The organism is Streptomyces lothianensis (assembly GCF_047779955.1).
Classification (GTDB): Bacteria; Actinomycetota; Actinomycetes; order Streptomycetales; family Streptomycetaceae; genus Streptomyces.
Window position 1 is genome coordinate 1 of record NZ_JBLMKT010000039.1, and the last position, 48,264, is coordinate 48,264.

The following is a 48,264-nucleotide window of genomic DNA, read 5'->3' on the forward strand; positions in this document are numbered from 1 at the left end:
GGACCCGGACGACTCATACCCAACTAACGACGAATCTCCGACTCAGGTCACTAGTCCTCGGTCCCTTCCGGCAGGGAACCCTTCGCCGGGCGGGCGCCCGCCACCGGTCCGCGGACGCGTGCGCGCTGTTCGCGGGCCGCCTGTTCGGGGTGGCGGGCCTTCCAGTACGGGTTGTCGTGCGGCAAGGTCGCGCTGACGCGGCCGTACATGCCGAAGAACATCAGCATCACGCCGACCACGAAGCTGAACAGCACGTTCTGGATCTCGAACGCGAGGAAGTTGAAGTCCGTTTCGAGGAGGGCCATGTTGACGAACCCGCTGAGGATGAAGGCGATGCCGAGCACCATGTTGAGCGTCGAGGCGAAGTTGCCGCCGATCACCATGCCGACGAAGAGCAGCAGTCCGACGCAGATGGACAGCACGCTCAGCGCGCCGTTCGTGTTGAGGCCGAGCACCTCGTCGCCGCCGGTGTCGAAGAATCCGATCTTGTCGATGAGGCCGAGGATGCCGAAGGCGAGCAGCACCAGACCGGTCAGGCCGGCCCCGATCCGATAGACCTTGCTGAGCTTGTGGTCGACGGGCAGGTGCTCGTCGAGGCTGATGCGTCGCCGGGATCCCGGATGAAGTACGTGCGTGGCCATGTCCGCCTCCTGTGGTCGCGGAGGCCGTGCGGGCGTACGCGCGGGAGCGCGTACGTACTTCCAGGATCCGCTCCTACCGCGGCCATGTCACCTGGTGCGCGAGATGCTGCGTCCCTGCGCAGGTCAGGAGGTGGTTCCGAGCGCAGGAGGGGAGATCAGTGCGCCCCGGCCCCCCGCTCCTCACGGATCTGCGCGACGACCCGGGCGACCGTCGCCCGAACCCCCTCCGTTTCCGTCAGGAACAGCCAGTAGTCGGGGTGCCGCCCCTCCAGGCCCGCGATCGCCCGGTCGAGCCGGGCCACGCAGTCGTCCAGGGGCCGGGCGTGCCGGGGTTCGGCCGTGTTCCGCCCAGCCATGGCAAGGCGCTGGGCGTCCCGGATCGCGAACCGGGTCCGCTGGATCTCCTGCTCGGGGTCCTTCGAAACCTCATTGAGCCTGGTCAGACGGTCACCGGCCGCCGAAACCGCCTCATCGGTCGCATTCAGCAGCGCACGCACCGTGCCCAGCAGCGCCGTCGCGTCAGGCCAGCGCTGCTCGTCGCGCGCCTTGCGGGCATCGGCCAGCTTCGTCTCGGCCTGCTGTACGTTCTCGGCGGCCTGCGCGGGCACCGGCTGGAGGTCCTGCCAGCAGTTCGCGGTGAAACGCCGCCGCAGCTCACTGAGCACCGGTTCGACCTGCGTCGTCCGCGTGGTCAGGGCCTGGGCCCGGGTGCGCAGACTCACCAGACGGCGGTCGATCTCGGCCGCCTTCTCCGGCAGCCGCTCCGCCTCGGCCCGTACCGCCTCGCCGTCCCGCGCGACCCGCTCGGCGCGGTGCAGCGTCTCGGCCACGCCATGGTGTCCTGCGCCCTGGTTCAGCTTGGTCAGCTCGGGCCCGAGCACCGCGAGCCGCGCCGCCAGATCGTCCGCCTTGAGGCCGGAGGCCCGTACGGCATCCAGGGCGGTGCTCGCGGCGAGCAGGGTCTGCCGGGCCCGTTCGACGGCGGGCGCGAGCCGGGCGAGCTGGGTCTCCGCTTTGTCGAGCAACGGGCCGAGGCCCTGGGCGAAACGGTCGAGGTCCTGCTTGGCCCGGGTCAGCTCGTTTCTGGCCTGGGTCAGCTGGTCACGGGCGCGGGCCGCCGTGGCGGCCTCCAGGTCGTCGCGGTCGAGGTCATGCGCGTCGACAGCCTGGATATAACGGTGGCTGACCTCGTCGATCCGCCGGCCGAGCGCCGCGAACTCGTCGACGGCGCGGCGGGCGGCGGGCGATCCGTCGACCGCGGTGATCGTCTCTATCGAGATCCGCAGATCGCGCTGGGCCGTGTCGAGCTCGTAGAACGCGGCGGCCGCCCCGTCCTTGGCGGCCTGCGCATCGGCACGCTGGCTCTCGCCGCGCCCGCCGAACCACCGGCGCGTACCGCCCCCGGCGAACGCCGCGGGCAGCACCGCGGCGAGCAGCGGCAACGGCAGCAGTACGAGTGTGAGCGCATCGCGACAGGCACCCGTCGACCCACGGCGACGTGCAACTTGCGTGTACCGCCGCGATGGTGTCGCCGTCACATCCCACTCCCGTGCGCTCATCCGCCTGCCTGGGTGGCCATTCTCCCACCCCTTGGGGACGAACACACGGGTCGTTTGGTTCGCCCTTACGCCCACCGGTACGGGTTTGCGGGGCACCACCCCCGGCAAGGTAGGCTGTCGATCGCTTCGGGCGCGTAGCTCAGGGGTAGAGCGTCGCCCTTACAAGGCGAATGTCGGCGGTTCGAAACCGTCCGCGCCCACCAGCACAAAGACCCCTCGCCGATCATGGCGGGGGGTCTTTGACATCCAGATCTGACATCAACGCTCGCGGTCACTCCCGAGCCGGACGCCGCTTGAGCAGGCGATCCGTGTGGCTGACTGCCTCGCGCTGGGTGTCCTGTACGACGTGCGTGTAGACGTTCATGGTCACTGCGATCTGGCTGTGCCCAAGGATCTCCATCACGCCCCGAGGCGCCACCCCGGCCGCGGTGAGCAGGGTCGCGCAGCCGTGCCGGGCGTCGTGCAGCCGGATCACGCGGAGTCCGGCGTCCTTGGCGACGCGGGTGAAGGAGCGGTAGACGTTCCGCGGCTCGATCGGCCGACCGGTACGGGTCGTGAGCGTCTCGTCCAAGGACCAAGGTTGGTCGGGCATGATGTGGGTTCCTTCCGGTTGTTGAGATCGGGCAGGGGCCGGGCGCCGGGGCGGGCGAGACTTGGCGGTTGAGACCGCCCCGGGGCCGGTCAGCATCGCTTCGTATCCGAGGCCAGGAGCGAGCGCAGGACGATCGCGCACACGGCGATGGACACGCCGGTGACCGCGACGGCGAGCAGCATGGAGACCAGGACGGCGCCGATCACCAGTGCGCCGACCGTTCCGGCCGCGGCGAGAGCGATCAGGGTGCCGGGGCTCATCCCGAGGCGGTCCGGAGCGGTCGCCGGGGCAGCGTACGGGTGGTGGCAGGCGCACGGCGCAGGGGCCGGTGCGTGGTGGACTGTCGGGGTCTGTCCGAGAGTGGTGATGACCGGGATGATCTCGCCGGTCGGGGTTGGGTTGACGGGGCACGTGGGGCTTGAACATGAGCTGGACTCCTTCCAGTTGGTCAGGGGTTGGTGATCTCGCCGCCGGTTTCGGTGCCGGTGTCGATCGCGGGGGCGAGGAAGCTGTCGGCGAGGAGGAAGCCGCCGATCAGGAGGGCGATCACGAGCCAGAGCGGCGGGCGGACGAGCTTGACGCCGATGACTGCGATGCAGGTGATGAAGAACCAGAACGGGACGTCCATGACGGGGCCTCTCCTTTGAGATCAGATGGGTCAGCGGACGCGGCAGCGGTGGCCTTCGGCGGCGACGTTCGCGGCGGCGACGGTGGTGTACTCGCCGGACCAGCCGCAGCGCTCAGCGCCGCAGGCGGCGATGTAGGTCATGTGGCCGTCGCGGTCCTGGCCGGTGCCGATGGTGATCGGGCCGACCTGGCGCAGTTTGCGGAAGATGAAGTGCAGGGGCATAGCGGTGATCTCCTTCGGCATCAGGTGAGTTGGGCCGCGATGGCGGTGGCCATCGGGGCGGGGACACCGAGTTGGATACGCAGGGTGTCGGGGTCGATCGGGGTGCCGGTGCGGGCGCGGTGCGCGTCGGCGACCTTGCGGGCGTGCTCGACCAGCGCGGGCGGAACGTTCACCGCGGGCGCAGCCGGAGGGAGTTCCGGTGCCCGCTCGGGAACGTCGACCGCGGTCTGAGAAGGCATGGCAACGGGCTCAGCGGGGGTGGTGGATTCGGCCGGCACGGCGGTCTCCCGCTCGGGCTCGGGGTCGGTGCCGTGGGCGAGGAGGGTGCCGCCGAGGAAGGCGAGCGCGGGCCATCCAGCGACCAGGAACCGCAGCCAGGCCGGGGCGTGTTCGAGGTCGAGGAAGCCGGCGGTGGCGACGTTCGCACCGAGCGACGCGAACAGCGCGATCAGGAACCAGCACCACGCCAGGCGCGGGGTCCGTCCCTGCCGGAGACGGCGCCAGGCGGCGACGAGCAGCAGGTCGACGGAGACCGGGCAGGCCCAGGCTTTCCAGCCGTGCTGTCCGGCCGCTTCGGCGATGTCGTGTAGGTGCGTGAAGGACAAGGCCCCGGCGATCACGGCCTGAATCAGTAGGGCGTCGAAGCGAAGCGGCCATGATCACTCGCCCCAAAGCAGCTCCAGCCCAAAGTCGCTCCACCGACCTCCGGGTATTGTGGCCCACCTGGACAACTGGGGGCATCGTGGGTTGGAGTCCATACATCTACAAGTTCGTCGGCGGTGGCGAATCCCCCGTCCCGCTGGATCTGCGGCTAGTGCGGGCCGTATTGGAACCACAAGATGTCGGGGACCCTGAGCTGACAGTATGCGAGGACGGGAGCCTCCAGTTTTGGATCAGGGCTTCGGATGGCAGCGAAGCCGAGATGTTCGTCGACGAGCTGGGCATCTCAGTACATCGCCCCCACGCTGGCGGAGTGTGGTCAATCGTCGCGGAATTGGTCTCACGGCTCGGCGCGATTGTCATCGACCCGAGCCGAGTGGGGGTCGTATGTCGCAGAGAGGAGTACGCGGGCCTGCCACCGTCGATGCAAGGTGATGCGGTCATCGTCGAGATGACGGGCGAAGCCCTGGCGGAGGCTCTCGTCGGACCGCAGAACTCCTGACGAGTCGTGCCAGACCCATGCCAGGTCGGGCGGGGAGCCACGGGGAACACGGGGAAGCCGACCGAGGCACAAAGTGATCGTTCGGGCGCTCCATCGCAGGTCAGAAGCCAAATCGGCCCTAGGTCCACTGAACTTCCCAAGCTGATGGTTCGGTTCGGCCTTGTTCCAGGCGCTCAAGCCGTGGACTGCACGCCGCATAAGATCCCCGCATGGACGGCCCCTTGTCTGACGCCGAGTTCGCCCAGCTCCTAGGTCTGCTGCGACGGTACTGCGCGCACGACCTGGATCAGTGGGAGGCCTGGCGAACAGCCACGCCGTACGGGGAGGCCCACATCACGATCAGCAATGGGACGCTGCCAGAGGCAGAGCGCCGCCTCTTCCACGACATCGACCTTGCATTCCGGAGGCTTACGTGGCGGCCGGAGGAGGATCAGGACTCATCCCGTCCTGACACCGACGGCGGCGGATGTCGGTGAGCAACCATGGTCGACAGGGGCGCGGTGACGGTACAGACCCCCAGCCGCACCAGCCCCGGACCCTGTGAGCGATCGAGCTCCTAAAGCGAGTGTCACAGATCATGCGCGAGGCCCCTGAGGTGCTCCGGTCACTCGGAGGACAATGGCGGCATGACGTTGACGATCTGGGTCGATGACTGGAGCCATCGTCAAGACCTGTGGATCACCGATCAGAACCAGTTGATCGTGTCCTTCAGGAAGCGGGCGAACTTCGCGGGGATTGTCGCGTTCGCTCGCCAGGTCTTCTCGGTCTGAACGCTGGTAGTTGTCACTCCGGCCTGCCCGGTCGGGTTCTCCGCCGGTGCCAGGTGGCCGTTGGCGATCAGCATTCCGACGCGGATCAGCGCGATCCCCAGGTGGCGGGCGGCTTCTGGCTGGGACATCAAGGCATCGTCCTCGACACGCTCTGCCTTCAGCGGGAAGTAGCCGCGCTCGCTTCTCCGCCTCGACCGCTCCTGTCGGCGTTCTTGGTCCGTCATGCGGCCGTCGCCGTCGGCCGCCCGGCCAGCAAGCCGCGTTCGAAACGGGCACCGGCGCGGACAAGGGCGACGAGGGGGGGGCGCGTTCACAGCCCGCCATCGCTGTTGGGCGGACTCGACGAGCTTGAACACCATGGCCAGGGCGGCGGTGCGGGAGCCAGCGCCCCGGGTGACCCGGGTGCGCAGACGGACGGTGGCGAACGTGGCTCTTTTGTACTTCTTGCCGCTCTTTACTTGGATTGCGAGCCAGTATCCGGTTCTTTTCCCGTGGTGCGTGAAGTTTACGATCATGTCTTCGCCGTGATCGCTCCCACCGTCAATTTCTTGGACGATGTGGTTGTGGTCTTCAAGGAGCGTTCGAAGGGCATTGACGCCTGCCCGTTCGATGCGACGGCTGGATCGCACTTTTGACAAGGTTCCCCCTCAACTGATCAGCGAACGTCACGATACTGATCGCCACTGACAGGCAGCTAGGGTGCCGCTTCATGCCCGGGACGGGCCCTTGCTGTGCTGCATGGCCGATATGGCCCCCTTGCCTGGGTCTTGTGCACATGGCACACAAGAGATGCGCGGGGTGGCTGGGGGAGGGGAACTCTGCATGTCTGTGCTGGGTGACAACCATGCTGGACCGTCGAACTGGGCCGTGAAGCGGTTTGGGCGGCATGCCGGCAGGCTCGTCGAGGCGATACCGCAGCAGCTGGCCAGGGCTCATGCTCGGGCTCATGCCGTGCACCTCACGGCAGGGCTGAAGAAGCGGAGCCCGTATGGGTTCACCCTGGCTGAGGCCGTGCGTGAGAACTTGGCCGACCTCGCCCGGGAGTTGGGCGAAGCCGTGCGGGATGTGCGCGGGTACGAATACGCAGTCATCGAGGACCACGCGCTCTTCCCCTTCAAGTACGCCAACCGTCCGACGCCGCTCGAGCGCGCCCGGCTGGCTGCTGATGCCTCACCGACGCGTCGTCGGATGCTCCTGAGTCACGGGCCGGAGCCGCAGGAGGGCTTGTTCGACCTTGAGGGGGAGTTCACGAGCGACGAGTACGAGGAACTGCATGAGACCTTCGAGGCGTTGGGGGCGGCCACGAAGCTCGTGTGCTTGTTCTTCACAGCGGACGCCGAGTCCGGGATTCATGCCATCCACTGGGGGCAAGCTCGCCTCGAACCTGACCGCACGTTCGCCTGGCTCCACAGCGAACAGCTGCCATTGGCCGCGCCTCAGATTGAGTAAGCGATCAGCGACTCGCGGCCCTTCGGTCAATCGCGTCCAGGATCAACCCCCACGGAGGCGGTCGGTCCGCGGGTTCTTCGCGCGGCTCGTGGAGAGGCCGGACGTCCGGCCCGTAGTCCAGTTCCACGTCCCCCTTGCGCAGAGCCTCGATGTGCCCATCCCATGCCGGGTGGCGGGCGTGGGCCGCATTGATCCGCGGAAACACGATCACGGGCACGCCGAGGGTACCGACAGCCTCGCTGACCTGAGTCAAGGCCTGGTTGTCCGCGATGCCGAGCGCCAGCTTCGCGACGTAGTTGGCGCTCGCCGGGGCGACGGCCCAGCAGTCGGATCGCGGGTGCGGGCGCGGCTCTGTCGGGAGGCGCGGGGTGTCTCGTACGGACAGGCCGGTCAGCCGCTCCAAGCGGTCGATCTCGTCGCCCTCGCGCAGCCAACGAGCGGCCGTCGGCGTGAGCGTCACGGCGACCTGCCAGCCGCGCGCCATCGCGGGCTCGACGAGCTTCGTGCGCAGGTCCTGCACGCCATCCGTGGCCGTTCCGACGACCCCGAGTACACCGCGGTGCGTCACCACTCCACCCCCGATTGGAAAAGGTCCTGACATCCACAGCTGACACCAACGGCAGGGGACAGTACCAACGTTCGGCGGCCACCGCGGAAGCGCGTACCGCGAGCGCAGACGGCACCCGCGCCACCTCGGGCGAACTTACAAGGCGAATGTCGGCGGTTCGAAACCGTCCGTGCCCACCGATGCGAGCAGGCGAGAGCCCCGGACACCGCAGGTCATGCGGGGGCCGGGGCTCTTTTCGCGGCCGGTTCCCGCCACTGCGGCGGCTCTTGCCATCCGGTTCTTGCCATCCGGTTCGGATGAGGGTCGATGCCGCTGCTGTCAGGTCGCGTCCGAGCCTGGTCGGCCGGAAGGGCGCCACGGCGGAGGCCACGGCAGTTCGTGTCGCATCGGCCCCTCGACGCCGAGGTCGCGCCTGGCCGCCAGCAGAAACTTCTTGTGGGCCTCCCGGAACTCGAGGAAGGCCTCATCCCACGTGGTCGTGCCGGTCGTCGGGATGCCGCGGGCCAGGTACTCGAGGTGCCACAGTGCATGGCTCAGCCTGACCGCGGCAGTATTCGCCTCGACGTCACCCAGGAGCCAGAGGGACTGTGCGAGCGCGGAACGACGGCTTTCCGCACGTGACACTTCCTCCAGAACAGCTTCCGTCGGGGTGAGTGGCCGCGAACCTGTGGCGATGCCACGGCCGATGGCCAACTGAAGGTACTGATTGCTGAGTTCCTTGACCGCGTGGGCATATTCCGCGTAGGCGCCGAGCCGCCGTTCATCCCACCGGACCGACTGCTGGCGCCTCCAGCGGCTGCGCTCGGTCAGCGCCGAAACGGCCACGGACACTCCTGCGCCCACCGCCACGCCGACAAGCGGAAGTATCTGACCCGTGATGCTCATCGAAGCCCCCTTCGGAGTGCACATCCGCTCGGGCGATCAGGCCGAGCGTTCGTCCCACTCCCGGGCCGGGTGGGGGATCAGGGTCGGGTTGACGCGGTTGAGGACCGTTTCGCCGGTGATGAGGACGCGGGCGACGTCGTCGCGGCTCGGGACCTCGTACATGACGTTGAGGAGGACCTCCTCGAGGATGCTGCGGGCTGCCCGTGCGCCCGTGCGGCGCAGCAGTGACTGGTCGGCGATCGCGGCGATCGCCTCGTCGGTGAACTCCAGCTCCACGCCGTCGAGTTGGAAGAGTTTCTGGTACTGCCTGATCAGCGCGTTGCGCGGTTCGGTGAGGATGCGGATCAGGGCCGTGCGGTCCAGGGCGTGCACTGTCGTCGTTAGCGGCAGCCGCCCCACGAACTCGGGGATCAGGCCGTATTCGCGCAGATCCGCCGCCGTCACCTCGGTCAGCGGCTCCGGTGTGTGCAGCGGGGTGGGGCCGAAGCCGATGCCGCGGCGGGCCGAGCGGCGTTCGACGATCTCCTCCAGGCCGGCGAAGGCGCCGCCGACGATGAACAGGACCTGGGTGGTGTCGAGCGGGATGAACTCCTGGCCCGGATGCTTGCGCCCGCCCTGCGGCGGGATGGAGGCCACCGTGCCTTCGAGGATCTTCAGGAGCGCCTGCTGGACGCCCTCGCCGCTGACGTCACGCGTCAGCGAAGGGCCCTCGCTCTTGCGCGCGACCTTGTCGATCTCGTCGATGTAGATGATGCCGCGCTGCGCCCGCTCGACGTCGTAGTCGGCCGCCTGCACCAGCTTGAGCAGGATGTTCTCCACGTCCTCGCCGACATAGCCGGCCTCGGTCAGCGCGGTGGCGTCGGCGATTGCGAACGGTACGTCGAGGATCCGGGCCAGTGTCTGTACGAGGTACGTCTTGCCGCAGCCGGTGGGGCCGACGAGCAGTACGTTGGACTTGCCGAGCTCGATGTCGGAGTCGTCCGAGGCGCCGTTGCGCAGCCGCTTGTAGTGGTTGTGGACTGCGACCGCGAGGGTGCGCTTGGCCTTGTCCTGGCCGATGACGTACCGCGCCAGGTGCTCGAAGATCTCGCGTGGGGTGGGGAGTTCGGCGGGCGCTTGAGCTGCGGCCTCCTCCGTCTCCTCGGCGATGAGTTCGTTGCACAGCCCCACGCACTCGTCGCAGATACAGATTCCGCCCGGGCCTGCGATCAGCCTGCGGACCGACTTCTGGCTCTTCCCGCAGAACGTGCAGGTCAGCAGGGAGCCGCTGTCATCGGCGCGTGCCACTCGGATTCGTCTCCCTCGGCCTACGGACGCGGATGCATCGATATCGATTGTGACGTGGCGGCATCATCTGGATTCGTCCCGTCAGGACCGTAACTTGCCCCGGGCGCCGACGGCAACGCGCCTGGGGGCACGGCCCATGGCCCTCCTCGCGGATGTGACACACCCCCCACGGTTCCTCCCTGGCCCTTTGTGCAACCAGTTGCATAATGAGAACGCAGCCGTCCTGTCGTGACCGAGGAGAGCCCCGGATGAGTGCCTACCCCCACCTCATGACCCCCCTTGACCTGGGATGCGTCACCCTTCCCAACCGGGTCGTGATGGGTTCGATGCACGTCGGCCTCGAGGAGGCCGAGCGGGGCTTCGAGCGCATGGCGGCGTTCTACGCCGAGCGCGCCCGCGGCGGCGCGGGGCTGATCGTCACCGGTGGTATCGCCCCCAACGACGCGGGACGCCCGTACGAGGGCGGAGCGAAGCTCACCACGGAAGAGGAGGCCGAGCAGCACCGCGTCGTCACCGAGGCGGTGCACCGCGAGGGTGGCCGGATCGCGCTGCAGATCCTGCACTTCGGCCGGTACGCGTACCACAAGGACCTCGTCGCGCCGAGCGCGCTGCAGGCACCCATCTCGCCGTTCGTGCCGCACGAGCTGACCGAGGACGAGATCGAGCGGACCATCGAGGACTTCGTGCGCACGGCCGTGCTCGCGAAGAAGGCCGGGTACGACGGCGTCGAGATCATGGGCTCCGAGGGCTACCTCATCAACGAGTTCATCGCCGCGCCGACCAATCAGCGCACCGACCGCTGGGGCGGCTCGTACGAGAACCGGATGCGGCTGCCCGTCGAGATCGTGCGCCGCACCCGCGCCCGCCTCGGCAAGGACTTCCTGATCGTCTACCGGCTCTCCATGCTGGACCTGGTGCCCGGCGGCTCCTCGCTCGACGAGGTCATCGCGCTGGCCCGGCAGATCGAGGCGGCCGGTGCCAACGTCCTCAACACCGGGATCGGCTGGCACGAGGCGCGCATCCCGACGATCGCCACGTCCGTGCCGCGCGGGGCCTTCGCCTGGGTGACGAAGAAGGTGATGGGCGCGGTCGAGATCCCGCTCGTCACCAGCAACCGCATCAACACCCCCGAGGTCGCCGAGCAGTTGCTCGCCGACGGGCACGCCGACCTGGTGTCCCTGGCCCGACCCTTCCTCGCCGACCCCGAGTTCGTGGCGAAGGCCGCGGAGGGCCGCGCCGAGACCATCAACACCTGCATCGGCTGCAACCAGGCCTGCCTCGACCACACCTTCAGCGGCAAGATCACCTCCTGCCTGGTCAACCCGCGCGCCTGCCACGAGACCGAGCTGGTCCTCGGCCCGGTCCGCAAGGCCAAGCACATCGCCGTCGTCGGCGCCGGTCCGGCCGGTCTCGCCTGCGCGGTCTCCGCCGCCGAACGCGGCCACCAGGTCACCCTGTTCGACGCGGCCGAGGAGATCGGCGGGCAGCTGAACATCGCCCGCAAGGTCCCCGGCAAGCAGGAGTTCGACGAGACGATCCGCTACTTCCGCGTCCAGCTGGAGGAGCGCGGCGTGGACGTCAAGCTGGGTGTACGGGTGGAGGCCGGCGACCTCGCCGACGGGCCGTACGACGAGATCGTGATCGCCACCGGTGTCGAGCCGCGCACGCCCGCCATCGAGGGCGTCGACCACCCGCGCGTCCTCAGCTACCTCGACGTCCTTGCCGGTGGCGCCGAGGTGGGGGAGAAGGTGGCGATCGTCGGGGCCGGCGGGATCGGCTTCGATGTCGCGGAGTTCCTCACCGACGACGGCGAGGGCGCGAGCGAGGACGCGGCCGTCTACTTCCGCCAGTGGGGCGTCGACACGGACTACCGCGGCCGCGGCGGTCTCGACGAGCCGCGCCGCCCGCGGCCCCCGCGCCAGGTGCACCTGCTGCAGCGCAAGGCCAGCAAGGTCGGCGCAGGGCTCGGCAAGACCACCGGCTGGATCCACCGCACCGAGCTCAGGCACCGCGGTGTGCAGATGCTCGCGGGCGTCACGTACGACCGTATCGACGACGCCGGGCTGCACATCACCGTCGACGGGGAGAGCTCGGTGCTCGACGTGGACACCGTGGTGCTGTGTGCCGGGCAGGAGCCGCGCCGCGCGCTGTACGACCAGCTGCTCGCGGCCGGTGCGCACGTGCACGTCATCGGCGGCGCCGACGTGGCTGCCGAACTCGACGCCAAGCGGGCCGTCAAGCAGGGCACCGAGCTCGCCGCCGCGCTGTGACCGGCCGCCGTGCCGTGACCACCGGAACAGGCCCCCGCTGATGTCCCTGCCGCACGCGATCCTCACCGCGCTCCTGGAGAAGCCGTCCTCGGGCCTGGAGCTGACCCGCCGTTTCGACAGGTCGATCGGCTACTTCTGGTCGGCCACGCACCAGCAGATCTACCGGGAGCTGGGCCGTCTGGAGAAGTCCGGGCTGATCAGGGCACTGCCCGCGCAGGGGCCTTCGCGCGGCTCGAAGAAGGAGTACGAAGTCCTCGCGGCGGGGCGCGAGGAGCTCACCGCCTGGGTGGCGCGCCCCGAGGACCCGCGGCCCATGCGGGACCCGCTGATGCTGCGGGTGCGGGCCGCGGGTGTGGTGGGGCGCGCGGGCCTGATCGGGGAGCTGCGGCGCCATCTGGAGCTGCACCGGCGCCAGCTCGCGGAGTACGAGGCGATCGAGGCGCGGGACTTCCCCGCGGTATCGGGGGCATCGGTGGACTCGGCGGCATCGGTGGACTCGGCGGCACCGGCGGACTCGCCATCACCGGCGGGCTCGGCGGGCGATCCGCTGCAGCATCTGGTGCTGCGGGGCGGGATCGACCTGGAGACGTTCTGGGTGGCGTGGCTGGAGCGGGCGCTGGGGGAGTTGGATCCGGGGGACGGCACGGAGTGAGAGCCACCAGGCTCTGAGCGCGGGCCGGGCGCCGCGCCTCGCGCACGGCCCCCGGCCACCCACTCACCCCCCGGCCACCCACTCACCCTCCGGCCGCCTCCTCATGCACGTGCTTGAGCAGCATCCGCGCGTCGACCACATCCGGTGCGGCCACTTCCTTCCAGTACCGGTGGCCGCTGACGAACACCGCCAGCTCGCGCTCCCGCTCGCGCAGCTTCTCCACCTCGGCCTGTTCGTCCTCGGTCCAGCCGGGTGAGGCGGGGCGCTCCACCTTGCGCCAGCCGCCGGTGTCGCTGAAGCCGTCCAGCGGCACGACGGACCAGGGGAGCCGCTTCAGGAGCGCCAGCAGCTCCGCCCTGACCTGATGCAGCTCCTCCTGACCTTGCAGTAGGTCACTCGGGAACTCGTGTGTCACAGCCACGCCATAATGCTACGGCTGTTCGATTTTCGAAGGCGAGTAAATAGGGGGAGTTCATCTGTTCGAGTGGTCACGGCCCCAGGACGTTCCGTACCGTACGGGCGACGGAGGGAAGTGATCACCATGACCCGGCTGCGCCTGGGCCCGCTGCTGCGCTACGTCGACGGGACGGCGGCCACGCTTTGGGTGGAGACCGACCGCCCCTGCACGGCCGAGGTGCGCTGCGCCGACGGCACCACCGGCCGCGAGCCCACCTTCCAGGTGGCCGGGCACCACTACGCGCTGGTCCCGGTCGGCGGTCTGACACCCGGCACCGACACCGCGTACGAGGTCTTCCTGGACGGCCGGCAGGTATGGCCGCTGCCCGACTCGCCGTTCCCGCCGTCCACGATCCGCACGCCCTCGGGCGCCGAGGACGAGGAGCTGCGCCTTTCCTTCGGCTCCTGCCGCTGGGCCGCGCCCCCCTCGGGAGAGCACGACCCGGTGGGTCCCGACGCGCTCGACATCCTCGCCGCGGAGCTCGCCGACCGCCCGGACGGTGTGCGCCCGGACGGCGTGCACCCGGACAGCGTGCGCCCGGACGACGTACGCCCCGACGTCCTCGTGCTCCTCGGCGACCAGGTGTACGCGGACATGACGTCCAAGGCCACCAAGAGCTGGCTCGCGGCCCGGCGCGATCTGCGGGAACCGCCGGGCGCGCAGGTCGCGGACTACGAGGAGTACACCCACCTCTATTACGAGTCCTGGCTCGACCCGGAGGTGCGCTGGCTCCTGTCGACCGTGCCCAGCTGCATGATCTTCGACGACCACGACGTGATCGACGACTGGAACACCAGCGCGTCCTGGCTGGCCGAGATGCGGGCCACGCCCTGGTGGAACGAGCGGATCCTCAGCGGCCTGATGTCGTACTGGGTCTACCAGCACCTCGGCAACCTCACCCCCTCCCAGCTCGCGGCCGACAAGCTGTACGCGCAGGTGCGCGCCACGCCCGACGGCACCGACGCCCTGCGCACCTTCGCCGCCGAGGCCGACCGGGACCCGGCGCGGACCCGCTGGAGCTACCGGCGCGACTTCGGCCGCGTACGGCTGCTCATGGTCGACACACGTGCGGCGCGGGTCCTGGAGGAGTCCGAGCGGGAGATGCTGGACGCCGAGGAGGCGGCCTGGCTGCGCGAACAGGCCCTGTGCGAGCCGGAGTCGAGCGATCATCTCCTCATCGGCACTTCGCTGCCCTGGCTGCTGCCGCATCTGATCCACGAGGCCGAGGGCTGGAACGCGGCGCTCGCGCGCGGCGAACGCGGCCCGCGCTGGGCCCGGATCGCGGAGGATCTGCGGCGGCGCAGCGATCTGGAGCACTGGGCGGCGTTCCCGCGCTCTTTCGAGGCGCTCACCGAGCTGATCGCCGAGGCGGGCACGGGCCCGGACGCGCCCGCCACCGTCTGCGTGCTCTCCGGCGACGTCCACCACGCGTACGCGGCCGAACCCAGCTGGCCCGCCGACCGGCGCACCCCGGACGCCCGCATCCTCCAGCTCACCTGCTCGCCGGTGCACAACCGCATCCACCGCTCGGTGAAGTGGGGCTTCCGCTTCGGCTGGAGCAAGGCGGGCCGCGCGCTCGGGCGGCGCTTCGCCCGGCACGGGCGGCTCGGCGGGAGGACGCTCGAATGGCGCCGGACGGGCGGGCCCTGGTTCGGCAACCAGCTGATGACGCTGAGCCTGCGCGGCCGTTCCTCCCGGCTCCGGCTCGACCAGGCGCGGCGCGTACGGGGCGGGGGAGCGCGGCTGGAGACGGTGGAGGACAGGCGGCTCACGTCGTGAGAGCTGATTCCGGCCAGAGCTCGAATGGTGACCTAATGTTGAACTTGCAAGCACATTAAGGGCTGCCTAATCTTGGGGCTCCCCCACGGCCCGGTCCGCACCCGGACCGGATTAAGGAGCCCTGCCATGACTGGACGTCTCGACAGCGCCCAGCCCTACGCCATAGGCCTGTTCCGTATCGTCGTCGGACTGCTCTACGCCTGCCACGGCGCATCGTCCCTCTTCGGTGTGCTCGGCGGCTCGGCGGGCGGCGGCCCGGAGGCCGGTGCCTGGCCGTTCTGGTATGCGGCCGTCATCGAGGTCGTCTGCGGCGGCCTCGTCCTCATCGGCCTGGCCACGCGCCCCGCCGCGCTGATCGCCTCGGGCGCGATGGCCTACGCGTACTTCAAGGTCCACCAGCCCGAGGGCCTCTGGCCGCTGGAGAACGGCGGCGAGTCCGCCGCCCTGTTCTGCTGGGCCTTCCTGCTGCTCGTCTTCACCGGCTCCGGCGCCCTCGGCCTCGACCGCCTCCTCTCGCGCGGCACCCGTGCGCAGTCCGCCGAAGCCGCGCAGTCCGCCGAGGACGGGCAGTCCGCCGAGGACGGGCAGGAGCCGGTCAAGTCTGCGGAAGCGATCCGAACGGCACGCTGAAACAGGCCAACCGCTCGCCCGCACCGCCCTGTTCGCGGTGCAGGACCACCGAAGCGGCCGCGCCCCGGCGGAAGTTCCAGCCGTGGTGTGCGGCCGCTTCGCCGTTCCCGGAGGCGTCGGCGGTGAAGTCGAGCCAGACCTCGTTGTCCGGGTTCACGTATTCCGGGTCCTTCGAGGGCTGCACCGGGTCGACCCGGTGCTGGTAGTGCCCGCCCGCATCCGCAGGGTCCGCGCCGCACGGCTTGCGGTGCACATGTGCGCCGTAACCGTGGCCCGGCTCGAGGCCCTGCACCTTCAGGACGATCCGGGTGCCGTGCGGACTCGTGCGCTGACGCACCTCGATCCGGGAGGCGGCGGGCACCAGCTCCTGGTCGTACGTCAGGGCCGCCGACGGGATCAGCGCTCCGGGCGGCGCGAACCTGGCCGCCGTACGCATCCGGTAGAAGTCCCCCGAGTCCCCCCTGCCTCCGCTGCTCGTCCAGACTGCTTCACTCCCGCCGCCGCCCGACGCGCCGTTGCCGCCCGACGCGCCGTTGCCGCCCATCGTGCCGATGCCCGCCGCACCGCCACCGCCGCCCGTCCCGCTCGCGAGCAACACGGCCGTCAGGCCCGCCACCGCCGCCATCCCTGCCACCATCGCCGGCTCTCCCTCGTCTCGTCGTCTGGACGTCTGGTCGTCGCCTCCGCTTCCTCCGTTCGTACGGGACCGGGGCGCCGCCCGCCGCATCCGGCGCGGCAGGCGGGTGAACGGGGGTGACCGGGCGCCGCACCCCCGTGGATGTTCCGGGAGCCGCCGTGCGTACGCTGTATGGCTGTTGAGCTGTCTCCTGTCCGGACTCTGCGGACGGACACCTCAGCGGCGCCCGAGCGGCGCGGTACTGCCGACCGGGAGGGGGACTCGTGCTGGACAGTGTGGGGGCCCTGACCGGCAGTTCCTGGATCTACGCGATCGTGGCGCTGTCGATCCTCTTCGACGTCTTCCTGCCCGTGCTGCCCAGCGGCTTCCTGGTGATCACCGCGGCCACCGCGGCCGCCGCGGGAACGGGTGTCGCGGCCGGTTCCGCGACCCGTGTCGTCGGTGACGTCCCCGACCTGCTGCTGCTCACCCTGTGCGCGGCGACCGCCTCGGTGCTCGGCGATCTCGCGGCCTACCGGCTCGCCTGGCGCGGCGGGCCGCGCCTGGACCGTGCCCTGGCCCGCTCGCGCCGCCTCGCCACCGCGCAGGAACGTCTCGGCGCCGCGCTCGCACGGGGCGGCGGAGCCCTGGTGATCCTCGCGCGCTTCGCCCCCGCCGGACGGTCCGTGGTGTCCTTCGGCGCGGGCGCGGCACACCGGCGGGTCCGCGAGTTCCTGCCGTGGTCGGCGCTCGCGGGCATCGCATGGGCCACGTACAGCGTCGGCCTGGGCTACTTCGGCGGTCAGCTCCTGGGCGCCAACTGGATCGCCACTGCGGTCTCGGTCGCGGCGCTGTTCGCGGCCGGGGCGGGCGCGGCGTACTGGATGCGACGCCCGGCCCCGGTGGCGGACCCGGCGGGCTGAAGGGGCGCACGGGCTGAACGGGCTGAAGGGGCGCACGGGCTGAACGAGCTGAATGGGCGCACGGGCGGTGCGAGCCCGGCTCCGTGGGCGCGGCGGCCCCGTGTGGCGGCTTCGTCAGCCTGCGATTGCTTTCTGTCCGCGGAAGGGGCTGTCAGCCCGCGAAGCGCAGCTCCATCGAGCCGTCCGCCGCCGCCGTGACCTTCAGCCCGTCGAGATCCATGACGTGCACGGTCGGCTCGTAGCGCGCGGCCCGCGGCCCGATGCCGACCACCCGCATCCCGGCCGCCTTGCCCGCGGCGATCCCCGCCTCCGAGTCCTCGAAGACGATGCAGTCGGCCGGGTCGACGCCGAGCAGCCCGGCTCCCTTGAGGAAGCCCTCGGGGTCCGGCTTGCTGGCCGCGACCGACTCGGCGGTGACGCGGTGGCCGGGCATCGGCAGCCCGGCCGCGTTCATACGGGCGGTGGCGAGGGCCGTGTCGGCCGAGGTGACCAGCGCGTGCGGCAGGTCCGCGAGCGCGGCCAGGAACGCCGGCGCGCCGCCGATCGCCACCACACCCTCGACATCGGCGGTCTCGGCGGCGAGCATCTCGCGGTTCTCCGCGTAGTTCTCCTCCATGGGCCGCTCCGGCAGCAGCACCGCCATCGAGGCGTAGCCCTGGCGGCCGTGCACGACGGTCATGACCTCGTCGAAGTCGAGCCGGTGCTTCTCGGCGAACCGCCGCCAGCAGCGCTCCACCACCGCATCGGAGTTGACGAGCGTGCCGTCCATGTCGAGGAGCAGGGCGCGGGCGGTCAGCACGGTGGGGGCCTCGGTGGCCGTCATCGGCGCTCTCCAGAGCTCGGGACGCGGCCGGATCCGGGCCGCGGGAAACGGTGGCCGGTGCGGCCACCGAAGAAACAGAGCGGCCCCGCCCGCCGGTCGGGGTGCGGGCGGAGGCCACTTTGTTCCTACAGCATACAAACAGCGGGAACGACTCCGCGAACCGGCTGCCGGCCAGGGCCTCAGGCCACGGCCTCGTAGAAACTGAAGCCCGCCAGAGCCAGCATCGCCACCGCCGCGATCTTGGTGATCAGCGCCAGCGGGACCCGCTTGAGCAGCGCCTTCCCGCCGATGATGCCGATCGCCGCGACCGACCAGAGCGCGAGCACCGCGCCGAGGCCGACGGAGAGCGGGTCGTCGTACTTGGCGGCGAGGTTGGCCGTCATGATCTGGGTCAGATCGCCGAACTCGGCGACCAGGATGAGCATGAAACCCGCCCCGGAGACCTTCCAGAACGACTGGTCCTCGGGCTTGCGGATCTCCTCCTCGTCCTCGGACCTCTTCATCAGCAGCATCACGGCGCCCGCGAGGAAGAGGACACCGGTGACGGCCTGGACGAGGCGGTCCGGGAGCAGGGTCAGTACCGAACCGGCCGCGATGGCGAGCGTGACATGCACCGCGAAGGCCGCGGCGACACCGGCGAAGACATACGAGGCGCGGTAACGGGTGCCGAGGACCAGGCCGGCGAGGGCGGTCTTGTCGGGCAGTTCGGCAAGGAAGACGACGCCGAAGACGAGCGCCGTCACGGTCAGGCTGATCAAAATTCCTCAATCGGTCGGGCTGCCCCACCGAGAGCTGCTGCGGACACCTCGGCGCGGCAGCGCTCGGAGGTGTGCCGGGGCACACGGGTGCACTGCTGAGCCGAAGGTCTCGCTGGCGGACCCGGTGCCACGTGAGGCACTCGCAGATCCGCTCCGGGCGCCGGCCCAGCCCGTCACGAGTGACGGCCGGGCAGTATGTCGACGGTCCGGCGAAGAGCTACTCCCCTTCTGCGTCCCCCATCGTACGCGACCCTCGTCCGCACCCGACAGGGACCGAAGTCCCGAGGAGACCCCCACACCCCGCCCCTTCGCGCGACACTGGGGTCATGTGCCGCAGCATCAAGACCCTCCGCCCGCCGGTCCTCGAACACGACGCCACCGAGGACGACATCCGCGCCGCCGCCCTCCAGTACGTACGCAAGGTCTCCGGCTTCCGCGCCCCCGCCGCCCACAACGCCGAGGTCTTCGACCGCGCGGTCGACGCGGTCGCCGATGCCACCCGGGAACTGCTCGACGATCTGGTCGTACGCGGATCGCCGGGCGCGAAGGACAAGGACGCCGCCTGATCCCCGGCCGGGTCCGCACCTACCCGAGACACGAGCAGGGGGCTCCCCGGTCCCACTCCGGGCGGCTGCGCGAAGATGGACCGCATGAGCATCGTGAAGATCAACGCCCTGACCGTGCCGGCCGAGCAGCGCGAGACCCTGGAGAAGCGGTTCGCCGCGCGGGCCGGGGCCGTGGAGAGCTCCGACGGGTTCGAGTGGTTCGAGCTGCTGAAGCCGCTCGAAGGCACCGACCAGTACCTGGTGTACACGCGCTGGCGCAGTGAGGCCGACTTCCAGGCCTGGATGGAGGGGCCGATGAAGGCGGCGCACCAGGGCGGCGGGGGAGGTTCCGAGGGCGGCGAGCGCCCGAAGCCGGCGGCGAGCGGCTCGCAGGTGTGGACCTTCGAGGTCGTGCAGCAGGCCGGCCCGAAGTCCGCCTGAGCCATGCGCGAACCCGACGTCACCGTGGACAGCGTGGATACCGAGGTCACCATCGCCCCGGAGCCGCTCGGCTCCGAGGCGGAGCGGCTGCTCTGGCGCGCGTACTACACCGAGGTCAGCGACCGCTGGTACGTGAAGGAGACGGGGCAGCCGACCCCGCCGGACGAACTGGAGCGGGGGATCGCCGAGGAGGACGGCGAGGGGCTGCGGCCGCCGGACGGCGTGCTGCTCGTGGCCCGGTCCGGGGGCGAGCCCCTGGGCATGGCCGGTGTGCGGCGGCTCGACGCGGAGACCTGCGAGCTGACGCGGGTCTTCCTGCTGCCCGCCGCCCGCGGCAAGGGTGTGGCGGCGGCCCTGATGGGCGCAGTCGAGGAGGCCGCGCGGGAACGGGGCGCGCGCCGCCTCGTGCTCGACACCCGCCTCGACCTGATCGAGGCACGCAGGCTGTACACGAAGCACGGATACGTCGAGATCCCGGCGTACAACTCCGGTCCGTACTCGGAGATCTGGTACGGGAAGGAGCTCCCCGCAAACTGACGCCGCCGCGCCCGGACGCTGCCCGCCCCACGTCTCCCGCGCACCGCTACTGGGGCCTGTCGTCAAATTCCCGCCGGGCAGGCGGGAATTTGACGACAGGCCCTAGGGCGTGACCCGTGCCGCATGATCACGCGGTACGGGGCCGTTGCCCGGGGTCTCCTGGTCGGAGCCGGAGAACTCCAGGCTGAGTTCCTCCACCAGGCGGACCAGGTCCCGCGGGCGTTCCGGGCCCCACCAGTCGCCGAGGAGTTCCGCGAGGGAGTCCTCGCGGGCCTTGCAGAGCCGGGCGGCGGCGGCGCGGCCGGAGGGGGTGAACACCAGGCGCAGGCCCTCGCGCTTGGCGAGCCTGCGTTCCTCCAGCTGGCGGGCCGCGGCCTGGATATGGGCGAGCGACACGGTGGTGTTCTCGGCGAGCACGGCCGGTTCCGTATGGCCGAAGTGCTGGATGCGCAGCAGCATCCAGCTCGCCGCGGGCAGCAGGTCCTCGCCCGCCCGTGCGGTGATCTCCTGGTAGATCCGCTTGCGGCCCTGCCGGGTGCCGAGGACGGACAGCGCCCGGTGCACCTCGTCCTGCGAGGAGCGCTCCACCGGGTTGCTGGCGAGCGTCTCGGTGATCTCCGGTGCGGTCACCGAGCCGCGCAGCTTGTCCTCGCGCAGCAGGAACGACAGCGCGAACGCGAGCAGCGCCACCGGCACCGCGTACAGGAAGACGTCGGTGATCGCGGAGGAGTAGCCGTCCACGGCGATGCGCTGCAGGTCCGGCGGGAGCTGGGCGATGGTGTGCGGATCGGCCTCCAGGTTCTCGACGGTGATCCCCTCGGGCAGGGTCCGGCCCGTCAGGGCGTCGCTGAGTTTGTCGTCGAGCCGGTTGGTGAAGAGCGTGCCGAAGATTGCCACGCCGAAGGAGGCGCCGATCGAGCGGAAGAAGGTCGCGCCGGAGGTGGCGACGCCCAGGTCCTCGTAGCTCACGGCGTTCTGCACGATCAGGACAAGGACCTGCATGACCAGGCCGAGACCGAGGCCGAAGACGAAGAAGTACGCGTTCATCTCCCAGTTGCCGGTGGCCGCCGTCAGCTGGTGCAGCAGGAGCAGTCCGAGCGCGGTGACCGCGGTGCCGGCGATGGGGAAGATCTTCCAGCGGCCGGTGCGCGAGACGATCTGGCCGGATGCGGTCGAGGAAAGCAGCAGGCCGAGCACCATCGGCAGCATGTGCACACCCGACATGGTGGGCGAGACGCCCTTGACGACCTGCAGGAACGTCGGCAGATACGTCATCGCACCGAACATCGCGAAGCCGACGACGAAGCTGATCGCCGCGGACAGCGTGAACGTGCGGATACGGAAGAGACGCAGCGGCAGCACGGGCTCGGGGGCCTTGCGCTCCACCGCCAGGAACCACACGAGCAGCACCGCCCCGAGCACCGCGAGGCCGATGATCTGCGCCGAACCCCAGGCCCAGGTGGTGCCGCCGAGCGAGGCCACCAGGACCAGACAGGTGGCGACCGAGGCGATCAGGAAGGTGCCCAGGTAGTCGATCCGGTGCGGCCGAACGGCGTGCGGGATGTGCAGGGCCGCGGCGATCACCACGAGCGCGACGACACCGATCGGCAGATTGATGTAGAAGACCCAGCGCCAGCTCAGATGGTCCACGAACAGTCCGCCGAGCAGCGGCCCGAGCACGCTCGTCGCACCGAAGACGGCACCGAACAGGCCCTGGTACTTGCCGCGCTCACGCGGCGAGACGATATCGCCGACGATCGCCATCGAGAGCACCATCAGACCGCCGCCGCCCAGGCCCTGCAGGGCGCGGAAGCCGATCAGCTGCGGCATGTCCTGCGCGAGCCCGCACAGCGCCGAGCCGATCAGGAAGATCACGATCGCCAGCTGGAAGAGCTTCTTGCGCCCGTACAGGTCGCCGAGCTTGCCCCACAGCGGGGTCGCGGCCGTCGCGGCCAGCATGTACGCGGTGACCACCCACGACAGGTGCTGCATGCCGCCGAGGTCGCTGACGATCGTCGGCAGCGCGGTCGAGACGATGGTCTGGTCGAGTGCCGCGAGCAGCATGCCGAGCAGCAGCGCCCCGATCGACACCATGACACCGCGCTGCGTCTGCCCGGCACCCGGTTCCGGTGCCGTCGCCGACGTGCCCGCGCCGCTCATGTCCTGGGCCATCGACGCCTCCTCGCGCTCCGCTCCGGGACCCACCGCCGTGCCGCCCCGGGGGCGCACGGCTCTCTCCATCTCCCTCCATCGTGGGCGGCTTGGCCGGTTATGGCCTGTTGAAGAGGGGAATGCGGTGCCGATGAGCCGGGTGGGGCGCTGTGCCCGGTGGGCACGGGTCTGCATAATCGCTGGGAGCTCTGGGGAGAGGGCTCGGTTTCAGGAGGGGACCCGCGAGGTGAGTGGAATGACGTGTCCGCACTGCGGCACGCCCGAGGACGGCGCCGGTGCGCCGCGGTGCGGCTGCGGTCAGCGGGCCGCCGACGCCTCGCGTGCGGAGCGCTCCGCCGGGGCCGCCGAGGCGGAGGGCTTGGCCGGGGTTGCCCAGCCGGAGGGCTTGGCCGGGGCGGAGGGCTTCGAGCCGCTGCGCATACGGCCCTACGTGTCGCTGACGCCCGGTGAACCGGTCCCCGCGCAGCAGCCGGCCGGCGAGGACGCCACGCTCGGGCTGCCCCTCATCCACCACCGGCCGGCCGGAGCGGAGGCGACCGAGCCGCATCCCGCCGATGTGGACCTGTTCGTGCCGCCCGCCGAAGCGGCGGCCGGTGACCACCCGGGCGGGCCGCCGGACGAGGAACAGCTCGTCCACCGCACGCCCGGCTCCGGACGTGCCGCGCGCCGCGCGGAGCGGGACCGGCGGCGCAAGACGCTGCTCACGGTCTGCGGTGCCGCGCTCGCCGTCGTGGCGGTGGCGGGACTCGCGATCGCCTTCTCCTCCTACGGGGACGACGAGCGGCGGGACGAGGCGCTGCCGGACATCGTCTCCAGCGCGCCCGCGCACAGCGCGTCACCCACCCCCGGCGAGAGCGCCTCCGAGTCCGCCTTGCCCTCGGAGTCGGCCTCGCCCACCGAGTCCGCGTCCCCCTCGGCCTCGCCGAGCGAGAAGACGAGCACCTCCGCCCCGACGCCCGGAACGTCCGGAACATCCGGCCCGACGACGCCGAAGACCTCGCAGCCGCAGGACGACGGCGCCCTGCGGCTTGGCGACAGCGGCAGCGATGTACGGCAGATGCAGCGGATGCTGCGTGACCTCCGGGCCTACAAGGGGCAGCCGCACGGGCAGTTCGACGAGGAGACCCGGGACGGGGTGGCGACGTTCCAGGCCTGGGCCGGTATCGAGGACGACCCCAGCGGCGTCTACGGCCCCGCGACGCGCGCCGCGCTGGAAGGAACCGCGGGAAACGGCGGCCGGGGGCAGTAGGCGCGCGGCCCTCCGCAGGGCCGCGCCCTCCGCAGGGCCGCAGCTCGCCGCGCCCGGCTCCGCTCAGCCGCCGCGCCCGGCCCCGGCTCCGCTCAGCCGCCGCGCCCGGCTCCGCTCAGCCGCCGCGCCCGGCTCCGCTCAGCCGCCGCGCCCGGCCCCGGCTCCGCTCAGTCTTCGCCCCGCCGCCGACGCCACTCCCGTACCACCTCGTCGACATCCACCGGCCCCCGCCCGAGCGCCGGACCGGCGGGCGGGCGGCGCAGGAAGGCGGTGACCTTCTCGTTGATCGGTTCGAACAGCGCGCGGATCGCCCGCTCCGAGGGCGCCTCGGCCGCCGCGGCAAGGGCGTCCTCGACCTCCTTGCGCAGGGCGAGCGCCGGGGGCAGGGCACCGGGGAGCTGTTCCTGGTGCATCTTCTTCCGGATCCACCAGAGCTCGTCATACGGCCGTTCGAGGCCGTCCAGCGGCTTGCCGGCGCCCGGCAGCCGGGCGAAGTCACCGCGGTTCTCGGCCTCGCGGATCTGCTTGTCGACAAAGGACTCGAAGCTGACACCAGGGGGTTTACGCTCAGTCATACCTCCAGTTTCGCAAACCGAATACGTGACTTGAAGGAGCGCAGGTGCTCGAGCTCACCATGGCCTCGGTCTCCCAGGAGGACGCGGACGCCACGGCCGGGATGGTCATGGCCGAGTCGGACAGCACGCCGGGGGCGGTGCTGCGCGTCGGCCGCGACCGCACGGCGTGCAAGCTGTCGCCGCCCGACGACTGGTTGTTCGTCTCCCGTACGCACCTGGAGTTCCTCTGTGGACCCGACGCCGTCTGGCGGGTGACCTGGCTGCACGGCTCGCACCCCGATCCGGCCTCCGAGGTCCGCGTCCGCATAGGGGAGCAGCAGCACCCGCTCGCGTACGGCGGCACCATGGTCCTGCCTGGCGGCGGCTCGGGCGAGGTGGTCATCCAGGACCGCGGCAGCAGCCGCAGCGTCAACGTGGGCTTCTACCACGAACGGTGACAGCGGATCAGGTGCGGCCGGTCCGTATCCCGGCCGCCCTGCGTCCCGCTCGGCTTGCGTCCCTCCGCCCGGCCTCGCGCCCGCCCTGCGTCAGACCCGCCCTGCGTCAGACCCGCCCTGCGTCAGACCCGCCTTGCGTCAGACCCGTTCGAGCGGCCGGTGCGGCCCCTGCGGAAGTACGGCCCTGATCGCGTCACCGGGCCGTACCGCACCGCCCGTGCGCACGACGGCCATGATGCCCGCCCTGCGCACGAGCCGCCCCTGACCGTCACGGAACACGACCTGCTTGAGCAGCCCGTCCTGGTAGGCGTCGATCTGCGCGCAGGGATTGCGCAGTCCGGTGACCTCCAGGACGGCCTCCTCGCCGAGGTGCAGGAGGGTGCCCGTGGACAGGCCGAGCAGGTCGATCCCGCGGGTGGTGATGTTCTCGCCGAGCGCGCCGGGCACCACCGCGTGCCCGTTCCCGGCGACCTCCGTGAAGAGCTCCTCGTGGATGAGGTGGACCTGCCGCAGGTTCGGCTGACTCGGGTCCTGCCGGACCCGCGAGCGGTGCTGCACGGTCACCCCCGCGTGCACGTCCCCCTGGACTCCGAGGCCGGCGAGCAGCGTGATGCTCTCGCGGTTCGGCTTGCTGAACGAGTACGTCTCGTTGCGGCTGACCGCGGTCACGGTCCCGTTGATCTCCATCGTGTTCCCTCCCGGTCGGGCTTCAGCACCGCTTGGGCGGTGTCCACCCGTATGTCGAACTGATCCGGTACTCGCCCGGCCCGTCGGCCTCCAGGCGTACGAACTCCCCGTCCCGTGCCAGACAGCCCCCGGAGGTCGTCAGCCACGGCGAGTACGCGAGCTTCACGCGCACCGGGCCCGCCGTCTCGGCCCGTACGACCAGCGAGGTCTGGTCCGAGCGGATGACCTCCGCGGGGGCGGAGACCAGCGGCTGCGCGTCCCGTACGCGGTAGACCCTCCAGTGCGCGTCGTGCCAGACCGGCTCGAGGAACGCCGGTTCGTCCCGCACCAGGGCGGCTTCGCGTTCGGCGGGGCCGTCCGGGCGGCCGTCGTGCAGGACGACCAGGCCCACGGACCACTTGTCCAGCCAGGCCTTGTACGCCTCGGGCGAGAAGGCGCCGTCCGGGACGCCGGCGCCCGGGTATCCGTCGTAGAACAGGGGCCCGCGCTGCACATCGGCCTGCCGGTTCCAGCCCTTGGCGAGGTTGACGTGCCCGGCGAGCAGGGATGCCTCGCGGTGGTCGCGGGCCGGGACCACCTCGACGCGGGTACGGTCGGCGCCGAGCCGGTCGAGGGCGGTGAGCAGGCCGTCGGTGTGCTGCGCCCAGGCCGGGACCTTGGTGTAGACGACGATGTCGTCGACGGCCTTCTGGGTCACCCAGTACACCGCGAACACCAGGGTCAGCACGTACGCGACCTGCTTGTTGCGCCCGGCGCGACGCTGCGGGGCGGACGGTTGCGGCTCGGACGGCTGCGCTTCGGTCGTACGCGCTCCGGCCGCCTTCGGCGCGTCCGGCTTCGGTGGCAGGCAGGCGAGCAGGACGGCCGGGGCGAGGATCTGCGCGAGCCGCTCCACGTTCGTACCGATCGGCGAGGCGATCACCCACGTGAGCACCACCCCCAGCGCGTACACCGCCGAGCCCGCCTTGAGCGCCCGCCATCTGCCCGGCGCCGCCCACAGCACCGCCGCGCAGAACAGCACGGGCGCGAGGATCCGCCCCCACCCCATCGGCTGCACCCCCTCGAAGGGGAACAGGAGCGTCGTCACGCCGACCACCACGACCGGCGGCGCCAGGAGCGCGAGGGCCCGCCCCCAGTCCCGTACGAGCAGGAACGCTGCACCCGCGACGAGCAGATACAGCCCCGCGACCGGCGAGGCCGCCGTCGCCAGCACCGCACACAGCGCGGCCCACCACAGCCGCCGCGAGCCGATCAGGAGCACGCACGCGCCCAGCGCGAAGGCCGCGCCGAGCGCGAAGGTGGTGCGGCCGGAGATCACGTTGCAGCACAGGGCGTACGAGGTGAGCAGGGCCGGCCACAGCGGGCGGGCGATGCCCGTACGCACCCACAGGAGCCCGCCGAGCCAGCCCGAGACCAGACCGGAGAGCAGCGTCACCGTCTTCACGCCGAGTACGGCCATCAGGAACGGCGAGATCAGGCTGTAGTTGGCGGTGTGCACACCGCCGTACCAGGAGAGGTTGTACGGGGAGGTGGGGTGCTCGGCGAAGAAATCTGCCCAGGCCTGCTGTGCCGCGAGATCCCCGCCGCCCTTGGCGAAGAACACCCACCACACCGCGTACAGCGGCAGCGGCGCGAGCGCGCAGAGCAGCGGCACCCGGTGGCGTACCCGCCGGGCGGCGCGCTCGGGTGCCGTCGCGTCCGGCGACGGGGTGCGCGAGGACAGGGCTGCGTCCTGGGCCATGGCGGAGGGCTTTCGGCTGGGCTGTCGGGCTGTCGGTGGGGCGACCGGGTGGGGTCGACCTCGTAGACGCTAGCCAGCCGGAATCCGTTCGGGCAGCGGACCCCCGGTTCCGGGCGTTTTGTCCGGCCCAACGGTGCGCCGTGCCTGTGGTGCGACGGTGCGTCGTGCCCGTGGTGCGACGGTGTCCCGTACCCGTAGTAACGAGTTCTACCTCTGGCAAGAGTCGGGGAGAGGTCTTTTGAGGGTGAGTGGCGTGCAGGAACCGTGGCTGTGCGTGCAAGACCCTTGCGGTGGGCGGGGCGGAGTCGTGAGACTGTCAGCGTAACTAGAACGCGTACTAGTTCTTGCGGAGTGCCGGGACGCTCCGCAAGAACCCCACTGTCACTTGAGGAATCAAGGCAGGAGCGCTCATGGCCGCGGAACCCGTCATCGTCGAAGCAGTGCGTACCCCCATAGGCAAGCGCGGCGGCTCGCTCGCCAACCTTCACCCGGCGTACCTGCTCGGGGAGACGTACCGCGAGGTCCTCGCCCGCACCGGGATCAAGGCCGACTGCGTGGAGCAGATCGTCGGCGGCACCGTCACCCACGCCGGCGAACAGACGATGAACCCGGCGCGGACCGCCTGGCTCACCATGGGGCTGCCGTACGAGACGGCCGCGACCACCGTGGACTGCCAGTGCGGCTCGTCCCAGCAGGCCTCGCACATGGTCGCCAACATGATCGCCTGCGGGGTCATCGACATCGGGATCTCCTGCGGCGTCGAGGCCATGTCCCGCGTGCCGCTGGGCTCCGCCTCCAAGCACGGGCCGGGCAAACCGTTCCCCGACGAGTGGAACGTGGACCTGCCCAACCAGTTCGAGGCCGCCGAACGCATCGCCCGCAAGCGCGGCCTCACCCGCGAGAACGTCGACTCCCTCGGCCTCATCTCACAGGAACGGGCGGCCATCGCCTGGTCCGAGGAGCGCTTCAAGCGCGAGACGTTCGCGGTCCAGGTGCCCACGACCGAGGAGGAGCAGGCCGCCGGGCAGGGGATGTGGCGGCTCGTCGACCGCGACGAAGGGCTGCGCGATACGACGATGGAAGGGCTGGGGCGCCTCAAGCCGGTGCTGCCCACGGCGATCCACACCGCCGGCAACTCCTCACAGATCTCCGACGGGGCCGCCGCGATCATGTGGGCGTCGAAGCGGATGGCGCGCGCGCTCAAGCTGAAGCCGCGCGCGCGGATCGTCGCCCAGGCGCTGGTGGGGGCGGACCCGCACTACCACCTGGACGGGCCGATCGACGCGACCCGGGCCGTGCTCGGCAAGGCCGGGATGTCCCTCAAGGACATCGACCTCGTCGAGATCAACGAGGCCTTCGCCTCCGTGGTCCTCAGCTGGGCCCAGGTCTTCGAACAGGACCTGGAGAAGGTCAACGTCAACGGCGGCGGCATCGCGCTCGGCCACCCCGTCGGCTCGACGGGCGCCCGCCTGATCACCACGGCGCTGCACGAACTGGAACGCCGCGACAAGGAGTTCGCCCTGATCACGATGTGCGCGGGCGGAGCACTGGCCACGGGGACGATCATCCAACGGCTCTGAGCCTCCCTCACGGGCCGGAGGAGGCGACGGCCGCCCCTCGGGCGTAGGGGCGGCCGTGCTGGACGGCGCGGCGCAAGATCACGCGCCGAGGGCAGGCTGCTCGGCGCGTGTCATTGCCCGGCATGGTGCGCGTTCCCTGCACCCGACCCTCCGCCGACGTGGTTCAGATACGGACAGCGCGCACGAGGAGCGTGCCCAGATCCCCAGCACGCGGGGCGGAGAGGATGACCGCTGAGACATCCATGAAGCCGTAGTTGAGCAGGATCCCTGTCCACATCTGCGGCGTGTAGGCCCAGCGGCGCAGGATCGGAGGGTCTCCTGCGAAGTCTCCCTTGTATGCCCCCTGAGGTCCGTAGCAGCCTTCGATGGCCGGTGCGTGGGAGAACGCCAGGACACCGCCCGGGTCGAGCCGCGCGTGTACGAGGGGAAGCAATGTGGCGGGGTCGGTGAACCAGAGGCCACCGAAGACGGAGAACACGGCGTCGAACCGGTCCTCGGTCTTGCGGAGGAACTCGGTTGCCTCCTCATGAACGAAGTGCAGGCGATCCGCGTCTCCCCACCTCGCGCGGGCGTGGGAGATCTGGGCGTCTGACAAGTCCAGCCCTACGGAGGTCACGCCGCGCGTGGCAAGGTGCGCGATGTTGCGGCCGGTGCCGCAGCCCAGCTCCAGAGCGCGTCCGGGCATGCCGAAGCCCTGACGGCGCAAGATCTCCTCATCGGGGCCGTGTTCCGGGTACTGGGTCCAGTTGAACCACGTGCGCTCTCCGGCGGCATTGGTCTCGCGAGGGGACGGCTTGGTCTGGGCGTAGTCGCCCCAGAACTGGGCTGTGGTCATGCGTTTCCCCTACTTCGGGCTGCCGTGGCACCCGGCGTGACACTGGTGGCAGTCCGCTGCCTCCGGCCACAGCGGAAGGTCCGCCTCGAACCCGGCCGCTGTGATCGCGTCGAGTGTGCGCTGCCGGACGTTTTTCGCTCCGCCGCGGGTCTTCTCGTCCAGGTACTCAGGGTTGTGGTGGATGAAGTATCCCGCCACCCGGTCGCAGAACTCGGCATAGTCCGCCGTGTGCAGGATGAACGTGTGCCACCCGACGTCGACCGTCTCCGAGGGAGACAGCGGCTCGTCGCACGCGACTCCGGCAACGAGGAACTTCACGGTTTCCGCCATGATGCGCCGGGAGTACTCAAGGCCCATGTGTGAGTGATCCGCCGTGATGCGGGTGGCGAGCCTGTCGAGCAGGTGCTCACCCATGATCTCCCGGGGATCCACCTTCTTGGTCGGTGCGGTGGGATCGGTCGTCGGCATGCTGCTGCCTCCTTGCCTGTTGGGGTGCACTTGTGGCCCGCTGTCGGCCGAGCTTCCGTAGATGTGGGGAACGCTTCGCGGAAGGATCACGCCACCGGCAGACAGCGGGGGATCACGCGTCCGACTTCAGAGGCGCGCTGCAGTGCAGGCACTGCCCAGTCGTGTCCTTCCAGATGACCAGGCAGGTGCAGCCGGGGCACTTGGGGATCTCCTCGCCTTCGATGAAGACGGGCGACTCCTCGGTGTTCGCCCGTGGCTCCTCTGCCTGCACGCTCATCTCAGGGCCTTTCGTGAGAAGTCGAAGCGGACGGCATCAGTGAACGGCTGGGCCGGGGGCCGCGACCACGTCACTTCGGTCGCAGTTATGACGCACGTCTGCCGCATCCACTACCGTGACCAGGGAAGACGGCATGCCCGAGAGGACGAGGTATGGCGGACAGGCGTGATCGCTTAGTGCGGCGCATGAAGGCATGCGGCTACAGTCAGGAGCGGCTGGCGCATGCCCTGCCCGTCGACCGAACCACGGTTGGCCGTTGGGTGCGAGGAGAGGCGGCTCCGCAGGGCTTCCTCTGGCCGAAGCTCGCACGACTCCTCAAGGTGAATCCGGCGGAGTTGGAGCGCCTGTTGGAACCGGACGAGCCTCCAGCACCGGCAACGAGGTCAGAGGGGGGTGACTTTGACGACGTGATCCGGCGTGACTTCCTGCAACTCGTGACCACGGCGGGCGCGCTGGCCTCCACGCCCGTGCCGGCCGCAGCTGGGGCAACGGAGTACGCGAGCATGGGCCCGCACCTCTGGCAGGTGTACTCCCTGGCGTCATCGAAGCAGTCCGTGTACCCCCTCGTCCGCGATCAGGCAATCGCGTTGTCCCACGCTCTTCGAGCGAGCCACGGAGAGGGGCACAAGCGTCTCTGTGCGGACGTCGGTGATCTCTTCCAACTCGCCGGGGAGATCATGTTCGACGGCAACCGCTACACGGACGCAGCGCACTGCTACACCCTCGCGGCCAGTGCCGCACGGGAGGCCGGAAATCCAGACCTGTGGGCCTGCGCCCTGACTCGGCATGCCTTCATCGGACTGTACGGAGACCAGCGGTACGAGGAGACCGCTCCACTGGTGGAGTTGGCGCGTCACGTGGCTCGACGTGGGGACACACAGCTTTCCACCCGGCACTGGGTTTCCGCTGTTCAGGCGGAAATCTTCGCAGCCATAGGGGATCTCGACTCCTGCAAGCGGGCTCTCGATGAAGCCGAAGAGGTTCATTCGCTCGCTGGCCCCGTGCACAACGGCGGATGGTTGAGGTTCGACGGCTCCCGTCTGGCCGAGGAACGCGGAACCTGCTTCACGAAACTCCAGCGCCCTGATCTCGCCGAGGATGCTCTTGGCGCGGCACTGAGGCAGTTGCCTCCCGCGTCGCGGCGCAGGGGTGCCATTCTGGCGGATCTTGCCCTCATCGGGGTGCAGCGGCGGGATGTGGACCAGCTCATGTCATATGCGAATGAGGCCCTCAATGTCGCGCGGCAACGTGGATCAGGCTGGGTCGGCCGCAAACTGCTCGTGCTCCGAGAAGAACTCGAACCGCTGAAGTCGGACCGCAGGGTAAGAGAGTTATCGGAGCAAATTTCCGCACTGAAGGTCTCGGGATGAGAGGGAGATCCGTGGATATCGAAGAAGGTCGCATCTTTCGCGAGGCGTGGATTGAGGGCGTCAAGAAGCACTTCCCCGGAGACCCGAAACCCGGGTACATCACGCCGTGGGAGAAAACGCCTGATTGGGAGCGCAAGTCCGCCGCGGCAGTGTGCCACCAAGTTCGTGAATTCATCAAGCTCTCAGGCGGTACCACGAACCGACTCAGCAGGGAGCAGCGCGGGCGCTTCGTCGCTACATGCTGGATTGCGCAGATCTACCGCCGGATCGAGGACCCGAAGCCGGGCTACGTAGCGGACTGGTCAGAACTTCCGGAATGGCAGCGGGAGACGGACGCCGACATCTTCGATGCGATTGAGAGCGAGAGTCGGCATCTGACTCAGGATTCCTGAGCAGTCGGCTGCGCTGGCGCATATGGCCACGCGTCCGTAATTCTTCAGGCATTGCGGGATCCGCAGGCGGCTCCGCGGGATTTCCGGCACCGGCTGACGCTGATCGTGCCCCGAGGCGGCGGTCGGACAATCGCCCATGGGCCGCCGGGGCGTCCTGCCCGGCCGTGGTTGTGCGAGGGCCGAAAAAAGCGTCAGCCCCCGGAAAGACGCACCCCGCCGCTCCGCGGCGGGGTGCGGGAGTGCCGTGGCGGATGCGGCGCGCCGGAGCCGTGCGGAATACGACTCAGTACCAGCCGTTCGCCTGCCAGAAGGACCACGCCTCGACCGGCGAGCCGTAGCGGTCGTTCATGTAGTCCAGGCCCCACTCGATCTGCGTGGCCGGGTTGGTCTTCCAGTCGGAGCCCGCCGAGGCCATCTTCGAGCCCGGGAGCGCCTGGACCAGGCCGTACGCGCCGGAGGACGAGTTCGTCGCGGTGTGGTCCCAGCCGCTCTCGTGGGCGACGATCTTGCTGAACGCGGCGAACTGCGCCGGATCCTTGATCATCTTCTTCGCGAGCGCCTTCGCCGACCCCGCCGCGGCCGGAGCGGCCATCGGTACGGCGGCCGGTGCGCCCTGTGCCGGTGCGGCCTGCGCCGTGGCGGCCTGGGCGGGGGCCGCCGTGAAGACCAGACCCGCGGCGGACGCGGCCACCAGCGCGGTGGTGAGGGTCTTCTTCGGGGTGGCGATGCGGCGAATGCTGGAGAGGGACACGCTGGACCTTCCGGTGGGGAACGGGGGGCCGCAGGCAAGCCGGTGCCGCGGGAAGTGCGGTGGGGGTTTGCCGGGGCGGGGCCCGTGGGGGCCGCCGTGCCCTGCGACGACCTCCAGAGAAGCAGGGCTGTTACGCCGCCGCAATCACCCCTTGTACTAGTGGGCCTCGCACCCGGGGCGTAACGGCCCTACCCCCGCCGCCCCCTCGGCCTCGCAGGTCAAGCCCGCTTTCCGCCCCCTTGGCGATCATGCTCCGAGGTCCACTATTCCACTTCGTAAGTGACCTAGGTCCTGTGGGCGGGCTCACCCGTGCGAGCCCCCGATTTATACGGGAAGTGAGCACCCCGTCACGGATTCTTGGGTGATTCCGTTACCTTTTCGCCCGTTCTGCCCCCACGATCGAATGTGACGGGCGCCTCGAACGCCGCCTTTCGTGTGGCCCGCCGCAGCGCCTTGAGAACCGTCGGCCCGACCGCGAGCGTCAGCACGACCGTGATCACGGCCCGCCCGAGGTCCCAGCCCATCGAGGTGGCGAGGCAGTAGGCGATATAGCGGGCCAGGTTCTCGTGCAGCGGATCACCGGGCACGAAGGAGATGCCCGAGCCGAGGCCGCCGATGACCGGCCAGCCGTACATGTTCATCACGAAGCCGTACGCGAACGACGCGAGCGCCCCGTACAGCGCGAGCATCGCCATCTCGGCCCGCCCGCGCAGCCGGTCCGCACCGGGCAGCAGCCCCGCGCCCATCGCGACCCAGCCCATGCTGAGCATCTGGAACGGCATCCACGGCCCCACCCCGCCGGTGAGCAGCGCGGAGGCGAACAGCGTCACCGAGCCGAGCACGTATCCGAAGCCCGGACCGAGCACCCGCCCGGCCACGATCATCAGGAAGAACGTCGGCTCAAGGCCCGCCGTGCCCGCCCCGAGCGGCCGCAGCGCCGCGCCGACCGCGGCTAGCACTCCGATCATCGCAATGGCCTTCGCGCCGAGCCCGCTCTCCGAGATGGTCGCGAGCACCACGCCGAGCAGCATCGGAAGGAGCGCCGCGAACAGCCACGGCGCGTCCTTGGAGTGCGCCACACCGGACTGCGGATCGGCGAGCAGCGGCCAGGCGAAGGCGAACACACCGGTCACCCCGACCAGGACCAGCGCCACGACCGACCTGGGCCCGAGCCGCACGGCCCGTACCTGCGCGGTCGTCAGCCGAGCGGTCGGCAGCTGCGCGGTCCGTTCCCGCGCGGTCCGTCCGCGCGCGGCCCGCCCCATCACGCCGGCTCCCCGAGAGCCGTACGCACCTGTCCGACCGTGAGCCACGGCAGCGGCGCGAGGATCTTGCCGACCTGCGGGGCGAAGGACGGCGAGGACACCACGACCTCCTCGGTCGGCCCGTCCGCGACCACCTCGCCCTCGGCGAGGATCACCACCCGGTGCGCCAGTTCGGCGGCCAGCTCCACATCGTGGGTGGCGAGCACGATCGCGTGCCCTTCGGCGGCGAGCGACCGCAGCACCGTCACCAGGCGCGCCTTCGCCGCGTAGTCGAGGCCGCGGGTCGGCTCGTCGAGCAGGAGCAGCGGCGGCCGGGCTGTGAGGACGACGGCCAGCGCGAGCGCGAGCCGCTGCCCCTCGGACAGGTCCCGCGGGTGCGTGCCGTCCCCGATCCCGGGCAGCAGCTCCGCGACGAGCGCCCGGCAGGTACCCGGCGCCGCCTCCGCGTCCGCGTCGGCGGCCGCGCACTCACCGGCCACGGTGTCGGCGTACAGCAGATCCCGCGGTTCCTGCGGTACGAGGCCGACGCGCCGGATGAGTTCCCGCGGCGTGGTCCGGTGCGGTACGGCGCCCGCGACGCGCACGCTTCCGGAGGAGGGCTCCACGAGCCCGACGAACGCGGAGAGCAGGGTGGACTTCCCGGCCCCGTTGCGCCCCATCAGGGCGATGGTCTCGCCCGGCGAGACGGTGAGGTCCACGCGGTGCAGGGCTTCGATCCGGCCACGGTGGACGCCGAGGGAGGCGGCGGAGGCGGTGTGCCCGGCGCCGGGCGTGGCGGAGTCCGCGGGAGCGGTGACCGCGGGCCGCGGCCTGCGGCGCAGGAGGGAGAAGCGGCGGCGCGGCGGAGCTTCCGCCCGCGTGGTTTCGTCCTGCGCGGCCCCATCCCGGGCGCCCCCATCCCGCGTGGTTTCGTCCCGCGCGGGACGACCCGCCGGGGCACCGGACTCCGGAGCGCTGGACTCCGCCCGGGCGCCGGACTCCGGCGTACCGGACAGTCCCCGCCCTCCCGGGGGCCGAGCCCCTCTCAGGCTATCGGCCCCCACTGACAATCCCGCCGCCTCCACCGCGGGCACCTCCACCCCCGCCAGCTGTTCCCGCAGCTCGGCGGCGCTCCGCCGGGCATCGCGGACCGTCAGCGGCAGCGGTGACCAGCCCGCGAGGCGGCCCAGGCCGACCACCGGCGGGAACACCGGGGAGACCGCCATGATCTCCGCGGGCGTCCCGGCCACCGGAGCCGCGCCCGGCGAGGGCAGCAGCACCACCTGGTCCGCGTACTGCACGACCCGTTCGAGCCGGTGCTCTGCCATCAGCACCGTCGTGCCGAGGTCGTGCACGAGCCGCTGCAGCACCGCGAGCACCTCCTCGGCGGCGGCCGGGTCGAGCGCCGAGGTCGGCTCGTCGAGGACGAGGACCCGCGGGTGCGGGGTGAGCACCGAACCGATCGCGACCCGCTGCTGCTGCCCGCCGGAGAGCGTGGCGATGGGGCGTTCGCGCAGCTCGGCGAGGCCGAGCAGGTCGAGGGTCTCCTCGACGCGGCGGCGCATCACATCCGGCGCCAGGCCGAGCGACTCCATGCCGTACGCGAGCTCGTCCTCGACGGTGTCGGTGACGAAGTGCGAGAGCGGGTCCTGGCCCACGGTGCCGACCACATCGGCCAGCTCCCGCGGTTTGTGCGTACGGGTGTCACGTCCCGCGACGGTGACCCGGCCGCGCAGGGTGCCGCCGGTGAAGTGCGGGACGAGCCCGCTGACCGTGCCGAGGAGAGTCGACTTGCCGACTCCGGACGGCCCGACGAGCAGCATCAGCTCGCCCTCCGGGACGGTGAGATCGGCCCCGGAGAGGGTCGGGCGCTCCACCCCGTCGTACGTCACGGAGACATCCTCGAAGCGGATCATGAGGCTTCCTTCCGTGGGGCGGCCGCAGGACACGAGCCCTGAGGCCGTGCGGACTCGACACCCGGGCCCTGTCCGCGTGGCGCCCGCGCGGCTCGAACCGGCGCGGGCGTGATGAACGCGGGCAGCAGCCCGATCAGTACGGACGCCGCCGGCCACAGCGGCAGCCCGGGCGCCGTGGGCGGTACGACACCGGGGTGCAGGGCGGCCGGGTCCGCGGAGGCCGCGGCGATCATGAGGGCCGCGACCGCCACCCCGGACCCCGACACCAGCCAGGCCCGCAGATCCCACCGGTCGGGCCGGTAGCGGGTACGCAGCGAACGCTTCCCGCCGAGCCACAACCCCACCAGCGCGAGCGCGAGACCGCCGAGCAGCACCGGAAGCCCGAACCCCGCGCCCTGCGCGGCGAGCAGTCCGTACGTTCCGGCGCACACCCCGAGCAGCCCGCCCAGCGTGCACACCGCGGTCAGCCGCCGTACGGGAACGGGAACGTCGGCGCTGCGCCCGTAGCCGCGCGCGTCCATCGCGGCCGCCAGCGCCACCGAACGCTCCAACGCGCCCTCAAGCACCGGAAGCCCCACCTGCGCGAGCCCCCGGATCCCGCGGTCGGGACGGCCGCGCAGCCGCCGCGCCCGCCGCAGCCGCGCCAGATCCGCCAGGAACTGCGGCGCGAACGTCATCGCCACGACCACCGCGACCCCCGCCTCGTACAGCGCACCCGGCAGCGATTTGAGCAGCCGCGCCGGGTTGGCGAGCGCGTTTGCCGCGCCGATGCAGATCAGGAGCGTGGCCAGCTTCAGCCCGTCGTACAGCGCGAAGAGCAGCCCCTCGGCGGTCACCTTGCCGCCGAGCCGCACGCCCTGCGCCCAGTCGGGCAGCGGCACCTCGGGCAGCGAGAACAGCACGTGCGAGCCCGGGATCGGCGATCCGAGGACCACCGCGAACACCAGCCGGATCGCGAGCACCAGCAGGCCGAGCTTCACGAACGCTCCGTACGAACGCGCCCACGGCGCATCCGAACGCCGCGCCGCCACCACGTATCCCGCGACGCCGACCAGCAGGCCGAGCAGCAGCGGATTGGTGGTGCGCGAGGCGGCCGTGCCGAGCCCGAGTGCCCAGATCCACCAGGCGCCCGGGTGCAGGGCGTTGGCACGGGTGACGACCGGTGCGGCGGGCCGCCGCCGCAGGACGGCGGAGTACGGGCTCATGGCTCAGCCCCGACGGCGGCGGGCCTGCCAGATCGCTGCCACGCCGAGCAGAAGGACCGCGGCGAGCCCGGCGAGCAGTCCGACGGAGGGGCCGCCGTCGTCACCCGGAGCGGCGGAGTCCGCAGCGTCCGAGGCGTCCGCAGCGTCCGAGCCGGTCGGCTCCTTCGCGCCGTCCCCGGACACCATCTCCCCGCAGCCGCGCTGCGGATAGCCGGATACGGCGCACAACAGCGCGCTGCTGTCGTAGCGCAGTGGTTTGGCGACCGCCGCGAGCGCCTCCGCGGACGTCCCGTCCTCGTCGATCCGCGCACAGGCCGTACGCGGCTTCGGCGGCGTCTCACCGGAGGGCGCGTCCGCGGCCGTACCGAAGTCGATGACGAGCGCGACCCGCTTCTGGCCGCCCTTCGCCGCCGTATCCGCGCAGATCTCCTCGAAGCCGGCGTCCGAGCGTGGCTTCGAGGCGTCCGCGGAGTCCTCGCTCACGGCGAAGCGGAAGCCCTCCACATCACCGTCCGAGGGCCTGGCGGTCGCCGGGCCCTGGGTGGCGTATGCCCAGGCGCCCTTGTCGTCCTTGAACCAGAACGACCAGTAGCGGTACGCATCCGCCTGCGCCGGGGCGGCGCACAGGACGGCGAGGACCGCCCCCGCGAGGAGGGCGGCCGCGGACTGCCGCAGGCTTCTCACAGCTTGTTCTTCTTGCGGCCGCTGAGCAGGAAGCCGATGCCGACGCTGGCGACGAAGAAGACGCCGATGATCCACCAGACGTTCATGGACGAGCCCTCGTCGTCCTTCTGCTCGTCCTTCTTGTCCTTGTCGTCCGCGGACTTCTCCGCAGCGCCGGAGTCGGCCTTCTGCGGCGCCGGGCCCATCGCGTTCAGGGCGCTCACCAGGTCCGTACCGCCGAAGTCCTTCGGGTCGGCACCGGCGGCGTGGGCGGCGAAGATCAGCTGGGCGTAGGCGGCGGGGCTGCCGGAGGTCTTCGCCCAGGCGACGCCGTTCTTCTGCAGCTCGGCGAGCGGCGCCTTCGCGTGCTCGGTCAGACCGGCCGCGGAGAGTGCCACGACGGAGTCGGCGGTGTTGCCGTAGTCGGGCTGGTCCTCGGCGCCGGCCAGCGAGGATTTCAGGTAGCCGTCCTCGGCGAGGATGTCGGCGAGGTACGTGGCACCGTTCGAGGCGGCCCGCGCGAGGTCCGTGGCCTCGGCGCACTCGACGGGCTCGGTCGTGTCGGCGGCCTCGGCGACGAGACCCTGCTCCAGGGCGCCGAGCACACCGGCGGCGGTCGCGTCGGCGTTGGGCGCGAGCTCGCCGGTCTTCATGTCGGCGAGGCCGAAGGCGCCCTTGCCCGTGTCGCAGGGCAGGGACAGCGCCATGAGCGCGTCGGCCGGCGTCTTGTCCTTCTTCGACTTCACGTCGGCCGGCTTCTCCCCGGCCGCCTTCAGGGCGCCGACGACCAGCGAGGTGGAGTTGGCGTCGGAGGGCAGGCCCGGGTTGTAGCCCCAGCCGCCGTCCTCGTTCTGTACGGACTTCAGCCAGGCGACCGACTTCTTGACGTCGGCGTCATGCCCGCCGAGCGCGGCGAGCGCCTGGATCGCGGTCGCGGTGGAGTTGGAGTCGACGACCGTCTTGTCATCGCACTTCTGCGCGGGATCCTCGCGGAACGCGGCGTACGCGCCGTCCGCGCAGGCCTGCCCGGCCAGCCAGTCCACGGCCTTCGCCGCCGGCTTCACACCCACGGTGTCCTGCGCGAGCAGCGCGTACGACTGGCGGAAGACGCCGTCCCACTGCGGGTCCGCCTTGCCGTACAGGCCCGAAGGCAGGTCGGCGGGTGCCGGGGTGTCGTCCGCGATCGCGGCGGGGGCTGCGGCCGCGCAGAGTACGGCGGTGGCGGCGGCCAGTGCGGCGCTTCGGCGGGCTCTCATGATCGGGCGGTGCCTCTCCTGCTGGGCCGGGCACGGGCCCGTGAAGGCACCGGGCTCCGGGTCCGTGTACCTCGACGGTCCCGGCCGCCGGATCGTCCGGCGACTGGAGCCACACACGCCGCTCACGGAGCATTCCGGCTTGTCATCCGCGTTTTTGTGCGGCGGATGGCATACGGTTGCGGGTCAGCGCCGGATTCGCACCGGCTTCCCTCCGTACGGCGTGGTGATTGCCCGCCCACTGTACCGGGCAGTCAGATGGCGGGGGTCGTCGGTGGGCGCGGGCGGGAGGTACCCCTACTGTGTTTGGTCAAGGTCGAAGGCCAGTAGGTTCGTGTGGTTGAGGGTGGGAGCCGAGCCGGAGGGGTGGGCATGAGCGATAGCCAGGTCACGATCAGGCTCACGAGTGACGAGGCGCTGGTGCTGTCGCACTGGCTGGAGAAGCTCCAGATGACGGACCTCAGCCGCGTTGTCGATGATCCGGCGGTCTGGGCGCCGGTCCACCGCATCGCCGGAACGCTGGACAAGGCACTTCCTGAGTTGTTCGCCTCGGACAATGACCAGCGGCTTGAGGCCGCTCGACAGCGACTTCGGCCGGAAGGCTGATCTACCGGCCTGAACCTATTCGAACGGGGGAGCGATGGCCGACGTTGTACGTGTGATGGAGGCGCTGGCCGAGCAGGGCGTGACGGTGCTCTTCAAGGCCGACGCGGAGCGCATGCGCGATGGCGTCCGGCCGTGGACCTTCGTCGCGAACGGTGGCCCCTTCCACGAGGGCCTGCTCGTGCGCACTGATGCGGCCTCGGTGGAGGACTGCTTGAAGACCTGTCTGCCTCGGCTGCGTGACCGCGGGCTGGTCATCCCTGAGTGAAGGGCGGCTCAGTCGGCCCATCGACTCTTGTGGCCTGTCCCGGTCAGACCACTAGATATGCACGAGGATCTGTCGTAGAGGATGTCCGAGCGCATCAGTGAGGGAGGCCAGTTCCTCGTCGGTCAGCCATGCCCGGTTGGGATAAGAGATCGTCTCAACTGGCTTGATCACTAGGCTGGCGGTCGTGAAAGCGATGGTGAGGCGTCTGGTGCCGGACGGGCTGTGGGAGTTGTTCCAGCGGGTGGTTCCGGCCGCGCCGGTGCGTCCGCAGGGCGGTGGCCGACGCCGCTACGGTGATCGCGAAGTGCTGGCGGCGATCCTGTTCGTGGCCACGACCGGCTGTACCTGGCGGCAACTGCCGCCGGGTTTCGGCCCGTCCGTCCCAACCGCGCACCGGCGGTTCACCGAGTGGAGCCGGGCCCGGGTCTGGGGCAAGCTCCACCGCCTGATCCTTGACGAACTCGGCGCCCGCGGTGAGCTGGACTGGTCCCGCTGCGCTATCGACTCCGTGAACATGCGGGCTCTGAAAGGGGGGACCTGTCGGGTCCGAATCCTGTAGATCGCGGCAAGAAGGGATCAAAGATCCACTTGATCACCGAGCGGACCGGTCTGCCCGTCTCGATCGGGATCTCCGCCGCGAACACCCACGACAGCCAGGGGCTCGAACCCCTGGTGCGCGGCATCCCGCCCATCCGCTCCCGACGCGGGCCGCGCCGACGAAGGCCCGCCAAGCTCTATGGCGACAAGGGATACGACTACGATCACCTGCGCCGGTGGCTACGCTCCCGAAACATCACCCCGCGCATCGCCCGCAAGGGCATCGAGTCCTCCCAGCGCCTGGGCCGTCACCGCTGGACTGTGGAGCGCACGGTGGCCTGGCTGGCCAGGTGCCGCCGGCTGCACCGCCGTTATGAACGCAAGGTCGAACACTTCCTCGCCTTCGCCGGTATCGCTGCTGCGCTCATCTGCTACCGCCGTCTGGGCGCGTGAGCCGGTTCATACGGCTCCGAGGAACCCTGGGTCGGCGCCGTCGAACTGGCGGCACGAGTCGCGGCTCAGCCTCAGGAGTTCCGCCATGGGCACCGCACGGCGACTGGTCGCCAGCAGGTCCTGGCGGGCCTCGGCCGACCACAACGGCGGGAAGAACGACAAACCCTGCCGGCCGTTCAGCACGGAGACCTCGGTGCGCCAGCCGTCCCACCGCAGCCCCCCGTAGAACTCCTGGAGTCCTCCGGAGAGAATCCAGGACAGCCAGGCCGAGTGCCCGGCGCCCAGTGCCTCCCAGCCAAGGGAGTCAGGGGCGAAGTAGACGATCTCGCCCGGCTCGCCGGGCCGACCGGCCTCACGGGGGTTGCCCCCGTTGAGGGCGAACACCCCGCCCAGCGCATCGTGCGCAACCACGAGCCCCGCCCCCGGCCGCCAGGCCGGATCGAACGTCGAGGGCATCGCATTGATCTGCGCCAGGCTCGGCAGACGCTCTGCGTCGGCGACCCCCGGGCTTCCGAAGATCCGCAACCAGCCGCTGTCCACGAGCAGACCGCCGCAATTCAGCATGATTCCGCCCAGGTTCGACCGGGCCGAGACCTGGAGCTGCAACAAGGACGCGCGGCCTGTCTCGGTGTCGCCGGGCAGCACCTCAACTGGTACGTCAGTGCCAGACAGCTCCTGGAGGAGGAGCGGCCAGGCTGGATCACTGACGTTGATCAGCTCATTGACCTCGCGCATCCCCGCATCGTCGCACCAGCACGGGAGACGCTGTCGACCGGGGCACCTTCAATTCGATCCACCAAACAAGACGATCTCTAAAGGACCTCGATCCTGAATCGCGCGAACCCCATCGGCCAGTCGTACACCAACTCGTTGAGCGACGTTTCGACGCCACAGCAGGGAACCATCACCATCAGCGTTGGAAAGCTCACGTCGTAGCGGTCCGATACGGCCTCCGCCCACCAGCCGGTGGTGAGCTCCACACCGCAGTGTGGGCAGGAGATCTTTTCCAGATTGTTACCACAGAGGATCACCTCGACGCTGTCATGCCACTTGGCTTCCAGACCACGGCGTGCGTCATCGTCGGGAAGCATCCCGGACAGCCTGGCGGCAGCACGATCCGCCGCACCCTTGCTGGGCTGCCAGTACGGATCGACTGGAATCACCGTCAGGTAGTTGTCACTCATCGCCAACCTCGCTTGCCCGCCATGGTTGCGCCTGGTCCACCAACCCGGCGAACCTATCCGGTCACAGCACTGCCAGGAGACCGGGCAGCCCATGTCGCGGCGACCGCCTGCGGCATGGCGCCGATCGAGGCTGGTTGGTCCACCACGACCACCACGGCTCCGTGCTTGGCCTGGAGTTTCGCCGATGTACAGGCCGAGGAAGACGTCGACGTCGCCGGTGTCGATCACGTGCGGGCCTCTCCATCACGCCCGCAGGGACAGTCATGCCGGAACCAACGGTCGGAGGCCCATCGCGGAACCACAAAAGCGGTAACGGGGGGCGCTCGCGGCGGTCATTTCCCCACCATCCCTGCAGACCACACGGCATATGCCGCCCCCGCTACGCTGCCCCCAATGATTGAAACCATGGTGTTCGACATCGGCGAGACCCTCACTCGCGACGACCGGTACTGGGCACGCTGGGCGGACTGGCTTGACGTCCCCCGCCACACCGTGGCCGCGCTCGTAGGTGCCGTCACCGCACAAGGCCGCGACAACGCCGATGCCCTTCGCCTCCTACGCCCCGGGATCGACCTCGCCGCCGAATACGAAGCCCGCGAACGCGCCGGACGCGGGGAGATCCTCGAAGCGGAGGATCTGTACGATGACGTCCTGCCTGCGCTGAGCGGCCTTCGTGAACTTGGCGTCCGCGTCGTCATCGTCGGCAACCAGACCCGGAAGGCCGGGGAGATGCTGCGCGCGCTCGACCTGCCCGCGGATCTGATCATCACTTCGGCCGAGTGGGGCTGCTCGAAGCCTTCGCCGGAGTTCTTCGCACGCGTCCTCGAAGTGTCCGGGGCGGCGCCGCGCGAGACCGTCTACGTCGGCGACCATCCGGCGAACGACCTCTTCCCGGCGAAGGCCGCGGGGCTGCGGGTCGCGCATGTGCGGCGCGGGCCGTGGGGGTTCCTGTGGGGCGACGACCCTGAGGTGCGCGCGGCTGCGGACTGGTCCATCGACAGTCTCACCGAGCTGCTGTCCATCGTCGCCGACTGACGCGACAGCGCGGCGGCCCCTCCCTGCCTGCGTGGGCGGGAAGCGCCGTTCGCGTACTGCACACGCACGGGCGTGGGTACGGTCCGCAGTGGCTGTCCCGAACGGAGTTCAGTATGCCCGCCAACTCCATGCGTGAGGTAGGCAAACGTGTTGCCACCTTGCGCCGCGCCCGCCGCATGACTCAACTCGACCTGGCACGCGCCGCGTTCGTGTCACCCAGCATGCTCCGCAAGATCGAGCAGGGCAGTCGGATGCCCGGCGACGACACCCTCGACTCACTTGCTGCGGCCCTCGACGTCGACCCCACGCGGCTCCTCACCGGCAGCGCCCGCCTGGACACGCGGGTTCGCGACGCCCTGCCTGCCCTGTCCGCAGCGATCACCGCCTACGACATCCCCGACGACGGCCCCGTCCGCCCCCTCACCGAACTGCACGCCGCGGTCGCGGAGGCCACGTCGTGGAGGCTCGCAGCACATTACGTGCAGATCGCCAGCCACCTCCCGTCACTCCTCACCGAACTGTCCCGCGCTGTACAGACAATGCCCGATGCTGCTCCTCTCATGACCGCAGCTCTCCGTGCGGCCGATGCCGCCGCATATAAGTACGGGGCCCACGACCTTTCCGCCCGCCTCGTGGAACTCATGCGCTGGTCCGCCGCCCGCACAGAGAACCAGCTCCTTGACGCAACCGTCGCCTACGTCCGCACCGAGACGTTCTTCGCCGCGCGCGCCCACCGGTCCGGCCTCCGCGCCCTCGAAGCCGCCCTCGACAAGATGCCGCCGCCCACGACCGAGGTGGTGGCCACGGCCACCCGCGGCGCCCTGCACATGCGGGCCGCCGTCATCGCCGGACGGGCGGGCGACAGCACCGCGGCGGAACTCCATCTCGCCGAAGCCCGCACGTTCGGCGAACAGGTTCGCGAGGGCACCTACTTGGGGACCGCGTTCGGTCCCGACTCGGTGCGCATCCACGAAGTGTCGGTAGCTGTCAGTCTCGGCTCCGACCATGTGCAGCGCGCCCTTGACGTGGCCCGCATGTGGTCACCGCCCCGCGCTCTGCCGGAGGAGCGCCGTTCCGGGTTCTACATCGAACTCGCCCGCGCTCAACTTTGGGCAGGACTGCCCGATGACTCATTCGAGTCGCTGAAGACGGCCCGCCATATCGCACCCCAGCACACGCGTGAACACCTGTGGGCCCGCGAGGATGCCGCCACCCTGCGGCGGCTGAAGCGCGCGGATGTCGACACTCTCACACGCTTCGCCGAATGGATCGGCGCCATCTGACTCCTCGTTCGACGTAGGCGCGGTGACACAAGCTGTGTCACTTGTCCCCTGCTGAGCGGATCACTATCTGCCTGTCCAGCAAACAACGGCGGATGGGATCGAGGATGAGCACGGCACCGACCGAGCGGGCAACGGCCATGGATCACCCGGTCAGCATCGCCCGACCCCATTGTCACCTGCGGTTGCAACAAGGCGGTGACGCAATGACCACCACCGTCGGCACGCACCTGGAATGGCTGCCCGAGCCGGGAAGGATCTGGCACGTGGGGGCCGGTACGCACTTCGACGCGGTGCTGATGTCCCGTCGCCTGGGGTTGTGCGTGAAGGAGCGCCTCGGCGAGGCCTGCGGGGCGGTGATCTGCGATGCGTGGTCGCGGATGCTGTTCTTTCTCACCTCACCCGGTACGACTGCGGGATGGGATGAGCGGGAGACGACGGTGTGCGGCCCGTCGACCTATGTCGCGGTGCCGTCGCTCGGGTCTCCGGAGAATCTGTTGCACTGGGTGGAGCCGCCCACTCGCGAGAAGGTGTTCACGGATCCGGAGGAATTGCGGCAGGCCATCCGACACACGATCGCGGTGGCGCTGGGCCCCAGGACCGAGCACTTCCGATGAGCGCGCCCAGGATCATCCGCCTCGCCGAGTGGACGATCGGCCGGGACACCACCCCCGGCGCGTCGGGGCCGCTCCGGCATATCGAGTGCACGACATGCGGCGCCGAGTCCCCACCTTCCGCGCGGGCGAGCAGCCCCTCGCCGACGTGTGGGCGATCCGCCACGCCGGGGCGACCAGGCACACCGGGTTCCGGGAGATCATGACCGCGTTCCTGCGCGCCACCCCCGCCCCGCAGCCCACTCCACCGCGGGCGGGCCCAGCCATGGGTGTGAGTCGCTACTGCTGCCGCTGCGATCAGCCGATCCTGCCGGACCAGGAGTATCAGCAGCTCGACAAGTTCTCCGTGAGCGGCGGTGGCATCGCCTTGCATGAGCACACTGTGTGTCAGCCTCCTGAGCGGCGAGTCCCGGAGCCGCGGCGCGCGGTGGGCGGGCCCTGCCCGCCCCTTCCCGAACCCGGGGGCTAGAACGTGGGGCTGACGGTGGACACGTACCGGACAGGGTCCGAGCCGTCCACCGCCTCCACATGCCCCTGCTTCACCAGGCGCCGCAGATGCGCCTCCGCCTCGGAGACCGCGATGTTCTGGGAGCCGTAGGGGATCTGGTCCCAGGGGCGGTTCCACTCCATCCGGGTTGCCAGCTGCCACGGTGTGAGGGGCTCGGCGAGCAGGCGGCGGAGGCCTGCGAGGCGTTCCTCGTGGTGGTCGAGGAGTTCCCGTACGCGTGAGGCCGCGTCCGTGAACGCGTACTGGTGCGCGGGCAGCACCTCCGCCACCCCGAGGCGGCTGATCCGTTCCAGGGAGTCGAGATAGTCGCCGAGGGGGTCCGTGACGATGTCCTGCGCCGGATCCTCGTACAGGCCGATGTGCGGGGAGATCTCCGGCAGCAGATGGTCGCCGGAGAAGAGGCGTCCGTTGCCCGCGAGGCCGCTGGGGTGTTCCTCCTCCAGGTGCAGGCATACGTGGCCGGGGGTGTGGCCCGGTGTCCAGACGGCGCGCAGTCTGCGGCCGGGCAGGTCGAGGAGGTCGCCCGGGGTGATGTCGCGGTCGGGGATCGCGGCGTTCAGGCCGGGGAGGGTGGTGGCGCGGCGGGAGTCGCGGGCCGCGCGCAGCGGGGCGGTGTGGGTCTCGGGGGCGCCGGCGGTGGTGAGTTTGTCGGCCATGTAGTCGAACCACTCGCCGGGCCTGCGCAGATGGGAGCGCCGTACGACATGGGTGTCGGCCGGGTGCATCGCGAGCCAGGCGCCCGAGACCTCCCGCACCCGGCCGGAGAGGCCGTGATGGTCGGGGTGGTGGTGGGTGATGACGACGCCGTGCAGGTCCTCGACGCGGGTGCCGAGCTTGGTGAGGCCTTCGACCAGGGTGTCCCAGGACTCCGGATCGTCCCAGCCGGTGTCGATCAGGACGGGGCCGCGGTCGGTGTCGAGGAGGTGGACGAGGGTGTGGCCGAGGGGATTGTCCGGGATCGGCACCTTGAGCGACCAGACCCCGCCGCCGTGCTCGGTCACCTGTGTCATGAAGCGGCCCCGTCTCTGTCTGTCGCCGGGATGCGGCCGGTCCGGCCCCGACCACTATAACTAGAACTAGTTTCAGTAGTAGCCCAAGTCATCTATTCGCTCGCCGAGTTGCGCGCCTGCCGCCCGGCTTCGCTCCGGGCTCCCGGCCGACCTCTCGACTCCTCCAAGTAGAACTGGTATCAGTTTCGGTGACGACCGTATCTGAAACAGTGTCAGGAACCGCCCCGCAGGAGGCAGTCGGCCATGACAGATCTCGTGGAACACGGAAAGCTGTTCATCGGCGGGGAGTTGCTCGACCCCGTCGGCAAGGACGTCATCGAGGTGGTCTCCCCGCACACCGAGGAGGTCATCGGCCGCGTGCCGCACGCCGCCAAGGCGGACGTCGACCGGGCCGTCGCCGCCGCGCGCAAGGCCTTCGACGAGGGGCCCTGGCCCCGGATGAGCCTCGACGAGCGGATCGAGGTCGTCACCCGTATCAAGGACGGCTTCCTCGCCCGGCACGAGGAGATCGCCCGCGTCATCTCCGCGCAGAACGGCACGCCGTTCACCTCCAGCGTGATGGTGCAGGCGCTCGCCGCGATGATGGTCTACGACGCGGCCCTCACCACCGCGCGCGACTTCACCTACGAGGAGAGCCGCCAGGGCGTGCTCGGCCGGATCCTGGTGCGCCGCGAGCCCGTCGGCGTCGTCGCCGCGGTCGTCCCGTGGAACGTCCCCCAGTTCACCGCCGCCGCCAAGCTCGCCCCCGCGCTGCTCGCCGGCTGCCCGGTGGTCCTCAAGGTCTCGCCCGAGACCCCGCTCGACGGCTACCTCCTCGCGGAGATCGCCGCCGAGGCCGGGCTCCCCGAGGGCGTGCTCTCGGTCATTCCCGCCGACCGCGAGGTCAGCGAGTACCTGGTCGGGCACGAGGGCGTGGACAAGGTCTCCTTCACCGGGTCCGTCGGGGCAGGCAAGCGCGTCATGGAGGTCTGCTCGCGCAACCTCACCCGCGTCACCCTCGAACTGGGCGGCAAATCGGCGGCCGTCATCCTCCCGGACGCCGATGCGGAGGCCGCGGTCAAGGGGATCGTGCCCTTCGCGTGGATGATCAACGGGCAGGCGTGCGTGGCGCAGACCCGTATCCTCGTACCGGACTCCCGCTACGACGAGTTCGCGGAGGCCTTCGCCGCCGCGGCCGGAGCGCTGAAGGTCGGCGACCCGCTCGACCCCGCGACCGAACTCGGCCCGCTCGTCGCCAAGCGGCAGCAGCAGCGCTCCCTCGACTACATCCGCATCGGCCAGGAGGAAGGCGCCAAGATCCTCACCGGCGGCGGGCGCCCGGCCGGGCAGGACAAGGGCTGGTACGTCGAGCCGACGCTCTTCGGCGGCGTCGACAACTCGATGCGGATCGCCCGCGAGGAGATCTTCGGGCCGGTCATCTGCCTGCTCCCGTACGGGGACGAGGCCGAGGCCGTGAAGATCGCGAACGACTCGGAGTACGGGCTCAGCGGCAGCGTCTGGACGGCCGACGTGGAGCGGGGCATCGAGGTGGCGCGCTCCGTGCGGACCGGCACGTACAGCGTGAACACCTTCAGCCTCGACATGCTCGGCCCCTTCGGCGGCTACAAGAACTCCGGTCTCGGGCGGGAGTTCGGGCCCGAGGGGTACGGGGAGTACTTCGAGCACAAGATGATCCACCTGCCCAACGGGTACGAGGGGTGAGCGCCTGGTGACTCCACCCACGCGTAAACGCGCGGGCTTCCTGCGTCGGTGGCTAAGCCGCC

54 protein-coding genes, 1 tRNA gene and 4 pseudogenes are annotated in these 48,264 nt (G+C 70.4%); 26 read left to right on the top strand and 33 right to left on the bottom strand.

Annotated features, from left to right (window positions below; genetic code table 11):
* Positions 1-50 precede the first annotated feature (50 nt).
* Together ACLF6P_RS14090 and ACLF6P_RS14095 are read right to left on the bottom strand one after the other, a co-directional pair.
* Positions 51-641 (bottom strand): DUF4383 domain-containing protein, encoded by a 591-nt coding sequence (locus ACLF6P_RS14090; protein ID WP_415950581.1) that lies wholly within the window; start codon positions 639-641, stop codon positions 51-53.
* 155 nt (positions 642-796) lie between these two features.
* A complete protein-coding gene (locus ACLF6P_RS14095; RefSeq protein WP_415950582.1) occupies positions 797-2,179 on the bottom strand; it encodes a coiled-coil domain-containing protein in 1,383 nt (460 codons plus the stop codon).
* Positions 2,180-2,328: 149 nt separating this feature from the next.
* Here ACLF6P_RS14095 and ACLF6P_RS14100 point away from each other — a divergent pair.
* Positions 2,329-2,403: transfer RNA gene (locus tag ACLF6P_RS14100), tRNA-Val, on the top strand.
* A gap of 68 nt (positions 2,404-2,471) precedes the next feature.
* Here the strand turns inward: ACLF6P_RS14100 and ACLF6P_RS14105 are convergent.
* From ACLF6P_RS14105 to ACLF6P_RS14125, 5 genes and pseudogenes are all read right to left on the bottom strand, one after another.
* A pseudogene (locus ACLF6P_RS14105) lies at positions 2,472-2,756 on the bottom strand (tyrosine-type recombinase/integrase); the annotation flags it as partial.
* A gap of 125 nt (positions 2,757-2,881) precedes the next feature.
* Entirely contained in the window at positions 2,882-3,052 is a 171-nt protein-coding gene (locus tag ACLF6P_RS14110) for a hypothetical protein (RefSeq protein WP_415950583.1), read from the bottom strand.
* 188 nt (positions 3,053-3,240) lie between these two features.
* Entirely contained in the window at positions 3,241-3,420 is a 180-nt protein-coding gene (locus ACLF6P_RS14115) for a hypothetical protein (RefSeq protein ID WP_415950584.1), read from the bottom strand.
* 30 nt (positions 3,421-3,450) lie between these two features.
* On the bottom strand, positions 3,451-3,642 hold the full coding sequence (locus ACLF6P_RS14120; RefSeq protein WP_415950585.1) for a mobile element transfer protein: 192 nt from the start codon (positions 3,640-3,642) through the stop codon (positions 3,451-3,453).
* Between the two features lie 20 nt (positions 3,643-3,662).
* Positions 3,663-4,247: a DUF2637 domain-containing protein gene (locus ACLF6P_RS14125; protein WP_415950586.1), complete on the bottom strand. Its 585-nt coding sequence runs from the start codon at positions 4,245-4,247 to the stop codon at positions 3,663-3,665.
* 317 nt (positions 4,248-4,564) lie between these two features.
* Between ACLF6P_RS14125 and ACLF6P_RS14130 the strand changes: the two genes are divergently transcribed.
* Together ACLF6P_RS14130 and ACLF6P_RS14135 are read left to right on the top strand one after the other, a co-directional pair.
* Positions 4,565-4,804, top strand: coding sequence for a hypothetical protein (locus ACLF6P_RS14130; protein ID WP_415950587.1), 240 nt, complete (start codon positions 4,565-4,567; stop codon positions 4,802-4,804).
* A 209-nt stretch (positions 4,805-5,013) separates the two neighbouring features.
* Entirely contained in the window at positions 5,014-5,280 is a 267-nt protein-coding gene (locus tag ACLF6P_RS14135; RefSeq protein ID WP_415950588.1) for a hypothetical protein, read from the top strand.
* Between the two features lie 209 nt (positions 5,281-5,489).
* Here the strand turns inward: ACLF6P_RS14135 and ACLF6P_RS14140 are convergent, their stop codons facing one another.
* From ACLF6P_RS14140 to ACLF6P_RS14150, 3 genes and pseudogenes are all read right to left on the bottom strand, one after another.
* Entirely contained in the window at positions 5,490-5,702 is a 213-nt protein-coding gene (locus tag ACLF6P_RS14140; protein ID WP_415950589.1) for a DNA-binding protein, read from the bottom strand.
* 92 nt (positions 5,703-5,794) lie between these two features.
* A pseudogene (locus ACLF6P_RS14145) lies at positions 5,795-6,005 on the bottom strand (IS256 family transposase); the annotation flags it as partial.
* A 12-nt stretch (positions 6,006-6,017) separates the two neighbouring features.
* A pseudogene (locus ACLF6P_RS14150) lies at positions 6,018-6,203 on the bottom strand (DUF4365 domain-containing protein); the annotation flags it as partial.
* 193 nt (positions 6,204-6,396) lie between these two features.
* Between ACLF6P_RS14150 and ACLF6P_RS14155 the strand changes: the two are divergent.
* Positions 6,397-7,023 carry a hypothetical protein gene (locus ACLF6P_RS14155; protein WP_415950590.1) on the top strand — a complete coding sequence of 209 codons (627 nt, stop codon included), beginning with the start codon at positions 6,397-6,399 and terminating at the stop codon, positions 7,021-7,023.
* A gap of 4 nt (positions 7,024-7,027) precedes the next feature.
* Here ACLF6P_RS14155 and ACLF6P_RS14160 read toward each other — a convergent pair whose 3' ends face one another.
* The 3 genes from ACLF6P_RS14160 to clpX form a co-directional block, all read right to left on the bottom strand.
* The gene (locus ACLF6P_RS14160; protein WP_415950591.1) at positions 7,028-7,591 is read right to left on the bottom strand and encodes a flavoprotein; all 564 of its coding nucleotides are present in this window, start codon (positions 7,589-7,591) and stop codon (positions 7,028-7,030) included.
* Between the two features lie 318 nt (positions 7,592-7,909).
* Complete coding sequence (locus tag ACLF6P_RS14165; RefSeq protein WP_415950592.1) at positions 7,910-8,476, bottom strand: hypothetical protein; 567 nt, start codon at positions 8,474-8,476, stop codon at positions 7,910-7,912.
* Positions 8,477-8,512: 36 nt separating this feature from the next.
* Positions 8,513-9,763 carry an ATP-dependent Clp protease ATP-binding subunit ClpX gene (clpX, locus tag ACLF6P_RS14170; RefSeq protein ID WP_415950593.1) on the bottom strand — a complete coding sequence of 417 codons (1,251 nt, stop codon included), beginning with the start codon at positions 9,761-9,763 and terminating at the stop codon, positions 8,513-8,515.
* A gap of 248 nt (positions 9,764-10,011) precedes the next feature.
* On the opposite strand from clpX, the gene ACLF6P_RS14175 reads away from it, so the two are divergent.
* Both ACLF6P_RS14175 and ACLF6P_RS14180 read left to right on the top strand, forming a co-directional pair.
* Positions 10,012-12,033 (top strand): FAD-dependent oxidoreductase, encoded by a 2,022-nt coding sequence (locus ACLF6P_RS14175; protein ID WP_415950594.1) that lies wholly within the window; start codon positions 10,012-10,014, stop codon positions 12,031-12,033.
* Positions 12,034-12,073: 40 nt separating this feature from the next.
* Positions 12,074-12,685 carry a PadR family transcriptional regulator gene (locus tag ACLF6P_RS14180; RefSeq protein WP_415950595.1) on the top strand — a complete coding sequence of 204 codons (612 nt, stop codon included), beginning with the start codon at positions 12,074-12,076 and terminating at the stop codon, positions 12,683-12,685.
* 82 nt (positions 12,686-12,767) lie between these two features.
* On the opposite strand, the gene ACLF6P_RS14185 is transcribed toward ACLF6P_RS14180, so the two are convergent.
* Complete coding sequence (locus ACLF6P_RS14185) at positions 12,768-13,106, bottom strand: hypothetical protein (RefSeq protein ID WP_415950596.1); 339 nt, start codon at positions 13,104-13,106, stop codon at positions 12,768-12,770.
* 120 nt (positions 13,107-13,226) lie between these two features.
* Here ACLF6P_RS14185 and ACLF6P_RS14190 point away from each other — a divergent pair, with 120 nt between their 5' ends.
* Positions 13,227-14,921, top strand: coding sequence for an alkaline phosphatase D family protein (locus ACLF6P_RS14190; RefSeq protein ID WP_415950629.1), 1,695 nt, complete (start codon positions 13,227-13,229; stop codon positions 14,919-14,921).
* A gap of 126 nt (positions 14,922-15,047) precedes the next feature.
* On the top strand, positions 15,048-15,551 hold the full coding sequence (locus ACLF6P_RS14195; RefSeq protein WP_415950597.1) for a DoxX family protein: 504 nt from the start codon (positions 15,048-15,050) through the stop codon (positions 15,549-15,551).
* On the opposite strand, the gene ACLF6P_RS14200 is transcribed toward ACLF6P_RS14195, so the two are convergent.
* Entirely contained in the window at positions 15,517-16,188 is a 672-nt protein-coding gene (locus tag ACLF6P_RS14200) for a superoxide dismutase family protein (RefSeq protein WP_415950598.1), read from the bottom strand. The two genes, ACLF6P_RS14195 and ACLF6P_RS14200, sit on opposite strands and share 35 nt — an antisense overlap.
* Before the next feature lie 263 nt (positions 16,189-16,451).
* Here ACLF6P_RS14200 and ACLF6P_RS14205 point away from each other — a divergent pair, with 263 nt between their 5' ends.
* Positions 16,452-17,090: a DedA family protein gene (locus ACLF6P_RS14205; RefSeq protein WP_415950599.1), complete on the top strand. Its 639-nt coding sequence runs from the start codon at positions 16,452-16,454 to the stop codon at positions 17,088-17,090.
* A gap of 151 nt (positions 17,091-17,241) precedes the next feature.
* Here the strand turns inward: ACLF6P_RS14205 and ACLF6P_RS14210 are convergent, their stop codons facing one another.
* Both ACLF6P_RS14210 and ACLF6P_RS14215 read right to left on the bottom strand, forming a co-directional pair.
* Positions 17,242-17,913 (bottom strand): HAD-IA family hydrolase, encoded by a 672-nt coding sequence (locus ACLF6P_RS14210; RefSeq protein ID WP_415950600.1) that lies wholly within the window; start codon positions 17,911-17,913, stop codon positions 17,242-17,244.
* Between the two features lie 179 nt (positions 17,914-18,092).
* Positions 18,093-18,671 carry a TMEM165/GDT1 family protein gene (locus tag ACLF6P_RS14215; RefSeq protein ID WP_415950601.1) on the bottom strand — a complete coding sequence of 193 codons (579 nt, stop codon included), beginning with the start codon at positions 18,669-18,671 and terminating at the stop codon, positions 18,093-18,095.
* Between the two features lie 326 nt (positions 18,672-18,997).
* On the opposite strand from ACLF6P_RS14215, the gene ACLF6P_RS14220 reads away from it, so the two are divergent.
* From ACLF6P_RS14220 to ACLF6P_RS14230, 3 genes are all read left to right on the top strand, one after another.
* On the top strand, positions 18,998-19,237 hold the full coding sequence (locus ACLF6P_RS14220; RefSeq protein ID WP_415950602.1) for a DUF2277 domain-containing protein: 240 nt from the start codon (positions 18,998-19,000) through the stop codon (positions 19,235-19,237).
* Positions 19,238-19,321: 84 nt separating this feature from the next.
* Positions 19,322-19,657 carry an antibiotic biosynthesis monooxygenase family protein gene (locus tag ACLF6P_RS14225; protein WP_415950603.1) on the top strand — a complete coding sequence of 112 codons (336 nt, stop codon included), beginning with the start codon at positions 19,322-19,324 and terminating at the stop codon, positions 19,655-19,657.
* A 3-nt stretch (positions 19,658-19,660) separates the two neighbouring features.
* Positions 19,661-20,194, top strand: a complete 534-nt coding sequence (locus ACLF6P_RS14230; RefSeq protein ID WP_415950604.1) for a GNAT family N-acetyltransferase — start codon at positions 19,661-19,663, stop codon at positions 20,192-20,194.
* A 102-nt stretch (positions 20,195-20,296) separates the two neighbouring features.
* Here the strand turns inward: ACLF6P_RS14230 and ACLF6P_RS14235 are convergent, their stop codons facing one another.
* Complete coding sequence (locus ACLF6P_RS14235) at positions 20,297-22,366, bottom strand: MDR family MFS transporter (protein WP_415950630.1); 2,070 nt, start codon at positions 22,364-22,366, stop codon at positions 20,297-20,299.
* A 235-nt stretch (positions 22,367-22,601) separates the two neighbouring features.
* On the opposite strand from ACLF6P_RS14235, the gene ACLF6P_RS14240 reads away from it, so the two are divergent.
* Positions 22,602-23,615: a peptidoglycan-binding domain-containing protein gene (locus ACLF6P_RS14240; RefSeq protein WP_415950605.1), complete on the top strand. Its 1,014-nt coding sequence runs from the start codon at positions 22,602-22,604 to the stop codon at positions 23,613-23,615.
* Between the two features lie 167 nt (positions 23,616-23,782).
* Here the strand turns inward: ACLF6P_RS14240 and ACLF6P_RS14245 are convergent, their stop codons facing one another.
* Positions 23,783-24,190 (bottom strand): DnaJ family domain-containing protein, encoded by a 408-nt coding sequence (locus ACLF6P_RS14245; RefSeq protein ID WP_415950606.1) that lies wholly within the window; start codon positions 24,188-24,190, stop codon positions 23,783-23,785.
* Between the two features lie 44 nt (positions 24,191-24,234).
* Here ACLF6P_RS14245 and ACLF6P_RS14250 point away from each other — a divergent pair, with 44 nt between their 5' ends.
* Entirely contained in the window at positions 24,235-24,627 is a 393-nt protein-coding gene (locus tag ACLF6P_RS14250; RefSeq protein ID WP_415950607.1) for a hypothetical protein, read from the top strand.
* A 138-nt stretch (positions 24,628-24,765) separates the two neighbouring features.
* On the opposite strand, the gene ACLF6P_RS14255 is transcribed toward ACLF6P_RS14250, so the two are convergent.
* Positions 24,766-25,314 (bottom strand): MOSC domain-containing protein, encoded by a 549-nt coding sequence (locus tag ACLF6P_RS14255; RefSeq protein ID WP_415950608.1) that lies wholly within the window; start codon positions 25,312-25,314, stop codon positions 24,766-24,768.
* Between the two features lie 22 nt (positions 25,315-25,336).
* Positions 25,337-27,055, bottom strand: coding sequence for a hypothetical protein (locus tag ACLF6P_RS14260; RefSeq protein ID WP_415950609.1), 1,719 nt, complete (start codon positions 27,053-27,055; stop codon positions 25,337-25,339).
* Between the two features lie 410 nt (positions 27,056-27,465).
* Between ACLF6P_RS14260 and ACLF6P_RS14265 the strand changes: the two genes are divergently transcribed.
* Positions 27,466-28,635: a steroid 3-ketoacyl-CoA thiolase gene (locus tag ACLF6P_RS14265; RefSeq protein ID WP_415950610.1), complete on the top strand. Its 1,170-nt coding sequence runs from the start codon at positions 27,466-27,468 to the stop codon at positions 28,633-28,635.
* A 163-nt stretch (positions 28,636-28,798) separates the two neighbouring features.
* Here the strand turns inward: ACLF6P_RS14265 and ACLF6P_RS14270 are convergent, their stop codons facing one another.
* From ACLF6P_RS14270 to ACLF6P_RS14280, 3 genes are all read right to left on the bottom strand, one after another.
* Entirely contained in the window at positions 28,799-29,470 is a 672-nt protein-coding gene (locus ACLF6P_RS14270; RefSeq protein ID WP_415950611.1) for a class I SAM-dependent methyltransferase, read from the bottom strand.
* Positions 29,471-29,479: 9 nt separating this feature from the next.
* A complete protein-coding gene (locus tag ACLF6P_RS14275) occupies positions 29,480-29,938 on the bottom strand; it encodes a glycine-rich domain-containing protein (RefSeq protein WP_415950612.1) in 459 nt (152 codons plus the stop codon).
* 112 nt (positions 29,939-30,050) lie between these two features.
* Positions 30,051-30,215, bottom strand: a complete 165-nt coding sequence (locus ACLF6P_RS14280; protein WP_415950613.1) for a hypothetical protein — start codon at positions 30,213-30,215, stop codon at positions 30,051-30,053.
* A 152-nt stretch (positions 30,216-30,367) separates the two neighbouring features.
* Here ACLF6P_RS14280 and ACLF6P_RS14285 point away from each other — a divergent pair, with 152 nt between their 5' ends.
* Positions 30,368-31,585, top strand: coding sequence for a helix-turn-helix domain-containing protein (locus ACLF6P_RS14285; protein WP_415950614.1), 1,218 nt, complete (start codon positions 30,368-30,370; stop codon positions 31,583-31,585).
* Entirely contained in the window at positions 31,582-31,977 is a 396-nt protein-coding gene (locus tag ACLF6P_RS14290; RefSeq protein WP_415950615.1) for a hypothetical protein, read from the top strand. Before ACLF6P_RS14285 ends, ACLF6P_RS14290 begins: the two co-directional genes overlap by 4 nt.
* 283 nt (positions 31,978-32,260) lie before the next feature.
* Here the strand turns inward: ACLF6P_RS14290 and ACLF6P_RS14295 are convergent, their stop codons facing one another.
* From ACLF6P_RS14295 to ACLF6P_RS14320, 6 genes are all read right to left on the bottom strand, one after another.
* The gene (locus ACLF6P_RS14295) at positions 32,261-32,728 is read right to left on the bottom strand and encodes an aggregation-promoting factor C-terminal-like domain-containing protein (protein WP_415950616.1); all 468 of its coding nucleotides are present in this window, start codon (positions 32,726-32,728) and stop codon (positions 32,261-32,263) included.
* A 347-nt stretch (positions 32,729-33,075) separates the two neighbouring features.
* Positions 33,076-33,993: an ECF transporter S component gene (locus tag ACLF6P_RS14300; protein WP_415950617.1), complete on the bottom strand. Its 918-nt coding sequence runs from the start codon at positions 33,991-33,993 to the stop codon at positions 33,076-33,078.
* Entirely contained in the window at positions 33,993-35,888 is a 1,896-nt protein-coding gene (locus ACLF6P_RS14305) for an ABC transporter ATP-binding protein (RefSeq protein ID WP_415950618.1), read from the bottom strand. The genes ACLF6P_RS14300 and ACLF6P_RS14305 overlap by 1 nt, the downstream gene beginning before the upstream one ends.
* The gene (locus ACLF6P_RS14310; RefSeq protein WP_415950619.1) at positions 35,885-37,093 is read right to left on the bottom strand and encodes a CbiQ family ECF transporter T component; all 1,209 of its coding nucleotides are present in this window, start codon (positions 37,091-37,093) and stop codon (positions 35,885-35,887) included. Before ACLF6P_RS14310 ends, ACLF6P_RS14305 begins: the two co-directional genes overlap by 4 nt.
* A gap of 3 nt (positions 37,094-37,096) precedes the next feature.
* On the bottom strand, positions 37,097-37,768 hold the full coding sequence (locus ACLF6P_RS14315) for an SCO2322 family protein (protein WP_415950631.1): 672 nt from the start codon (positions 37,766-37,768) through the stop codon (positions 37,097-37,099).
* A gap of 5 nt (positions 37,769-37,773) precedes the next feature.
* Entirely contained in the window at positions 37,774-39,012 is a 1,239-nt protein-coding gene (locus tag ACLF6P_RS14320; protein WP_415950620.1) for a prenyltransferase/squalene oxidase repeat-containing protein, read from the bottom strand.
* 369 nt (positions 39,013-39,381) lie between these two features.
* On the opposite strand from ACLF6P_RS14320, the gene ACLF6P_RS14325 reads away from it, so the two are divergent.
* From ACLF6P_RS14325 to ACLF6P_RS14335, 3 genes are all read left to right on the top strand, one after another.
* Complete coding sequence (locus tag ACLF6P_RS14325; protein WP_415950621.1) at positions 39,382-39,615, top strand: hypothetical protein; 234 nt, start codon at positions 39,382-39,384, stop codon at positions 39,613-39,615.
* 34 nt (positions 39,616-39,649) lie between these two features.
* Positions 39,650-39,880, top strand: coding sequence for a hypothetical protein (locus tag ACLF6P_RS14330; RefSeq protein ID WP_415950622.1), 231 nt, complete (start codon positions 39,650-39,652; stop codon positions 39,878-39,880).
* Between the two features lie 193 nt (positions 39,881-40,073).
* A protein-coding gene (locus ACLF6P_RS14335) for an IS5 family transposase (protein ID WP_415950632.1) occupies positions 40,074-40,870 on the top strand; the annotation gives its coding sequence in 2 pieces (ribosomal slippage) (positions 40,074-40,407 and positions 40,407-40,870; 798 coding nt in all).
* A 6-nt stretch (positions 40,871-40,876) separates the two neighbouring features.
* On the opposite strand, the gene ACLF6P_RS14340 is transcribed toward ACLF6P_RS14335, so the two are convergent.
* Entirely contained in the window at positions 40,877-41,605 is a 729-nt protein-coding gene (locus ACLF6P_RS14340; RefSeq protein ID WP_415950623.1) for a DUF2625 domain-containing protein, read from the bottom strand.
* 77 nt (positions 41,606-41,682) lie between these two features.
* Positions 41,683-42,282: a hypothetical protein gene (locus ACLF6P_RS14345; RefSeq protein ID WP_415950633.1), complete on the bottom strand. Its 600-nt coding sequence runs from the start codon at positions 42,280-42,282 to the stop codon at positions 41,683-41,685.
* Positions 42,283-42,447: 165 nt separating this feature from the next.
* Between ACLF6P_RS14345 and ACLF6P_RS14350 the strand changes: the two genes are divergently transcribed.
* The 5 genes and pseudogenes from ACLF6P_RS14350 (at position 42,448) to ACLF6P_RS30225 (ending at position 45,452) form a co-directional block, all read left to right on the top strand.
* Positions 42,448-43,089 carry an HAD family hydrolase gene (locus ACLF6P_RS14350; protein ID WP_415950624.1) on the top strand — a complete coding sequence of 214 codons (642 nt, stop codon included), beginning with the start codon at positions 42,448-42,450 and terminating at the stop codon, positions 43,087-43,089.
* A gap of 113 nt (positions 43,090-43,202) precedes the next feature.
* Positions 43,203-44,372: a helix-turn-helix domain-containing protein gene (locus ACLF6P_RS14355; RefSeq protein WP_415950625.1), complete on the top strand. Its 1,170-nt coding sequence runs from the start codon at positions 43,203-43,205 to the stop codon at positions 44,370-44,372.
* A gap of 203 nt (positions 44,373-44,575) precedes the next feature.
* Positions 44,576-44,986, top strand: coding sequence for a hypothetical protein (locus ACLF6P_RS14360; protein WP_415950626.1), 411 nt, complete (start codon positions 44,576-44,578; stop codon positions 44,984-44,986).
* A pseudogene (locus ACLF6P_RS30220) lies at positions 44,983-45,051 on the top strand (hypothetical protein); the annotation flags it as partial. The gene ACLF6P_RS14360 and the pseudogene ACLF6P_RS30220, both read left to right, overlap by 4 nt.
* 29 nt (positions 45,052-45,080) lie before the next feature.
* On the top strand, positions 45,081-45,452 hold the full coding sequence (locus ACLF6P_RS30225) for a DUF7848 domain-containing protein (protein WP_463315318.1): 372 nt from the start codon (positions 45,081-45,083) through the stop codon (positions 45,450-45,452).
* Here the strand turns inward: ACLF6P_RS30225 and ACLF6P_RS14365 are convergent.
* Complete coding sequence (locus ACLF6P_RS14365) at positions 45,449-46,501, bottom strand: MBL fold metallo-hydrolase (RefSeq protein WP_415950627.1); 1,053 nt, start codon at positions 46,499-46,501, stop codon at positions 45,449-45,451. The two genes, ACLF6P_RS30225 and ACLF6P_RS14365, sit on opposite strands and share 4 nt — an antisense overlap.
* Before the next feature lie 243 nt (positions 46,502-46,744).
* Between ACLF6P_RS14365 and ACLF6P_RS14370 the strand changes: the two genes are divergently transcribed.
* Entirely contained in the window at positions 46,745-48,202 is a 1,458-nt protein-coding gene (locus tag ACLF6P_RS14370; RefSeq protein ID WP_415950628.1) for an aldehyde dehydrogenase, read from the top strand.
* Positions 48,203-48,264: the final 62 nt, after the last annotated feature.

Bases quoted from the DNA above. Each gene is read 5' to 3' on its own strand.
- ACLF6P_RS14090 (WP_415950581.1), bottom strand. From the start codon at position 641: ATGGCCACGCACGTACTTCATCCGGGATCCCGGCGACGCATCAGCCTC.
- ACLF6P_RS14110 (WP_415950583.1), bottom strand. From the start codon at position 3,052: ATGAGCCCCGGCACCCTGATCGCTCTCGCCGCGGCCGGAACGGTCGGC.
- ACLF6P_RS14115 (WP_415950584.1), bottom strand. From the start codon at position 3,420: ATGGACGTCCCGTTCTGGTTCTTCATCACCTGCATCGCAGTCATCGGC.
- ACLF6P_RS14120 (WP_415950585.1), bottom strand. From the start codon at position 3,642: ATGCCCCTGCACTTCATCTTCCGCAAACTGCGCCAGGTCGGCCCGATC.
- ACLF6P_RS14130 (WP_415950587.1), top strand. From the start codon at position 4,565: ATGTTCGTCGACGAGCTGGGCATCTCAGTACATCGCCCCCACGCTGGC.
- ACLF6P_RS14135 (WP_415950588.1), top strand. From the start codon at position 5,014: ATGGACGGCCCCTTGTCTGACGCCGAGTTCGCCCAGCTCCTAGGTCTG.
- ACLF6P_RS14140 (WP_415950589.1), bottom strand. From the start codon at position 5,702: ATGTCCCAGCCAGAAGCCGCCCGCCACCTGGGGATCGCGCTGATCCGC.
- ACLF6P_RS14155 (WP_415950590.1), top strand. From the start codon at position 6,397: ATGTCTGTGCTGGGTGACAACCATGCTGGACCGTCGAACTGGGCCGTG.
- ACLF6P_RS14165 (WP_415950592.1), bottom strand. From the start codon at position 8,476: ATGAGCATCACGGGTCAGATACTTCCGCTTGTCGGCGTGGCGGTGGGC.
- ACLF6P_RS14175 (WP_415950594.1), top strand. From the start codon at position 10,012: ATGAGTGCCTACCCCCACCTCATGACCCCCCTTGACCTGGGATGCGTC.
- ACLF6P_RS14180 (WP_415950595.1), top strand. From the start codon at position 12,074: ATGTCCCTGCCGCACGCGATCCTCACCGCGCTCCTGGAGAAGCCGTCC.
- ACLF6P_RS14190 (WP_415950629.1), top strand. From the start codon at position 13,227: ATGACCCGGCTGCGCCTGGGCCCGCTGCTGCGCTACGTCGACGGGACG.
- ACLF6P_RS14195 (WP_415950597.1), top strand. From the start codon at position 15,048: ATGACTGGACGTCTCGACAGCGCCCAGCCCTACGCCATAGGCCTGTTC.
- ACLF6P_RS14200 (WP_415950598.1), bottom strand. From the start codon at position 16,188: ATGGTGGCAGGGATGGCGGCGGTGGCGGGCCTGACGGCCGTGTTGCTC.
- ACLF6P_RS14210 (WP_415950600.1), bottom strand. From the start codon at position 17,913: ATGACGGCCACCGAGGCCCCCACCGTGCTGACCGCCCGCGCCCTGCTC.
- ACLF6P_RS14220 (WP_415950602.1), top strand. From the start codon at position 18,998: ATGTGCCGCAGCATCAAGACCCTCCGCCCGCCGGTCCTCGAACACGAC.
- ACLF6P_RS14225 (WP_415950603.1), top strand. From the start codon at position 19,322: ATGAGCATCGTGAAGATCAACGCCCTGACCGTGCCGGCCGAGCAGCGC.
- ACLF6P_RS14230 (WP_415950604.1), top strand. From the start codon at position 19,661: ATGCGCGAACCCGACGTCACCGTGGACAGCGTGGATACCGAGGTCACC.
- ACLF6P_RS14235 (WP_415950630.1), bottom strand. From the start codon at position 22,366: ATGGCCCAGGACATGAGCGGCGCGGGCACGTCGGCGACGGCACCGGAA.
- ACLF6P_RS14240 (WP_415950605.1), top strand. From the start codon at position 22,602: ATGACGTGTCCGCACTGCGGCACGCCCGAGGACGGCGCCGGTGCGCCG.
- ACLF6P_RS14245 (WP_415950606.1), bottom strand. From the start codon at position 24,190: ATGACTGAGCGTAAACCCCCTGGTGTCAGCTTCGAGTCCTTTGTCGAC.
- ACLF6P_RS14255 (WP_415950608.1), bottom strand. From the start codon at position 25,314: ATGGAGATCAACGGGACCGTGACCGCGGTCAGCCGCAACGAGACGTAC.
- ACLF6P_RS14260 (WP_415950609.1), bottom strand. From the start codon at position 27,055: ATGGCCCAGGACGCAGCCCTGTCCTCGCGCACCCCGTCGCCGGACGCG.
- ACLF6P_RS14265 (WP_415950610.1), top strand. From the start codon at position 27,466: ATGGCCGCGGAACCCGTCATCGTCGAAGCAGTGCGTACCCCCATAGGC.
- ACLF6P_RS14270 (WP_415950611.1), bottom strand. From the start codon at position 29,470: ATGACCACAGCCCAGTTCTGGGGCGACTACGCCCAGACCAAGCCGTCC.
- ACLF6P_RS14275 (WP_415950612.1), bottom strand. From the start codon at position 29,938: ATGCCGACGACCGATCCCACCGCACCGACCAAGAAGGTGGATCCCCGG.
- ACLF6P_RS14280 (WP_415950613.1), bottom strand. From the start codon at position 30,215: ATGAGCGTGCAGGCAGAGGAGCCACGGGCGAACACCGAGGAGTCGCCC.
- ACLF6P_RS14285 (WP_415950614.1), top strand. From the start codon at position 30,368: ATGGCGGACAGGCGTGATCGCTTAGTGCGGCGCATGAAGGCATGCGGC.
- ACLF6P_RS14290 (WP_415950615.1), top strand. From the start codon at position 31,582: ATGAGAGGGAGATCCGTGGATATCGAAGAAGGTCGCATCTTTCGCGAG.
- ACLF6P_RS14300 (WP_415950617.1), bottom strand. From the start codon at position 33,993: ATGGGGCGGGCCGCGCGCGGACGGACCGCGCGGGAACGGACCGCGCAG.
- ACLF6P_RS14305 (WP_415950618.1), bottom strand. From the start codon at position 35,888: ATGATCCGCTTCGAGGATGTCTCCGTGACGTACGACGGGGTGGAGCGC.
- ACLF6P_RS14310 (WP_415950619.1), bottom strand. From the start codon at position 37,093: ATGAGCCCGTACTCCGCCGTCCTGCGGCGGCGGCCCGCCGCACCGGTC.
- ACLF6P_RS14320 (WP_415950620.1), bottom strand. From the start codon at position 39,012: ATGAGAGCCCGCCGAAGCGCCGCACTGGCCGCCGCCACCGCCGTACTC.
- ACLF6P_RS14325 (WP_415950621.1), top strand. From the start codon at position 39,382: ATGAGCGATAGCCAGGTCACGATCAGGCTCACGAGTGACGAGGCGCTG.
- ACLF6P_RS14330 (WP_415950622.1), top strand. From the start codon at position 39,650: ATGGCCGACGTTGTACGTGTGATGGAGGCGCTGGCCGAGCAGGGCGTG.
- ACLF6P_RS14340 (WP_415950623.1), bottom strand. From the start codon at position 41,605: ATGCGCGAGGTCAATGAGCTGATCAACGTCAGTGATCCAGCCTGGCCG.
- ACLF6P_RS14350 (WP_415950624.1), top strand. From the start codon at position 42,448: ATGATTGAAACCATGGTGTTCGACATCGGCGAGACCCTCACTCGCGAC.
- ACLF6P_RS14355 (WP_415950625.1), top strand. From the start codon at position 43,203: ATGCCCGCCAACTCCATGCGTGAGGTAGGCAAACGTGTTGCCACCTTG.
- ACLF6P_RS14360 (WP_415950626.1), top strand. From the start codon at position 44,576: ATGACCACCACCGTCGGCACGCACCTGGAATGGCTGCCCGAGCCGGGA.
- ACLF6P_RS30225 (WP_463315318.1), top strand. From the start codon at position 45,081: ATGCGGCGCCGAGTCCCCACCTTCCGCGCGGGCGAGCAGCCCCTCGCC.
- ACLF6P_RS14365 (WP_415950627.1), bottom strand. From the start codon at position 46,501: ATGACACAGGTGACCGAGCACGGCGGCGGGGTCTGGTCGCTCAAGGTG.
- ACLF6P_RS14370 (WP_415950628.1), top strand. From the start codon at position 46,745: ATGACAGATCTCGTGGAACACGGAAAGCTGTTCATCGGCGGGGAGTTG.